49 protein-coding genes are annotated in these 55,545 nt (G+C 63.8%); 36 read left to right on the top strand and 13 right to left on the bottom strand.

The window, feature by feature from the left end; translation table 11 throughout:
- The coding region (locus AC1D1A_RS20620; protein WP_476948597.1) for a nucleoside/nucleotide kinase family protein at window positions 1–462 on the top strand (462 nt) is incomplete at its 5' end.
- Between the two features lie 358 nt (window positions 463–820).
- On the opposite strand, the gene AC1D1A_RS20615 is transcribed toward AC1D1A_RS20620, so the two are convergent.
- Together AC1D1A_RS20615 and AC1D1A_RS20610 are read right to left on the bottom strand one after the other, a co-directional pair.
- Window positions 821–2,107 carry an amidohydrolase gene (locus AC1D1A_RS20615; protein ID WP_476948596.1) on the bottom strand — a complete coding sequence of 429 codons (1,287 nt, stop codon included), beginning with the start codon at window positions 2,105–2,107 and terminating at the stop codon, window positions 821–823.
- Window positions 2,108–2,175: 68 nt separating this feature from the next.
- Entirely contained in the window at window positions 2,176–2,811 is a 636-nt protein-coding gene (locus tag AC1D1A_RS20610) for a trimeric intracellular cation channel family protein (RefSeq protein ID WP_476948595.1), read from the bottom strand.
- A 464-nt stretch (window positions 2,812–3,275) separates the two neighbouring features.
- Between AC1D1A_RS20610 and AC1D1A_RS20605 the strand changes: the two genes are divergently transcribed.
- The 13 genes from AC1D1A_RS20605 to AC1D1A_RS20545 all read left to right on the top strand — a co-directional run bounded on the left by AC1D1A_RS20605 (window position 3,276) and on the right by AC1D1A_RS20545 (window position 14,661).
- The gene (locus tag AC1D1A_RS20605; RefSeq protein WP_476948594.1) at window positions 3,276–4,217 is read left to right on the top strand and encodes a 3-carboxyethylcatechol 2,3-dioxygenase; all 942 of its coding nucleotides are present in this window, start codon (window positions 3,276–3,278) and stop codon (window positions 4,215–4,217) included.
- Window positions 4,214–5,074, top strand: coding sequence for an alpha/beta fold hydrolase (locus AC1D1A_RS20600; RefSeq protein WP_476948593.1), 861 nt, complete (start codon window positions 4,214–4,216; stop codon window positions 5,072–5,074). The genes AC1D1A_RS20605 and AC1D1A_RS20600 overlap by 4 nt, the downstream gene beginning before the upstream one ends.
- Before the next feature lie 5 nt (window positions 5,075–5,079).
- Window positions 5,080–5,874 (top strand): 2-keto-4-pentenoate hydratase, encoded by a 795-nt coding sequence (locus AC1D1A_RS20595; protein WP_476948592.1) that lies wholly within the window; start codon window positions 5,080–5,082, stop codon window positions 5,872–5,874.
- Entirely contained in the window at window positions 5,867–6,319 is a 453-nt protein-coding gene (locus tag AC1D1A_RS20590; RefSeq protein ID WP_476948591.1) for a nuclear transport factor 2 family protein, read from the top strand. The genes AC1D1A_RS20595 and AC1D1A_RS20590 overlap by 8 nt, the downstream gene beginning before the upstream one ends.
- Complete coding sequence (locus AC1D1A_RS20585) at window positions 6,316–7,068, top strand: HpcH/HpaI aldolase family protein (protein ID WP_476948590.1); 753 nt, start codon at window positions 6,316–6,318, stop codon at window positions 7,066–7,068. Before AC1D1A_RS20590 ends, AC1D1A_RS20585 begins: the two co-directional genes overlap by 4 nt.
- Window positions 7,065–8,708, top strand: coding sequence for a bifunctional 3-(3-hydroxy-phenyl)propionate/3-hydroxycinnamic acid hydroxylase (locus AC1D1A_RS20580; protein WP_476948589.1), 1,644 nt, complete (start codon window positions 7,065–7,067; stop codon window positions 8,706–8,708). Before AC1D1A_RS20585 ends, AC1D1A_RS20580 begins: the two co-directional genes overlap by 4 nt.
- A gap of 124 nt (window positions 8,709–8,832) precedes the next feature.
- The gene (locus AC1D1A_RS20575; protein ID WP_476886902.1) at window positions 8,833–9,828 is read left to right on the top strand and encodes an ABC transporter substrate-binding protein; all 996 of its coding nucleotides are present in this window, start codon (window positions 8,833–8,835) and stop codon (window positions 9,826–9,828) included.
- A 105-nt stretch (window positions 9,829–9,933) separates the two neighbouring features.
- Complete coding sequence (locus tag AC1D1A_RS20570; protein ID WP_476948588.1) at window positions 9,934–10,758, top strand: ABC transporter permease; 825 nt, start codon at window positions 9,934–9,936, stop codon at window positions 10,756–10,758.
- Complete coding sequence (locus AC1D1A_RS20565; RefSeq protein ID WP_476886900.1) at window positions 10,755–11,528, top strand: ABC transporter permease; 774 nt, start codon at window positions 10,755–10,757, stop codon at window positions 11,526–11,528. The genes AC1D1A_RS20570 and AC1D1A_RS20565 overlap by 4 nt, the downstream gene beginning before the upstream one ends.
- Window positions 11,518–12,354 carry an ABC transporter ATP-binding protein gene (locus tag AC1D1A_RS20560; RefSeq protein WP_476886899.1) on the top strand — a complete coding sequence of 279 codons (837 nt, stop codon included), beginning with the start codon at window positions 11,518–11,520 and terminating at the stop codon, window positions 12,352–12,354. The genes AC1D1A_RS20565 and AC1D1A_RS20560 overlap by 11 nt, the downstream gene beginning before the upstream one ends.
- Window positions 12,351–13,046 (top strand): TetR/AcrR family transcriptional regulator, encoded by a 696-nt coding sequence (locus AC1D1A_RS20555; RefSeq protein WP_476886898.1) that lies wholly within the window; start codon window positions 12,351–12,353, stop codon window positions 13,044–13,046. Before AC1D1A_RS20560 ends, AC1D1A_RS20555 begins: the two co-directional genes overlap by 4 nt.
- Window positions 13,043–13,756, top strand: coding sequence for an SDR family oxidoreductase (locus AC1D1A_RS20550; RefSeq protein ID WP_476886897.1), 714 nt, complete (start codon window positions 13,043–13,045; stop codon window positions 13,754–13,756). The genes AC1D1A_RS20555 and AC1D1A_RS20550 overlap by 4 nt, the downstream gene beginning before the upstream one ends.
- Before the next feature lie 29 nt (window positions 13,757–13,785).
- The gene (locus AC1D1A_RS20545) at window positions 13,786–14,661 is read left to right on the top strand and encodes a VOC family protein (RefSeq protein WP_476948587.1); all 876 of its coding nucleotides are present in this window, start codon (window positions 13,786–13,788) and stop codon (window positions 14,659–14,661) included.
- 18 nt (window positions 14,662–14,679) lie between these two features.
- On the opposite strand, the gene AC1D1A_RS20540 is transcribed toward AC1D1A_RS20545, so the two are convergent.
- Window positions 14,680–15,384 (bottom strand): GntR family transcriptional regulator, encoded by a 705-nt coding sequence (locus AC1D1A_RS20540; protein ID WP_476886895.1) that lies wholly within the window; start codon window positions 15,382–15,384, stop codon window positions 14,680–14,682.
- Window positions 15,385–15,514: 130 nt separating this feature from the next.
- On the opposite strand from AC1D1A_RS20540, the gene AC1D1A_RS20535 reads away from it, so the two are divergent.
- Genes AC1D1A_RS20535 through AC1D1A_RS20520 form a run of 4 tightly spaced genes read left to right on the top strand, consistent with a single transcriptional unit; the run spans window position 15,515 to window position 21,404 of the window.
- Window positions 15,515–16,357: a fumarylacetoacetate hydrolase family protein gene (locus AC1D1A_RS20535; RefSeq protein ID WP_476886894.1), complete on the top strand. Its 843-nt coding sequence runs from the start codon at window positions 15,515–15,517 to the stop codon at window positions 16,355–16,357.
- A 2-nt stretch (window positions 16,358–16,359) separates the two neighbouring features.
- Entirely contained in the window at window positions 16,360–17,973 is a 1,614-nt protein-coding gene (locus AC1D1A_RS20530; RefSeq protein ID WP_476948586.1) for an FAD-dependent monooxygenase, read from the top strand.
- 21 nt (window positions 17,974–17,994) lie between these two features.
- Window positions 17,995–19,977, top strand: a complete 1,983-nt coding sequence (locus tag AC1D1A_RS20525) for a flavin-containing monooxygenase (RefSeq protein WP_476948585.1) — start codon at window positions 17,995–17,997, stop codon at window positions 19,975–19,977.
- 5 nt (window positions 19,978–19,982) lie between these two features.
- Window positions 19,983–21,404, top strand: coding sequence for a carboxylesterase family protein (locus AC1D1A_RS20520; protein WP_476886960.1), 1,422 nt, complete (start codon window positions 19,983–19,985; stop codon window positions 21,402–21,404).
- A gap of 1,715 nt (window positions 21,405–23,119) precedes the next feature.
- On the opposite strand, the gene AC1D1A_RS20515 is transcribed toward AC1D1A_RS20520, so the two are convergent.
- On the bottom strand, window positions 23,120–23,914 hold the full coding sequence (locus AC1D1A_RS20515; protein ID WP_476948584.1) for an SDR family NAD(P)-dependent oxidoreductase: 795 nt from the start codon (window positions 23,912–23,914) through the stop codon (window positions 23,120–23,122).
- 195 nt (window positions 23,915–24,109) lie between these two features.
- Between AC1D1A_RS20515 and AC1D1A_RS20510 the strand changes: the two genes are divergently transcribed.
- The gene (locus AC1D1A_RS20510) at window positions 24,110–25,726 is read left to right on the top strand and encodes an FAD-binding oxidoreductase (protein ID WP_476948583.1); all 1,617 of its coding nucleotides are present in this window, start codon (window positions 24,110–24,112) and stop codon (window positions 25,724–25,726) included.
- Window positions 25,727–25,786: 60 nt separating this feature from the next.
- Here the strand turns inward: AC1D1A_RS20510 and AC1D1A_RS20505 are convergent, their stop codons facing one another.
- Window positions 25,787–26,761 carry a helix-turn-helix domain-containing protein gene (locus AC1D1A_RS20505; RefSeq protein WP_476948582.1) on the bottom strand — a complete coding sequence of 325 codons (975 nt, stop codon included), beginning with the start codon at window positions 26,759–26,761 and terminating at the stop codon, window positions 25,787–25,789.
- 420 nt (window positions 26,762–27,181) lie between these two features.
- Here AC1D1A_RS20505 and AC1D1A_RS20500 point away from each other — a divergent pair, with 420 nt between their 5' ends.
- From AC1D1A_RS20500 to AC1D1A_RS20490, 3 genes are all read left to right on the top strand, one after another.
- Window positions 27,182–27,760 (top strand): TetR/AcrR family transcriptional regulator, encoded by a 579-nt coding sequence (locus AC1D1A_RS20500; RefSeq protein ID WP_476948581.1) that lies wholly within the window; start codon window positions 27,182–27,184, stop codon window positions 27,758–27,760.
- Between the two features lie 559 nt (window positions 27,761–28,319).
- On the top strand, window positions 28,320–29,540 hold the full coding sequence (locus tag AC1D1A_RS20495; RefSeq protein WP_476886888.1) for an acetyl-CoA C-acyltransferase: 1,221 nt from the start codon (window positions 28,320–28,322) through the stop codon (window positions 29,538–29,540).
- A complete protein-coding gene (locus AC1D1A_RS20490) occupies window positions 29,537–29,950 on the top strand; it encodes a PaaI family thioesterase (RefSeq protein ID WP_476858230.1) in 414 nt (137 codons plus the stop codon). The genes AC1D1A_RS20495 and AC1D1A_RS20490 overlap by 4 nt, the downstream gene beginning before the upstream one ends.
- A gap of 141 nt (window positions 29,951–30,091) precedes the next feature.
- Here AC1D1A_RS20490 and AC1D1A_RS20485 read toward each other — a convergent pair whose 3' ends face one another.
- The 4 genes from AC1D1A_RS20485 to AC1D1A_RS20470 all read right to left on the bottom strand — a co-directional run bounded on the left by AC1D1A_RS20485 (window position 30,092) and on the right by AC1D1A_RS20470 (window position 35,032).
- Window positions 30,092–31,411, bottom strand: a complete 1,320-nt coding sequence (locus AC1D1A_RS20485; RefSeq protein WP_476948580.1) for an NADH:flavin oxidoreductase — start codon at window positions 31,409–31,411, stop codon at window positions 30,092–30,094.
- Window positions 31,412–31,542: 131 nt separating this feature from the next.
- Window positions 31,543–32,571: an ABC transporter permease gene (locus AC1D1A_RS20480; protein ID WP_476886886.1), complete on the bottom strand. Its 1,029-nt coding sequence runs from the start codon at window positions 32,569–32,571 to the stop codon at window positions 31,543–31,545.
- A complete protein-coding gene (locus AC1D1A_RS20475) occupies window positions 32,568–33,527 on the bottom strand; it encodes an ABC transporter permease (protein WP_476858227.1) in 960 nt (319 codons plus the stop codon). Before AC1D1A_RS20475 ends, AC1D1A_RS20480 begins: the two co-directional genes overlap by 4 nt.
- Complete coding sequence (locus AC1D1A_RS20470; protein WP_476948579.1) at window positions 33,524–35,032, bottom strand: sugar ABC transporter ATP-binding protein; 1,509 nt, start codon at window positions 35,030–35,032, stop codon at window positions 33,524–33,526. The genes AC1D1A_RS20475 and AC1D1A_RS20470 overlap by 4 nt, the downstream gene beginning before the upstream one ends.
- Window positions 35,033–35,158: 126 nt before the next feature.
- On the opposite strand from AC1D1A_RS20470, the gene AC1D1A_RS20465 reads away from it, so the two are divergent.
- Entirely contained in the window at window positions 35,159–36,418 is a 1,260-nt protein-coding gene (locus tag AC1D1A_RS20465) for a substrate-binding domain-containing protein (RefSeq protein WP_476948578.1), read from the top strand.
- A gap of 293 nt (window positions 36,419–36,711) precedes the next feature.
- Here the strand turns inward: AC1D1A_RS20465 and AC1D1A_RS20460 are convergent, their stop codons facing one another.
- On the bottom strand, window positions 36,712–37,731 hold the full coding sequence (locus AC1D1A_RS20460) for a dihydrodipicolinate synthase family protein (protein ID WP_476886882.1): 1,020 nt from the start codon (window positions 37,729–37,731) through the stop codon (window positions 36,712–36,714).
- Window positions 37,732–37,758: 27 nt separating this feature from the next.
- Window positions 37,759–38,772, bottom strand: coding sequence for an ornithine cyclodeaminase family protein (locus tag AC1D1A_RS20455; protein WP_476948577.1), 1,014 nt, complete (start codon window positions 38,770–38,772; stop codon window positions 37,759–37,761).
- 145 nt (window positions 38,773–38,917) lie between these two features.
- On the opposite strand from AC1D1A_RS20455, the gene AC1D1A_RS20450 reads away from it, so the two are divergent.
- From AC1D1A_RS20450 to hxlA, 10 genes are all read left to right on the top strand, one after another.
- Window positions 38,918–40,294, top strand: coding sequence for an aldehyde dehydrogenase family protein (locus AC1D1A_RS20450; RefSeq protein ID WP_476886880.1), 1,377 nt, complete (start codon window positions 38,918–38,920; stop codon window positions 40,292–40,294).
- A 94-nt stretch (window positions 40,295–40,388) separates the two neighbouring features.
- The gene (locus AC1D1A_RS20445; RefSeq protein WP_476886879.1) at window positions 40,389–41,891 is read left to right on the top strand and encodes a bifunctional 3-(3-hydroxy-phenyl)propionate/3-hydroxycinnamic acid hydroxylase; all 1,503 of its coding nucleotides are present in this window, start codon (window positions 40,389–40,391) and stop codon (window positions 41,889–41,891) included.
- A gap of 41 nt (window positions 41,892–41,932) precedes the next feature.
- The gene (locus AC1D1A_RS20440) at window positions 41,933–42,871 is read left to right on the top strand and encodes a VOC family protein (RefSeq protein WP_364744927.1); all 939 of its coding nucleotides are present in this window, start codon (window positions 41,933–41,935) and stop codon (window positions 42,869–42,871) included.
- 30 nt (window positions 42,872–42,901) lie between these two features.
- The gene (locus AC1D1A_RS20435; RefSeq protein ID WP_476948576.1) at window positions 42,902–43,933 is read left to right on the top strand and encodes a fumarylacetoacetate hydrolase family protein; all 1,032 of its coding nucleotides are present in this window, start codon (window positions 42,902–42,904) and stop codon (window positions 43,931–43,933) included.
- On the top strand, window positions 43,930–44,781 hold the full coding sequence (locus AC1D1A_RS20430; protein WP_476948575.1) for an ABC transporter substrate-binding protein: 852 nt from the start codon (window positions 43,930–43,932) through the stop codon (window positions 44,779–44,781). The genes AC1D1A_RS20435 and AC1D1A_RS20430 overlap by 4 nt, the downstream gene beginning before the upstream one ends.
- Before the next feature lie 90 nt (window positions 44,782–44,871).
- Window positions 44,872–45,891 (top strand): fumarylacetoacetate hydrolase family protein, encoded by a 1,020-nt coding sequence (locus tag AC1D1A_RS20425; RefSeq protein WP_476948574.1) that lies wholly within the window; start codon window positions 44,872–44,874, stop codon window positions 45,889–45,891.
- On the top strand, window positions 45,888–46,496 hold the full coding sequence (locus AC1D1A_RS20420) for a cupin domain-containing protein (RefSeq protein ID WP_476948573.1): 609 nt from the start codon (window positions 45,888–45,890) through the stop codon (window positions 46,494–46,496). Before AC1D1A_RS20425 ends, AC1D1A_RS20420 begins: the two co-directional genes overlap by 4 nt.
- Window positions 46,493–48,463 (top strand): acetoacetate--CoA ligase, encoded by a 1,971-nt coding sequence (locus tag AC1D1A_RS20415; protein ID WP_476948572.1) that lies wholly within the window; start codon window positions 46,493–46,495, stop codon window positions 48,461–48,463. Before AC1D1A_RS20420 ends, AC1D1A_RS20415 begins: the two co-directional genes overlap by 4 nt.
- A 141-nt stretch (window positions 48,464–48,604) precedes the next feature.
- The gene (hxlB, locus tag AC1D1A_RS20410) at window positions 48,605–49,195 is read left to right on the top strand and encodes a 6-phospho-3-hexuloisomerase (RefSeq protein ID WP_476948571.1); all 591 of its coding nucleotides are present in this window, start codon (window positions 48,605–48,607) and stop codon (window positions 49,193–49,195) included.
- Window positions 49,196–49,306: 111 nt separating this feature from the next.
- Entirely contained in the window at window positions 49,307–49,930 is a 624-nt protein-coding gene (hxlA, locus tag AC1D1A_RS20405) for a 3-hexulose-6-phosphate synthase (protein WP_056431769.1), read from the top strand.
- Between the two features lie 742 nt (window positions 49,931–50,672).
- Here hxlA and AC1D1A_RS20400 read toward each other — a convergent pair.
- Window positions 50,673–51,587, bottom strand: a complete 915-nt coding sequence (locus AC1D1A_RS20400; RefSeq protein ID WP_230009662.1) for a LysR substrate-binding domain-containing protein — start codon at window positions 51,585–51,587, stop codon at window positions 50,673–50,675.
- 143 nt (window positions 51,588–51,730) lie between these two features.
- On the opposite strand from AC1D1A_RS20400, the gene AC1D1A_RS20395 reads away from it, so the two are divergent.
- Genes AC1D1A_RS20395 through AC1D1A_RS20385 form a run of 3 tightly spaced genes read left to right on the top strand, consistent with a single transcriptional unit; the run spans window position 51,731 to window position 54,631 of the window.
- Window positions 51,731–53,026 (top strand): cytochrome P450, encoded by a 1,296-nt coding sequence (locus tag AC1D1A_RS20395; RefSeq protein ID WP_476948570.1) that lies wholly within the window; start codon window positions 51,731–51,733, stop codon window positions 53,024–53,026.
- Between the two features lie 27 nt (window positions 53,027–53,053).
- Entirely contained in the window at window positions 53,054–53,377 is a 324-nt protein-coding gene (locus AC1D1A_RS20390) for a 2Fe-2S iron-sulfur cluster-binding protein (protein ID WP_028276580.1), read from the top strand.
- A 15-nt stretch (window positions 53,378–53,392) separates the two neighbouring features.
- Window positions 53,393–54,631, top strand: coding sequence for an NAD(P)/FAD-dependent oxidoreductase (locus tag AC1D1A_RS20385; protein WP_476948569.1), 1,239 nt, complete (start codon window positions 53,393–53,395; stop codon window positions 54,629–54,631).
- A 431-nt stretch (window positions 54,632–55,062) separates the two neighbouring features.
- Here AC1D1A_RS20385 and AC1D1A_RS20380 read toward each other — a convergent pair whose 3' ends face one another.
- Window positions 55,063–55,305 carry a hypothetical protein gene (locus AC1D1A_RS20380; protein WP_476931999.1) on the bottom strand — a complete coding sequence of 81 codons (243 nt, stop codon included), beginning with the start codon at window positions 55,303–55,305 and terminating at the stop codon, window positions 55,063–55,065.
- Between the last annotated feature and the right edge of the window lie 240 nt (window positions 55,306–55,545).

Below are 55,545 nucleotides of genomic sequence, written 5' to 3'. Positions count from 1 at the left end.
CTCGTGGCCCGCGGGCTGGAGCACCGCAAGGGCGCTCCGGAGACCTTCGACGGTGCCGGGTACGTCGCGTTGCTCCGCCGGCTGCGCTCAGAGACCTCGCGGGAGATCTTCGCACCGGTCTTCCGCCGCGAAGTCAACGACGCGATCGCCGGGGCCATCGCCGTCCGGCCGGAAACACGCCTGATCATCACCGAGGGCAACTACCTGCTCTTGGACGAGGCCCCATGGAACGAGGTCGCATCCCTCCTGGATGAAACCTGGTTCGTCGAACTCGAACAGGGCGAACGCCTGCGCCGGCTCACCGCCCGGCACCTGAGGTTCGACAAGGACCCCGCCATCGCCGAATGGCGTGCAACCGGCAATGACGAACGCAATGCCCGCCTGGTAGCACCAGGAAGCCTCCGGAGCACACTCGTCATCGAACACACACCCGCGACCGTCCCGGCGCCCGGCCACGAATAAGCGGCCGGAAACCGGGCCGCGGCTTCACGGCGCCCCGGCATTATTCCCTGCCTGGGACACAAGTGCCCGAAGAGGCTAATCGTTGCTCACCTGACGTGCCTTCGTAGCCCCTTCTTAGCATCAGCTCGCCATAATCGCTGCTATCTGCGGCGTAGGCAGACTCACGGACTGCGGCAGTGACAGACTTCCGGTGTTGGGAACACATTCCTCCCGTCTTGCGAAATGCCGGCAAGCCTCAGTTCTGGGCACGGGGTTGGTGCTGGTGTTTTGGGTCTTGCTGTCAAAACCGACGGGGGATGGGACGGCTAACTGCACACGCAACATCTGCCTCGGACCCGGCCGTCCCGTCCTCTCTTGCTTAGGAGGCCGCCGCGTTGGCCGGTGGCAAATTATCCAGGCCGAGCCAGGCCAGGGCTGCGGTGACGAGGGCTTCGGTTCCGGTCTGCAGGGTCGGCTGGAGGACGGGCAGGAACATCGGCGAGTGGTTGGCCGGAACGTCCTCCAGCACCCGGCCGTCCCGTACGGCAGCCCTGTAGGTCTGCGGGTCCGTTCCGCCGATGCCCCAGTAGGTGTAGGGGATGTTGCCGGTCCGGGGAATATCGCTGAAGTCCTCGCTGGCGGTCTGGAGCTCGAGGCTGCCGGCCCGGTCGCCGAAGTAGGTGCTGAAGGCCCCGGCCACGCGTGCGGTTGTTGCCTCGTCGTTGACCGTGAGCGGAAAACTGTCGAAGGTTTCGAAGTCCGGTTCTTTGGGGGAGCCGCTCGCGGCGCACTCGGCTTGGACGGCACGTCGGACAGAGTCGAGAATCCGCTGCCGGGTGGCGTCGGTGTAGGTGCGCAGGTTCAGTTCCATGACCGCCTGGTCGGGGATGATGTTGCTCTTGGTTCCGGCGTGAAGGCTCCCGACGGTGAGGACGGCAGGTTCGGTGGGTGGGGTTTCGCGGGAAATGATTGCCTGCAGGCGAAGGACGATCATGGCGGCTAGCACGACAGGATCAATGGTGTTCTGCGGCATTGAGCCGTGGCCGCCGCGGCCGTGGACTGTGATGCGGATGCTGTCGGCGCTGGATAAGACCGGGCCGGACCGGGTGGCGACGTGGCCCGAGACTCCGGGCAGCACGTGCTGGGCGAGTGCGACGTCGGGCGGGGGGATGCGATCAAGGAGAGCGTCGTCGAGCATGCCGCGGGCTCCGTCGCCGGTTTCCTCGGCGGGCTGGAACAGGGCCACGAGTGTGCCTCGCCACTGGTCCTGGTGCTCGGCGAGCAGTCTGGAGGCGCCCAGCAGGCATGCGACGTGGATGTCGTGTCCGCAGGCGTGCATGACGGGCACACGGTCCCCGCCCTGGTCTTGGGCTGTGATCGTGCTTGCGTGGTCCGCGCCGGTCCGTTCCTGCAGGGGCAGCGCGTCCATGTCGGCCCGGAGTAAAACCGTTGGCCCGTTGCCGTTTTGCAGCACCGCAATGACACCTGTTCCCCCGATCCCGGTCTCCGTTTGGAAGCCGTAGGAACTCATGCTGCGCGCCACATTGGCGGCGGTGCGGCGTTCCTGGTGTGAGAGCTCAGGGTTTTGGTGGAGGTCCTTGTAGAAGTCCTCCTGTTCCGGGCGGATTGACTCGTAGTGTTGCAATATCTGTTCGGTCGCGGCCACGAGGTCTCCTTTCGTCCGGCTCGAGCGTCCTGCCCTGCCCCCAACCTACGCCGGGCCGGTCCGACCTGCTAGGTCTTGCCCGGTCGCGCGTCGTGCCGGGACCGGGCAGCGTGTGGAACCCGCCACCGGAAGTGCAGGGAGAGCACCCGCAGGGTGAAGACCGCGGCCGCGACGCAGAGTTCCGTCACGGCGTTGAACAGGCTCAGCTGCCACAGGGCTGTGATCAGGGCCGCTCCCAGTAGGGCCGGGACGGCGTAGATGTCCCGGGGGTTGAAGAGCTGCGGGTCCCGGTTGGCGACGACGTCACGCAGCAACCCCCCGCCGACCCCTGTGGTGACGCCAAGCAGGGCGGCGGAAACGGGGTTCATGCCCGCGTCCAGGGCCGAGACTGCTCCGGTAGTACAGAACAGTGCCAGGCCGCCGGCGTCAAAGACCAGCAGTGTCCGCGGGAACCGCTGGACACGGCGTGCGAAAAAGTAGACCAGAAGTGCAGCGGCCACCGGCGGGACCAGATACACCGGCTGGGTGAAAGGCGTCGGGGTAACGCCGATGATCAGGTCCCGCACCACGCCGCCCCCGAGCCCGGTCAGCGACCCCAGCAAAAGCGAGCCCACTATGTCAAAGGCCCGCCGCGCGGCGAGCAGGCAGCCCGACACGGCGAAGAAGAACGTTCCTAAAAGATCTAAAACCAACGACCAGGTCACATCCGCCGCCTCTCGTGTGCCCGCAGCCACCGGCGCTTTCTTAGGGGGCGCTTTCCTCGGCGCTCTGAGCGACGGCTGCGTCTTTGGCCATCAGTCTCCTCGCTCCCGAAGCTGACCTAAAGCCGTTGGATTTCGCATGCCCGAGGACAGACCAAATTGGCGCCACCTTTCCATAACATCGCTATCGGCCGAAGGCGGGAACTCGCAGTTGTCGGAGCCTGCTGCTCGCAGCGAGTTGCCGCAAAGCACACCGTCGGTGAGGTCGAGCAGCTCAGAGTCCAGCCACTCGTAATTGGGCAAGTCGCCGCCTCGACGACCTCGTCGGCCTCGATGATCTCTCCGGACGCGAGGGCTTTATGGCCGGGATGTACTAGAACGCCAGCGAGCTCTTGCGAATGTCGAATCTAGAATCTACACTCTAGGGAAACGGTCAAGTGTGGCCGTAGTCACTGAGAGGGAAAGCAATGTCGCTTGCGCTAGCCGCGTTGTCACACGCGCCGTCATTTGGAAACGTTGATCCGGGCGGGACGATCTTCGCGGAAATCAACGATGCCCTGGGCGAGGTTCGGTCGTTCGTAGAGGATTTCGCTCCCGATGTCACCGTGACCTTCGGTCCGGATCACTTCAACGGCGTCCTTTACTCGATGATGCCGCCGTTCGCCATCGGCGCGCAGGCTGTCGGCGTCGGCGACTACGGGACATTCGAGGGCCACCTGCCCGTTGACTCCGAAGTGGCACGTGAGTTGCATGCGCTGACCATCGCGCAGGGGATCGATATCGCCCGTTCGGAACGGTTGGAGGTCGATCACGGCGTGATGCAGCCGCTGGAATTCCTCTTCGGCGCGGGGTTCACCCGTCCGTTCGTGCCTGTTTTCGTCAACGCGCTTGGTAAGCCCCTCACTCCCATGTCCCGTATTCGGATGATGGGCGAGGCGATCGGCCGGGCGGCCCAGCAGCTGGACAAGCGCGTTCTCCTGGTGGCCTCGGGCGGCTTGTCGCATAACCCCCCGATCCCGGTGTATGACGGTTCGCCTGAGCCGATTCAGCAGCGCCTCGTTTCCTATTCGCCGTCGAGGGCGGACCGGGCTGCCCGCGAGGGCAAGATCATTGAGGGCATCCAGGCCATTGCAGATGGCCGCGCCTCGAGTGCACCGCTTAACACTGAATGGGACCAGAAGCTGCTCGACGTGTTCCGTTCGGGCTCCCTGACCGACGTCGACAACTGGGATAACGACGAGTTCATCGCCGAAGGTGGCAGTGCCGCCCACGAGATGCGGTCCTGGATTGCAGCCTTCAGCGCCCTGTCCACCGCGGGCGACTACAACATGGTGGTCGACCGGTACTGGCCCGTCCGGACCTGGGGCGCCGGGTTCGGCATCACAGCGGCCATCCCCAACGCAGTATGAGCCAGAAGACAATGTGGGAGCAGATCGCGGATCTGCCCCACACCCTTGAATTCGTGCAGGTGGGGGAGTGGAACACCCGCGTCCTGTCCGTCGGCGCGGGGGAGCAGACACTGGTGCTCCTCAACGGCACGAGCGGCCACATCGAAGCGTGGACCCACAACATACGGGTACTGGCCCAGACGTACCGGGTCATCGGATACGACTATCCGGGGCACGGCTATTCGACGCTCGCCGACGCCGATCTGGAAATCCCGGACTATGAGGCACACTTGCTCGAACTCCTCGACGTACTCGGACTGGATCGGGTGCACCTCATCGGGGAGTCCCTGGGCGGCTGGATAGCGATCAAGTTCGCTGCGCACCACCCTGAGAGACTGCGAAGCGTTGTCCTCAGTGCACCCGGCGGTCGAATGATCAGCAACAGCTCGATGGCCCGGGTGAGTCCGGTGAGCCGGAGGGCTGTCGAGGAGCCGACGTACGGGAACGTCAAGGCCCGACTGCAAGTGGTCATTCACGATCCTGAACAGATCACCGACGAGCTCGTCGAGGTCCGTCGGGCCATTTATGGGCGCCCCGGCTTCATCAAGTCAATGGAGCACATCATGGCGCTCCAGGTGCCTGATATCCGGGCGCGAAACCAGGTCACCGATGAACATTATGCGGCCATCCCCGTGCCGGCATTGCTCGTGTGGACCGACCACGAGCCAACTGGTGGCGTAGCGACGGGCGAGTCTCTGGCGGCAGCAATACCGGACGGTGAATTCGTGCTGATTCGCAACGCCGCCCACTGGCCGCAGTGGGAGGACCCCACCAGCTTCAACGACAAGACACTCGACTTCCTCCGCAGAAAGGCCTGACACAGATGTCGGACATCATCACGGAGATCGCTGGAGATCTCTACAACGCGCGCACACTGCGCACCCCTATCGAGTTTGTGCGCCATCGACTGCCGGACAACGACAAGGATGCGGCCTACCGCATTTCCGAGCTTGTGACGCAGCGGCGGGAAGCCGCAGAAGGCCGCTATCGCGTCGGCCGCAAGGTGGGCCTGACCAACCCGATCGTTCAGCAGCGCGCCGGGGTGGACGAGCCCGACTACGGGATCATCCTCGACAACATGACGTTTGAGTCGCCGATTGAGCGGCCGGCATCGGAGTACTTCCATCCGAAGATCGAAGCGGAAATTGCCTTCGTCCTGAAGTCCGACATCCTGGACTCGGACTTGGCCTCAGTCGAAGCCGCCATCGATTACGTCACGCCGGCAATGGAGCTGGTGGATAACCGCTACTTCAGCTACAAGATGGGCATCGTGGACACGATCGCCGACAACGCAGCCTGCGAGGGTATTGTCACCGGACCGGTTCGCATCCCCTATGGCGAAATCGACCTCAAGCAGGTCGAAATGGTCCTGTACCGGGGAGAAGAAGAACTGACGCGCGGCATCGGCGCGAACGTCATGGGCGACCCCATCTACGCGATCCAGTGGCTGGCCGAAACTTCCCTGGGGATCGGCAAGCCCCTCCGGGCGGGCGAGATCCTGCTTTCCGGGTCCATTGGGCTGATCGTTGACTGGGATCCCAACGTGACGTACACCGCCAAATATTCACACGGCCTGGGAAGCGTCGTCGCCCTTCTGACGGAGGCCGTCGATGCGTGAGATCACCATGGAAACGCGTGTGGCCATCGAGCAGCTCATCTCGGAACTGCTATGGCGGCTGGACCACGGCAAGGCTGACACCGCGTGGGAGCTGTACACGGAGGACGCAGTCACCACCGGACCGCTCGGGAACATGGATGGCCGGGACGCCATCAAAGCCTGGGGCCAACGCCGCGCGAAGATTACCGGCGTCGTTGGACGACACATCATTGGTGGCATTCGGCTGGCATGGGTGGGTGAAGAACTCCACGGCTGGACGCAGTACATGACGTTCCGGGATTCCTCGGAGAACCCGTTGATGCCCGCCAGCGTAGGCGAATTCCGCGAGGTCTACCGGCAAGTTGACGGCGACTGGAAGATCGCACGGCGCGAGATCGCGCCCATCTTCGGCGGGCTGAACGCCGCCGCCCATGCGAAGCGGCTCGCAGAAAGCACAGCCGAATGAAGTGGGACAGCCGCGGCGGGCAACCGCCGGCGCTTTTGCACCAGGCGCTCGCGTCCCTGTCGGTGACGGAGTGGGCTCTGGCTGCAGGCTACGACGGCGTCGTCGTGGACCTCCAGCACGGCGAGGTCGGGCTGGAAGCGGCGTGCACAATGTTGCGCGCTGCGCCCCGGGATTCGGCGTACAGCTATGCCCGGGTGGGAGGTCTGGATCCGGCCCCCATCCTGCGGCTGCTCGACAGCGGTGCACGCGGGATCATCGCACCGACCATCGAGTCCGGGGAACAAGCGGGCATGCTCGTGGAAGCGACCAAGTATCCCGGGGTGGGGAACCGGAGCCTCGGCCCCAGCCGCCCCACCCTGTACCCGGGCCAGCCCTACACCGAGGCGGGAAACCTTGCCGTGTCCACGATCGCCCAGATCGAAACGGTTGCCGGCGTCGAACACGCAGAAAGTATACTCACCACCCCCGGGCTCGACTCGATCTACATCGGTCCCGCGGATCTGGCAGTCTCCTACGGACTCCCGGGGAGGGGGGACTGGGAGGACGGTCCCGTGCGCGACGCCATCGTGCACCTGTCCACGTTGACCAGGGCGCACGGTGTCACGCTGGGCATCTACTCAGGATCGAGCGCCTACGCCGCTGACCTCTTTGACCGGGAGCTCGTCGACTACGTCGGCCTCGGCATAGACCTTATCTTCCTGAGCCGCGCGGCTCAGGACTCCATCAAGACCCTGAGGGGTACAAAATGAGCGACCGCAAGGACGTTATTATCATCGGAGCGGGCCCGGTCGGATTGACCCTCGCCAACCTCCTTGGACAGTTCGGCGTGAGCACGGTGGTCCTGGAAGGCCGTGACGAACTCATCGACTACCCCCGTGCAGTGGGCATCGATGACGAGGCGCTGCGGACCATGCAGACCATCGGACTGGTGGAGAAGGTGCTTCCGCACACCGTCCCGGATCAGAAGATCCGGATCGTCAACGGCGACCGCAAAATCCTTGCGGAGATCAATCCCACCACCCGCGAGTTTGGCTGGCCCCGCAGAAACGGCTTCATCCAGCCCCTTGTCGACAAAGCGCTCCTGGAAGGTCTCGCCCGGTACCCGCACGTCGAGGTGCGCTTCGGCAGCCAAGTGAGCGCCTTTGCCTCAGATTCCGACGGCGTGACGGCCACCGTCAGTACCGCGTCGGGCGAGGAACAGGTCACCGGCAGGTACGTCGTCGGCTGCGACGGCGGCAGGTCCTTGACCCGGCAGCACCTTGGGCTGGCATTCGAAGGAGAAACGCGGTCGACCCGCGGACTGGTCATCGACGTCGCCAACGACCCCATCGGCACCCCGCATGCGGTCTTTGGCGGGGATCCAAAGCGTGGGTACGCGACACTTGGCCTGCCGCACGGAATCCGCCGCTGGGAATTCACGCTGTTCGAGGGTGAATCTGAAGAGCTTGCCGAAGACGATGCGTTCGTCTTCGACCTCCTTGCCCCCCATGTGCCCGATCCCGCTGKCCTGAACATCATCCGCCGTCGGGTTTACGCCCACCACGCCCGTGTAGCCGAGAAGTTCCGCGTAGGACGATTCCTGCTGGCCGGCGATGCTGCCCACGTCATGCCGGTGGTTGCTGGCCAAGGCTGGAACTCCGGCATCCGGGACGCGCTGAACCTTGGGTGGAAACTCGCTGCAGTGGTTCAAGGGAAGGCCAGCGACAAGCTGCTCGATTCCTATGAAGGTGAACGGCGTGAACACGTCAAGGCCATGGTGGCGTTGTCGTTGAATATGGCGAACCTCGTCACCGACCACAACAGACTGCGCACGGCGGTCCGCGACATGGCAGCGGCCGTAGTAGACAAGATGCCGAAGGCCCGTGCCCGGCTCAACAGCCAGGGCTACAAACCGATGCCCAAGTACGAGCACGGCGTTGTGGTTCCGTCCGAGCTCCCCACGTGGAAGGCGTTGCCTGATCGGGGGGATGCCCCGCGCGCAGTGGGCACGTTGTTCCCGCAGCCCACGGTCCGGAACGAGGAAGGCCGTTCGGTCCTGCTGGACGACGCCACCGGCCAGGGATGGCGGGTCATCGTATGGAACAACGATCCACGGGCGTTCGTCAGCGAGGCTGAGGCGCAGACACTGGCAGGTCTCGGCGGAACCCTTGTGCACGCCGTGCCGGCCACGCAGCTGACGTGGGCGAAGGCTGCGGCAGCGCCGGGGGTTCGCGTGGTTGGCGACGAAAGCGGCGTGTTGAAGGCCTGGTTCGACGAGAGGCCCTTCTCGGCGATCGTTGTGYGGCCCGATCACGTGGTGGCCGCCGAGTGCATCGCCCAGGAACTGAACGACGTTCTCAAGAAAGTATTCAGCGTGGCCGACGTCGCATTGGCCTTTCAAAACGCATAATAGGCAGAAGAATGCATAATTCGTTGACAAAAATTTAATCAAGAAATACTGTTGCTGCAACTCGTCAGTCCAGGCGGTAGGCGGGAAGGCCCGCGCAGCATTCACTCAAGGGAGAGCGAATTTTATGAACATCAAGACAAGCCGCGCCGCGGCCGTTGGCGCCATGGCACTTGCCCTGACACTCAGCGGCTGTGCGGCCGGGTCTGTGGACGGCAGCGCCTCCACGGCGGCCGCGAGTGGCTCCGCCGGGCTCACCAAAGTCAACTACGGAATGTTTCCGTCCAACACCGTTGCAGCGCTCCAGGTTGCCATCGACAAGGGCTACTTCAAAAAGCAGGGCATCGACCTCAAATTGGTCGTGGGCGCGGGCAGCAGCGCGGCACAGTTGCCCGCACTCGCGACCGGGGAGCTCGACTTCATGCTGGCCAGCCCGGTCACAGCACTGACGGCAACCACGCAGGGCCTCGATGTCCGCATCGTTGACGGTGTTACCCAGAACGATCCCAAGATCGTGGAAGACTCAACCGCCGTGGTTGTTGGCGCCTCCTCGGGTATCAAGAGCGCCCGTGATCTCGAAGGCAAGAAGGTCTCGGTCAACGCACTGGGCAGCATTGGAGAAATCGGCATCCGTGAAGCCGTCGCCAAGGATGGTGGGGACCCGAAGAAGGTGACGTTCGTCCAGTTGTCATTCCCCGAGGTTGCAGCCCAGATCGAAGCCGGCCAGATTGATGCAGGGATGGCGGGTTCGCCCTTCATGCAGCAGGTAGTGGCCAAGGGCGGCCGGGTGGTCAGCGACTTCATCCATGACACAGGCCTGGGCGAGAATGAACTCGTAACGATCTCCAGTGGAAAGGTCGTGGACGGCAACACTGACCTGGTCAAGCGGTTCCATGCAGCCATGAAGGAAGCTCTGCCGTTCCTGACTGCGAACAATGACCTGATCCGCGCGGCAATGCCTGCTGCGCTCGGCACCGATCCGGCCGCCGCAGCGAAAGCACAGCTCTCCCTGTACAACGCGGATGTCTCGAACGAGACCATCCAGTTGTTCGCGGATTTGCTTGTCAAGTACGGCATCGTGAGCACCAAGCCAGACGTTGACAAGGTGATCTGGAAGCCGTAACCCCGTTGTCGGGGCCGTTCGTCGGCCCCGACCGCCCATTGATCGCAACAACTGAGAGCAGAACAAACCGTGGAAACGCAAACTCCAACCCTGAGCAGCGTGGCTGTGAGCACCCTGCCTACGCGGGAGCACAGAGTGCGTCGTGCTGCCCGGTGGACTGCTGTCGGGCCCTACGTCCTGGGTGTCACCGGCATCCTCGCCGCACTCATCATCTGGGAACTCTACTCAGCCTTTGGCCCGGTCAGTCAGCACCACCTGCCACCACCGTCGGTGGTGCTTCCAACATTCTTCACCAACCTGACCTTCACCCAATTCTGGCTGACCATGGGGCAGACGATGTGGGCGTGGTTCCTGGGGCTCGGCATCGCCACCCTCGGTGGTGTCGCCGTTGGCCTGCTCATCGGATCCAGCAACTTCCTGCGGTCTGCGACGCACACTACCATCGAGTTCCTCCGCCCCATCCCGGCCGTGGGACTGATCCCATTGGCTGCACTGCTGTTCGGACCGAGGATCGGCGCCGAGCTCATGATCGTCGTTTACGGTTGCTTTTGGATCGTCATGATCCAGGTCCTGTACGGCATCACCGATATCGACAAGGTGGCAAATGACACGGTTCACACCATGCGGATGACATGGCTGCAGCGGGTCCGCCACCTCGTACTACCAACGCTTTTGCCATACCTGATGACCGGCATTCGGATCGCGGCCACAGTCGCACTGATCCTCGCGATCAGCTCAGAGCTCATCGTCGGCACGCCGGGGATCGGCCGGTCAGTCGCGCAGGCCCAGCTCAACGACAACCCGCCAGCCATGATCGCCCTAATCCTCACAGCCGGTCTGCTGGGCATCCTGGTAAACGTGATATTCCGCTTCATTGAGCGCAAAGTGCTCTTCTGGCACAGCTCAGTCCGTTCGGAGGTGGCGGTATGATCGCCCTCAGACGCCTAGGTATGTGGTTCGGCCTGCCGGCCGTCCTCATCGCCATCTGGTGGGCGGCCACAGCCCAGGGAGTGAACTTCTTCGTACCCAAACCGGACAAGCTGGCCAGCACTTTTGCCAAGGTCTGGTTCAGCGAAAAGTTCTTCACGGACGTTCTCCCCAGCCTGGGGCGACTTTCCATCAGCCTCGTGATCTCCATAGTCCTCGGGGTGGTCCTCGGGGTTGCGATTGGGCTCTCACGGAACTTGCGCTGGCTTCTCGAGCCCCTGCTCGAATTCATCCGGGCGGTACCCTCAACGATCCTCATTCCGGTTCTGCTACTGCTGATCGGTATCAATGACACGATGAAGGTCACCGTCATCGTCCTCGGCTGTCTCTGGCCCATCCTGCTCAATACTGTGGAAGGCGTGCGGTCCCTTGATGAAGTCCTGACCAATACCGCCCGCGTCTACGGCCTCCGTGGATTCGACCGCATCCGCTACCTCGTGCTGCCGGGGGCCTCGCCGCTCATCATGGCCGGCGTCCGCCACAGTCTCGCTGTCGGCCTCATCCTCTTGGTCGTCTCGGAGATGTTCGCTTCGACCGACGGCATTGGCTATTCGATTATTAACTTCCAAAACCGCGTCGCGATCCCGGAAATGTGGAGCGGCATATTCCTCCTGGGGATCATAGGAGTGCTGCTTTCGGTTGTATTCCAGGCGATCCAGAAGCGTGTTTTGGGATGGTACTACGGTCTTAAGGAGGCCTCGAATGACGGCTAACAAGTCGGAAGTCCGACTCAGTGTCCAGCAGGTGCGCAAGGTCTACGGCGTAGGCTCGCGCAACGAAGTAGAGGCCGTACGGTCCCTCACTTTCGATCTGCATGCTGGCGAGTTCGCCTGCCTCGTGGGGCCGTCCGGCTCGGGGAAAACAACGCTGCTGAAATGCATCGCTGGCCTCCTCGAGCCCACCTCCGGCGACGTGGTGCTCGACGGCCGGCGCGTTGCCGGCCCCGCCGAGGGCATGGCAGTGGTCTTCCAGGAGTACAGCCGCAGCCTGTTCCCTTGGCTGAGCGTCGAAGACAACGTCGAACTGCCGCTGAAGACCTCCGGCGTGCCAAAGGCAGAACGCAAGGTCCGCGTCAGCGAGGCTCTCGAGGCCGTCAGCCTGTCCCACGCAACCAAGAGCTACCCCTGGCAGCTCTCGGGTGGCATGCAGCAGCGCGTCGCAATTGCCCGTGCTGTCGCCTCCAACCCCAGCGTTCTGCTCATGGACGAGCCCTTCGCAGCAGTCGACGCGCAAACCCGAGGAGAGCTCGAAGACCTGGTCCGGGATGTCTGGAAGCGCTTGGACATGACCATCCTCTTCGTGACCCACGACATCGACGAGTCCGTTTACCTCGCGGAACGCGTTCTCGTACTGTCCAGCTCGCCGACCATTATCCAGGCCGACATCCACATCGACCTTCCGGACGTCCGCAGCCAAGCTGACACCAGATCGCTTCACCGCTTCGGCGAACTGCGCCATCAGGTCTACGAGGAAGTCCAGTTCGCCAAGACCAACCCGGGTGGCGAACGGACGGCAGCCCGCGGGGAGTTGCGCGCATGAGCCCCAAGGCAAGCGCTGACGTCGGCACTACTGGAGCTGTCAAACCGGAGACGGGCAAACGTCGCCGGGTCCACCAGTCCACCCCTGAAAACGAACGCGCCATTCTTGAGGCCGTGCTCCAGCTCGCGGTCAAGGTGGGCTACGAGGGTACGACGATGGCGGAGGTGGCCCGCGTGGCCGGCCTTCCCATCGGCTCGGTGTACTGGCACTTCGAAAACAAGGAAGGCTTGTTCGCCGCGCTGATCGACTACTGCTTCGAAAACTGGAAGACGCGTCACCGGGGACCGGAAAACAGGGCCATCCTCCGCACGAGTATCGCCGGATCTGCGGCCAATTCAGCCGATCCGGAGAACGCACAGGAAGCATTCTGGATCATTGGCCTGCTCTTTGCATTGGAGAAGCGGCTGGCGGGGAACGCTGCACGCCAGAAGTACCTGGAAGTGCGCGAGGAGATGTACGAACTCATGGTCGAGGCTGTCACGCCGGGTCTCCCCGCCGCAGCCTTGAACGTGAAACCCGACCTCGCGCGCAAAGTGGTCATGCTTGGCCGCGCCCTAACAGATGGTTTTTACATATCGGCATCAGCGGGGGACAAGGTCGACTTTGCAGAGGCGGCAGAGCTCTCTGCACTGGCCATGGAGAAGCTCGTCCAGCACTACGCCGAGCTTGGGGCTGCGGCGGATCAACCATGAGCGGTTCCGATCCCGTGGCACTGGTGATTGGAGGTGGACGCGGCATTGCTGCCGCCGCTGTTCGCGCGCTGGCGGACGACGGATTTCGTATTGCCGCACTTTCACCGTCCGGCAGCGCGATGGAATTGGCCCGCAGCCTGGGCGGCGTCGGAACCAAGGGCTCCAACCGGTCCATTGGGGACCTGGAGGCAGTCACGGACCTGGCGCTGACCACGTTCGGACGCATCGACGTCGTGGTTAATAGTTCCGGACACGCAGCCAAAAAGCCTGTGCTGGACATTAGCGATGAGGAGTGGGCGGAAGGCTACGAGATGTACCTGCTCAGCGTCATCCGCATGGCTCGGATGGTCACACCCCATCTGGTTGCGACAGGCGGCGGAGCGATTGTCAACGTCTCCACGAGTTCCCCCTATGAGCCCAACCCCGACTATCCGGTGTCAGGCACGTTCCGTGCGGCCCTGGGTACCTTCACCAAGTTGTACTCCGACGAGTACGGGCCATCCGGAATCCGAATGAACAACGTTCTTCCGGGCTTCACGAAAGAGGATCCGGGCACTGTGCCGGGGGAATGGACCACTCGAATACCTTTGCGCAGGGCTGCCAGCACCCAAGAGGTGGCCCGCGTCATCAGGTTTCTCGCCAGCGAGGAAGCCAGCTACATCACAGGCCAGAACATCCGAGTGGATGGCGGCGCGTCCCGCTCCGTGTAGGGGCCGACGCTGAACGAAAGGTTACAGCTATGACACTTGGTGTGATTGCCGAAATGGGCTATCTCGCAATGCGGACCCGCGACTACGAGGAGTCGCTCGAGGTGGCGACTGACGTCCTCGGTCTGCGCATGACACACAACGACGACAATAGGGCCTATTTGTCCGCGGCGGACCGTCACCACGAGCTCGTCTACGTCAAGGGCGAGGAAGACGGCATAGACCATATCGGCCTTGTCGCGGACAGCCCGGAGGGTTTGGAGGTCATTCGGAAGCGTCTCGAAGCCGGAGGATTTCCCATCCTCACGCGGAGCCCCCTGGAACGCGAGATCGGCGAGGGCTTCGCCGTCATGGGCCCGGAAGGCTACCTTTATCACGTATATGTCGGAATGAAGACTTACCGTCATGGTCCAGCTTCCTTCGGACCGGACCGCTACGGCCACATCAACATCCACCCCCAGAATCCGACGGCGATGAAGGACTTCCTCGTGGAGTTCTTCGGCTTCAAGGTCTCCGACGTCATCGGTAAAGACTTCGGATATTTCCTGCGCTGCAATCCGGACCACCATGGCATCGCGCTCATCAAGGGACGCGGCACACTGCACCACCATGCATGGCAGACGCAGTCCGTGGCCGACCTCGGACGACTCGCGGACCGCTTGTTCGCCCGGGGCCGTCGTCTGATCTGGGGCCCGGTCCGTCACGGTGCAGGCCACAACATCGCTGCATACTATGTCGAGCCCAACGGAACTGTAGTCGAGCTCTACACGGACCTTGAGCAGATCCACGAGATTGATCGTCCTCCCATCGAGTGGAGCCAGGACGACCGGACATGGTTCAACCGGTGGGGCGTCTACAACGGCGAGGATTTCCGCTCACATGGCGTCTTCCCGGTCTCGTTGGACTAAGCGGCCGCCGTGCCGTTCCTACTCGTGGGACGGCGCGGCCTCTGCGGCGGCGCGGAATTCGGCGGCTTCAATAATGTCGATCGTGCGCATGTAGTGCTCACGCAGCAGTCTGGTGGCCGTCGGCGCATCCCGCGCGATGGTCGCCTCGAGGATCGCACGGTGCTCGGCCTCGATATCCCGCGATTGTGCACGCTGATCCGGGGCCGTCCACAGCCGGTAAAGGGCAGTGGCTTCCCCCAGGGTTGCTGCGAAGTCCTGCAACAGTGGGACAGGGCAGGCTTCCAGCAACTTTGCGTGGAAGGCCTGGTGGGCGAAGAACCACTCGGAGGTGATGTGGTTCGGATCTTCGGTCCCCCGGCGAGGGGTCCGCTCCAGCCGATGGTGGACAGCGAGGAGGTCGGACTCCCACGTGACGTCGCCGTGCTCGATGGCCAGGGTCAGACCGTATTCTTCCACTCGACAGCGAAGCTCGCCCAAGCCACGCAACTCTTCCAACGTGTACTCCGAGATGAAGAAGCCCCGATTCGGGCGGAACTGCAGCAGCTTTTCACCCGCCAACCGAACCATGGCCTCCCGGACCACGGTCGAGCTGGCGGCGTAACGCTTGGTCAGCTCGCCGATCGGCAGGTTTGTGCCAGGGGCCCACTGTGCCGCGAAAATATCGGCCCGCAACATGTCGCGGACCCCCACGCTAATCGTCTCTGCATTCGCTTGTCGTGCCATGAATTCAGACTACACATACGCACTGACCATGTGAAAGTGCGTTATTGACCGAAGAATGCATTCTGGATACAGTTCAAGCAACAACAAGATTCCCCGACGGCGAATGCCGTCGGCACCAGAAAGGACTTACATGCGCTACGCGAGTTACCTCACCCCGGCAGGACAGCCCACCTGGGGTCTGGAGAACGACGGCCAACTGTTCGACCTGGGTCCCAGCGGCGTCAATCTTTCTCCTTCACTTCAGTCGGCGATTGTGGACGGCCTGCTTGCCACGACGCCGGAATCCGACGGTGCGCCGGTCCAGCGGGTGGAAGGAACCCAGTTCCTCCCACTCCTGGCTGCGCCCGGCAAGGTGATCTGCATCGGTGTCAACTACCGCAGCCACCGCGAAGAGACGGGGCGGGCAGACGTCGGAAAGCCGACGGTATTCACACGTTTCTCCGACACGCTTGCCGCGCATGGAGCCGACTTGCCGATTCCCAGCGAGAGCGACATGTACGACTACGAGGGCGAGGTCGCATTGGTCGTGGGAGCTCCCGCGGATCACGTCAGACCGGAGGATGCGTTCAAGGTCGTCGCCGGCTATGCCGCGTTTAATGATTTCAGTGCCCGTGACTGGCAGCGCCACACCGGACAGTGGACTCCCGGGAAGAACTTTCCGCTCAGTGGCGCATTTGGTCCCTACTTCATGACTGCCTCCGAGGTCGGAGACGTCACAGAACTCGTCGTTGAGACGAGGGTCAATGGAGAAGTCCGGCAGCGCGCTGCGGTTGCGGACCTCATCTTCGACATCCCCGCGATCCTCGAATACGTGACGGCATTCACCCCGCTGTCCCCGGGTGACGTCATTGTGACCGGAACCCCCGGAGGCGTGGGACTGTTCATGGAGCCGCCGACGTTCCTCGCCCCCGGCGACGTCGTCGAGGTTGAGGTCGGCAAACTCGGCACCCTGCGCAACGTTCTCGTCGCCTAAAGATGCGCGAAGGTAACGCCATGGACGACTTCGATGTCGCGGTTGTCGGCGCCGGTCCGGTGGGATTGACTGCGGCGCTGCTGCTCGCCGACGGCGGCGCCCGTGTCGCGCTGCTCGACGCCGCCAACGCGCCGATGGACCTGCCACGGGCCATCAGCATCGCCGACGAAACCTTTCGGACCATGGACCGTTTGGGTCTTGCCGATGCGCTGAAGGAGGAGTCACTGCTCGGCACCGGGAGCCGCTATTTCGGATTGAACGACAGGCCCCTTGCCTCGTCGAAACCCGCTCCGTCCCGCATCGGACATCCAGCCAAATCGCAGTTCGACCAGCCCGTACTGGAAGACCTCCTCTGGACTAGAGCCAGCAACGATAAACGCATCTCTTTTCTCACCGGTGCCCAGGTAAACAATATTGCCCAGGATGCTAAGGGAGTTACCGTCGGTTATCAATCGGCATCCGGCGGAGGCACTGTTGCAGCAGGATGGCTTGTAGGTGCGGATGGTGGGCGCAGCTTCGTGCGTGAGGCACTGGGCATTGACCTGGTCGGATCAACCCAGCAGGAGCGCTGGGTGGTCATTGACCTGGTCAACGTTCCGGGCGCCCGCGAGCCCTACGCCGAGTTCCACGGCAACGGGACGCGCCCTTACGTTCTCGTCCCCGGGATCAAGGGGCGGCTGCGCCTGGAGTTCATGCTTTTCGACCACGAAGACGCGGACGCGATGACGGCATCAGCAAAAATCCTGGAATTGTCCCGCCCTTTCCATTCCAAGGTTGGGCCGGAGGACGTCAGACGCGCTGTAGTGTATGTCGCCCACCAACGCATCGCGCGCACCTATCGCTCCGGCCGCTCGTTTCTTGTAGGCGATGCAGCACACCTCATGCCGCCTTTCTCCGGGCAGGGGCTAAACGCCGGACTGCGCGACGCACTCAACCTCAGTTGGAAACTTCTGGAAGTCCTCCGCGGCCACGGCACGGACCGTTTGCTGTCGACCTACGAATCCGAACGTCGCTCCCACGCAGCCAAAATGGTGAGGGTTTCCCGTCGGACGGGCGCGGTGGTCATGGCCGTGGGCCCGTTCCGGACCACCTTCCGGGACATAGCCTTCCGTACGGTCAGCCTGATCCCGGCAGTTCATCGGTATTTGGGATCAATGCGTTTCATTTCGCCGCCCGACTGCCGCGATGGACTTGCCGTAAAACCGGGACGGGACGTTGATGGCCGCCTGGGGGCCTGGGTAGGTTTTGCGCTGAGCCAACCATCGGTGGCAGACCTTGACGGATGGACCACACCGCTCGATGCCCACCTCGGCGATGGCTGGGCTCTCATCACCCTGAAAGCCGAAGGCACCAGATCCGCCAAACCGGACCAGTTCTGGGCTTCACTCCGTGCCCGGCGGCTTCGACTGGCAGGCACTTCCACGACGCCAACGTCGGAGGACGGTGGCCCGTTCCTGCTCGATGCCGAACGTGTGCTCGCTATACCGGGTCTCTCCAAGCCCCACACCGTGGTGGTTCGCCCTGACCGCTATGTCGCTGCGGTATTCACTGAGGAAAGCGAACAGTCCGTCATCAACCAACTGCGTTCTTACGTCGACCCCCCGTCACGGCGCTGACCCACTTTCAAGGAGGAATTAATGCCCAGCATGCAGGACTCGCGATCAGAGACCGCCCGATTCGACGATCTCTATTGGGAGTCAAACTCAGAACCCATCGATGAAGACGATGCCCTTTTGGAGGACATGGCCGCCCAAGCGGAGCTTCCCGTGCTGCTCGCCGCGATCGCGGCGGCGCTCGGCGATACATCTTCGCTCAGCGACGACCTTCAGCCTCCCTTGAGCCTGGTGGATACCCAAGCCCATCCACACGGGGGCATGTCGCCGGACCAGCAGGAACGCGCCAAGGCAGTGGCGTTGGCCGGGTTGCGTGAACTCCGGGACAACGGGATCACAGCAGTTGATCTGCTCCCGGATGAGACCGTCACTGATCTCCTGCGTTTCCTCACCGCTGGGCGTGAGCATTGGTACGGTTCGCTGAAACATGAGCTTGACCTCGCCGCGGACAAAGGCGGAGCGCCGCAATGGCATTTCGATGACGTAGCTGATGGTCGCGAGTTCCCCGTGCTCATAGTCGGGGCCGGTATCGCCGGTATCGCTGCGGCACATAGGTATAAGCAAGCTGGCGTGCCCTTCATCGTCGTCGAGGACGCTCCCATGCTGGGTGGGACGTGGGCCAAGAACTCCTATCCGGGTGTCCGGCTCGACACCCCGACTTTCGGGTATTCGTACTCGTTCGCGCAGCGAGGCGACTGGCCCCACCAGTTCGCGCAGGGAAGAGACGTTCTCGACTACGTCCGCGACGTCGCCGAGCGCGCGGGAATCGTTGAGAATATAGAGTTCTCCACCCGGCTGAACGGGCTGCGCTGGGACGAGCGGACCCGCATTTGGAAGGCAACCACCCGCGATGCCGCCGGGAAGGAGCAGACCAGGAGCTTCGCGGCTGTCGTGAGCGCTCTCGGCCAGTTGGACCGCCCCCACATCCCCCACTTCGAGGGCATCAACCAGTACCGCGGTGTCACCATGCACTCACAGGAGTGGTCACACGAGGCGGACTACGCGGGAAAGCGCGTCGCTGTTATTGGCACAGGCGCCAGCGCTTACCAAATTGTCCCGGCTCTGGCAGACGACGTAGCAAAACTCGTGCTCTTCCAGCGCAGCGCACCCTGGATGCTGCCGGCACCGAACTATCACGACGACGTCACCGACGCCTTCACCTGGCTGCGACGCAAGGTGCCGCACTACGCGCAGTGGTACCGCCTTTGGGCGACGGTCCAGGGTATCCCCGGCCGATTGCACACCGTGACGGCAGAGGAAGGCTGGCAGGGAGCCCCATTGAGCGTCTCCCGCAAGAACCAAGAGGTCCGGGAGGTGCTGACCGAACGGCTCGCAGCGCAATTCGCGGAACGCCCTGACCTGCTGGCTCATGCGGTTCCCAACTACCCTCCGGGCGCAAAACGGATGCTCCGTGACAACGGAGTGTGGGCCGCCGCCCTCAAATCCACGCACACAACGGTGGTCACTGCCGGTATCGATCGATTCTCCGAGCGCGGGATCATCGACAATCATGGCGTGGAGCATGAGGTCGACATCGTGGTTTTCGCCACCGGGTTCAAGCCCTCTGACTACCTCGATGAGGTTGAAGTCATCGGACGGGACGGTGTGGAAATCCACGACTTCTGGCAAGGCGATGCCCGCGCCTACAACGGCATCACAGTCCCCGGCTTCCCCAACTTCTTCCTCATCTATGGCCCCAACGTCGGAGGTGTCGTCGCCGGGAGCCTGCACTTCATGATTGAACGTGCCGTCGAGTTTTCCCTCAAATCTGTTTACGAGATCCTGCAAAGGGGTGTCGCCGCCATCGACGTGAAGCCCGCCGCCCTCGACCGCTTCGTGGACTGGATCGACGCTGGCAACCGCCGGATGGCCTGGGGGCAACCCTATGTCCACACCTGGTATCAGAACGCCCACGGCCGTGTATCGCAAGTCTGGCCCTATACGAACGCGGAGTATTGGCAGATTACCGAGGCGGTCAGCGAGAGCGATCACGAGTTTATTGCGTGAACCCCATGCTCACGATTCCCACACCTCAAGGTGCCGTGCGCGCGCATCTCCACGCAGGAGTGATCGATGCGCGTGGAGTGCGCTACGGGGCTCCGAGGACTGATCCCCGGTTCGGTGAGATCGACGCGATTTCGTCAGGCGAAGTACAGGCACCGCCGATAGCCTTCCCACAGACGCCAGGTGTGCTCGACAGCTTGCTGGGGCCCGCCCTCAGTGAACTAGAACAGCAGGAAGATGCGTTCACGCTTCGGGTCCAGGCGCCGGCGGGTGCGGCAGGACTTCCTGTCGTGTTCTTCATTCCCGGAGGGGGCTTCACGACAGGCTCGGGCGAAAGTCGATGGTACGAGTCGCCAACATTCGTGAGTGACGCGCGCATCGTCCTCGTCACGGTGAACTACCGGCTCGGCGTATCGGGGCACTTCGGTCCGCTCGGGGACCCGGCAGAGTCGACCAAGCCGGTACGCGATCTCCAGGCCGCGTTGGAGTGGGTGCGGGGGAACATCAGCGTCTTGGGCGGGGATCCCGGGAGCATTACGATCGCGGGAGATTCTGCGGGGGCGTGGTACGCCTACGCGCTCAGTTCCGACCCGCGCATGCGCGGTTTGGCCGCGCGGACCCTGCTGATCAGCATGCCTCGGTTGGCACCGCTGCCCGTGGACATCTGGCTTCGGCATCGGGCGGCCGTCATCGACGCCGTGGGCTCAGAGGCGTCTCTGCTGACCGCGCCGGTCGGGGCGGTACTTGCCGCGCAGGGACGCGCCCGGGCCGGCCTCCAGGCTTTTCCCTACATGCCCGCGGAATCGCAGGAGACGCCAAGCGACCTGGCACGATACGCCTCCTCCGCCCCGAGAATCCATACCGACGCTGTCCTTCTGATCACGACAGCCGAGGAGTCTGCCGGCTTCCTTCGTAACCAGCCGCGCGCAGATTATTCGAAGGCAGACGTGGACCGGTTTGTTGATCGGACATTCACCGATCCCGCAACAGCGGCGGCCCATCTTGAAACCTGTGGCGATGATCCCGACGCGTACTTACGTATGGTGCGCGCGGCGACGTTGGCGCACTTTCGCACGCCCGCACTCGAGATCGCAACCCATGCACCCGTCCCCGCGCAAGTCGTTCGGCTGGATTATCGCAGCAAGCTCGAGGCAGCCTACGCGCCACACTGCTTCGTTCTGCCGTTCATCTTCGGCGACACCGCCCACTGGCAAGATGCCCCAATGCTCGACGGCGCTTCGATGTCAGAATCGGCGCGGGTAACCGTCGCCATGCGAAAGCTGATCACTGACTTCGTGCACAGGGGAGTGAGGACGTCCGATCGATTCGACCCTCTTACTCCACAGACACTCAGCGTGGATGCTGACGGTATCCGCCTGGAGCCGGCGCTCGACGCCGGGCTGGGAGTGCGCGAGGATCACAGTGAATAGGCCTCTCGTTTGAAACCCGTTGTGCAATCGCTGAGCTTTCCCCGATCCCAGACCCCCGATCAACGGAAGATGGACAGCCGACCCGGCAATGCGGTGAAAACCGCAACGAGATAGAGGATTCCTAACCACGCATGCAGAGACAAATTGTCTCGTCTTTACCATTCACGCTTTAAGAGAATTGGATGCCGCCTTGGACAGGGCTGTCGATCTCTTGAAGCCCGCAGCCATCCTCAGACAGGTCGGCATCTCGGTAACGCGCTTGGACCCAAACCGCTACGAGGTGTGCCAGTGACGTCCCACCGGGCGTAACAATGGAAAGCTGGGCAGATTCCGCAGGCAAACATGCGGAAGATCAGGGCTGCTGGTTGTTGTCACCCTACTGGCCCTGGGGACTGGGCTGGCGCCTCGTGGCCTCCATCGCCGGCGGGCTTCCTGCTGAACAGCGATCTGATTATTATCACCGGCGCCTGGTCGGCTCCTCCGGCGCCTACCCGACCTAACATCAGGTGCAAGGCTATAAACCGGTCGGCGATCACTGAGATGAAGGAGGAAGCTTCGGGATCGCCACCCCACTGGAGAACGCCGAATACGGCGAGCACCGCGAAATCACGGTCCAGGCTACCGCGCGGAAATGCTCACTAACGCCGCTAGCGTCGTCATCACCAGGGCTACGGTGTGGCCGTGGTCCAGGAGCCTTGGCTGCCCCACTTCTGCAAGGGTGGCCAGTAGGTGTCGGTCATGCCGCTTCGTGCCCGTTTGCCTATGAGATGTTCGGAAAGGAGGAACGAACAGCCATGACCCATGTTGAATCCCAAACTGTGCAATGCCACCTCGGTGGGTGTTTGATAGCAGTCGTCACCGACGCTTTGGAGAACATTGGGCCCGAGCGGAGCCACATCATGCACAGCGTGAAAATGTCGAGGGCCGCACTGTCACGGCAGACGTCTGGGCCCGGCAACGAAATGGGCAAGAATGAGGGTGTGCACAATGTGCACACCCTGGGCGTCGGATCGGGTCGTACTGGTGCCGGACTGGCCCGGATTCCGCATGTTTCCGTGGGAGCCCAGTGTTTCCAAGGGCGAGAATGCAGTTCGAGTCCCACCTCGGGCACAACATTCCCCCACGTCAGAGGGGTTTTTGCTTTAACGTGTGTAGATTAACCCTGCTCGGGCCCCTCTGACGCTGTTCCGTGACTGGTGCCTGGCCGCCGCGGTGGCCTACTCGGTTGTGGGGGTGGCGGGGTCAGGGCCCTGGCCGGTGGGCCCTCCGCCTGCTGGGATGTGGGGTCATCCGGGTCTCCTTTCTGGGTTGGTCTGGTGGCCGTGGTTGGCGTTGTACCTATTCATGCCGCGGGGTTCTGTTGATTACATGACCTGAAGGAAGTTTTCTTGGAGATTCTTCGACCCCCTTTGGTCCGTCGTGTCGATCTGGGAGGTGGTTGGGAGTTCGTGGCCGACCAAATCGGGTGCACTATCCACCCAAGTACGCGAGTGTGCCGTGGCTCATCGGTGACTCGCTCCTTGCCGCTTTCTACTGACACGAGTTCATGCAGCCACGAGTTCTGAGTGACCTGACTCTCGGGCTGTCTTCTTGAGTCCTGCCTTACGGTCATGCGGGCAGCCGGCCACGGACTGCGTGGATGGCGAAAGACGCGTCCACAGTACGGCTGCGGGCGGGGATCGAGGCCCTTCTTGTGCGGCCGGTCTCGCTCGGACCTACATCATCGCGCTGGCTCCGCCGTCTACTACCAGGTGGGATCCCGTGACCCATTTAGCCTCGTCGGAGGCCAGGTAGAGGCCTGCGTACGCGACGGCGAGCGGGTCCCCGGGCTTGCCATCTATCGTGCGCTCGATGATGGGGGCGACCGGTGCGCTCTCGCCGAATTCGGTGAACATCGCAAGTACCGGCGGAGTCGCCATGACACCAGGACTCACGCAATTGACGCGAATGCCGACGGCGACACCCTCGGCGGCGAGCTGTCGAGTGAGGGCGATGACGGCCCCTTTCGCGGCGGCGTGGGCGGCCTGCGGCAGGGCCCGGGCACCTTGGATCCCCGCGCCCGAACCGATGTTGACGATCGCACCCCCGACGGTGGCCAGGTGCGGCCAGACGCTTTGGCAGGCATGCCACACCAGGTCGAGCTCGTTCTGGATCGTGAACCGGTAATCCTCACCGCTCATCTGGGCGAACGGCGCGAATTTCGGCATACTGGCGTTGTTGTAGAGCACATCGATGCGGCCGTGGCGCTCGATTGCACCTCCGACCCAGCGATCGATATTTTCCCGGTTGCCCAGGTCCATCGGGGCGCTTGATTCGATCGCGCCTCCGTCGGCCTCCACCAGGCGGACTGTCTCCTCAGCTCTGTCGGCATCGAGGTCGCAACCGACGACTGTGGCGCCTTCGCGGGCGAACAGGTGGGCGGTCACCCGGCCCATTCCGCCCCCGATGCCTGTCAACAGGACGACTTTTCCTTCCAGACGACCACTTGCCATGGTTCTTTCTCCGTTCATCTCGCCTCATGTATTGGGCCCAATGCAACCACGGCGGGGAGGGGGCGGCGGTCGAGACGGTGTGATGGTGCAGTTCGTGCACACTTCTGTGCACGAACTGCACTATGGGGCCGCAATCTTCTCACGTCGGCGACGGATGGCGCAGGATGAACAGCACGTGGCACACACGACACACTGCATCAAAGGAGATGTTGAATGATGAGTATCACCCCCGAGACGTCGATTCGCCCCCTACCACCCGGCGTCACCGAGGTCGACCTCGAAAAGGCACTCGTGGCGTTCGCTGCCGCGATTGGCGCCGAGAATGTCGCGACCGATGCCGAGTCCCTGCAGGACTTCCAGGATCCTTTCCAGGTCCCGGGCTCGGCCACGAATCTCCCGTCGGCAGTCGTTAGCCCAACGAGTACCGAGGACGTCCAGGCCATCGTGCGGATTGCCAACGAGTATCGCGTCCCGTTATGGCCCATCGGCCGTGGGAAGAACAACGGATACGGGGGAGCTGCGCCCCAAGTCCGCGGCTCCGTGATGCTCTCGTTCCGGGAGATGAACCACGTACTGGAGATCAATGAGGAGCTTGGCTACGCGATTGTGGAGCCCGGCGTGAGCTGGTACGACCTGCACGATGCGATCAAGGCCGGCGGACACAACCTCGTGGCCTCCATCGTCGATATCGGCTGGGGAGGCGTCGTCTCCAATACGCTCGAGCACGGGCTCACCTACATGCCGTACTCGATCGACCAGGCCTCGCACTGCGGCTTTGAAGTCGTGCTCCCGAACGGAGACCTCATGCGCACCGGCTCAGGCGCAATGGACAATAACCCGACCTGGCCGCTGTACAAGCGTGGCCTCGGGCCGACCTCGACCGAGATGTTCATGCAGTCCAACTACGGCATTGTCACCAAGATGGGCTACTGGCTGATGCCCAAGCCCGAGGTGTACATGCCGCTGTGGCTGCGCGTCTGGGATGAGGCGCAGATGCCCGCCGTCGTCGATGCGCTGCGCGAGCTCATGCTGGCCGGTACCATCGACATGCGCCCGCAGCTGTCGAACACGCTGTGCATGGCCTCGATGCTCACCACCCGCGCCGAATGGTACACCGGTGAGGGCCCGATGCCGGAGGAGATCATCGACAAAATCGCCAAGGAGATGGGACTGGGCCGGTGGATGATGCGCTTCGCGCTCTATGGCGACGAAGCGGTGGTTGACCACAATTTCGCCAAGCTGGAGGCGCGTTTCCTGCAGATCCCGAGCGTGGACCTCATGGGGCAGAAGCACGGGGCGGACGCCTGGGAGACGCTGCCCAACCCGCACGAGCGGGTGCAGATCGGGGTGCCGAGCCAGGACCTATACAAGATGGCCGGATGGTCAGGCGGCGAGGAGGGCGGCCACGTGGACTTCTCGCCGGTCATCCCGCTCACGGCCCAGCACGCGATTGCCGCGCAGAAGCTTATGGCCGAAATGTGCGCCGAGGTGGGCCTTGATTTCCTGGGTGGCATGCTCCCGATCAACGCCAGGTCGACCACGTTCATCAACGTGATCCCCTTTGACACTAAGAACCCGGAGCAGGTCGCCAAGGCGTACGCCCTTGCCAAGCGCATGGTCGCCGAGGCGGGCAAGCGAGGCTACGGCGAATACCGGGCGCACCTGTCCTTCATGGATCTGGCGGCTGACCAATTCGGCTTCAACGACCACGCGCTGCGGCGCTTCAACGAGACGATCAAGGACACCCTTGACCCGAACGGAATCATCGCCCCGGGCAAGTCGGGGATCTGGGGCACCCGCCTGCGTGAGGCAGGCTTCCCGCAGGCGTGATGGCCTATCTTCGGGGAGCCCCCGCCCTGCCCAATGGGCAGGTGCCGGGAAGACCCCGCCCTAACAAACKGGCGGGGTCTTCCCGGCAGGCTCCGGCAGATGCCTGGCATCCCGCGGGGCACAGCCGTGGACCTCGCGGAAGGCCCTGCTGAAGCTCGCCGGATGGCGGTATCCCCACCTCGTCGCGACCATCGCGATCGTCGTTTCCGGGGACCGCCGCAACWCGCCCACGGCACCCTCGAACCGGCGTTCGCGGATCCAGGACGACACCCCGGTGCCGGAGGATGCAAAGAGCTTGTGGACGTAGCGCGTAGACACGAAGTGGGCCTGCGCGATCCGCTCGGGCCCGAGTTCCGGGTCGTGCAGGTGGTCCCTCACATACCGCTGCATCTGAGCGAGCAGTGCCTCAGGGCCGGAGCGCGGACCGGAAATCACCTGCGCGCCGTACATGCTGCGAAGCAAGGGCAGCAGCATCTGTGCAGCGCCTTCCCCGTCAGGGCTCGTGAGTCCGCCGCCGCTCGTTGTGGTTCGTGCCAGCTGCGCGAGGAACGGGGTTGCCGGCCCAGTGAGCCGTCCCTGGCCCGAATCCACCCGCGTCGCGGAACGCCGGGCGATGCCCTCGGCCTGCGCCCCTATGAACCATTTGGGAATGCTGAATACGAGCACCTCGAAACCGTCGCGGCCCTCAAAAGTGGAAGGCCGCGACGTATCGTGGCACGCAATGTCACCGGGGCGGAGAACACAGCTGCGATCGTCCTGTTCGATATAGATCGTGCCTCTGGTCATCAAATACAGCAAGATGCACTCCGGATCGGCGGCGGCGATCATCTGCTGCGTGCGGGCCACCCGGTGCGCAAGTCCTTGGATGGACTGGACCCCGACCGGCCCGACCTGGCCAATGGCCAAGCGGGCCTCGAAGGAGGGCGCCCCGACCGATTCAACGTGCATCGGGAAGAAGCGCTCGGCGATTCCTGCAGACCAGTAGTCCCGCCGCTCGGCCGGAGGAACCGACCGGGTATCCAGTACGGAAGTCATCGGTCCACCTCGGATGAAGTTCCGTGATAGATCTGCGGTGCAGGCAAGCACATGCCGAGTAGGGAAGGTCTGGCGTTGCCGTCGGAAGATACAGTCACGGCACCTCCTTAGAAGATTCGACCCGTTTCGTACCGAGTGTAAGGCGGGTCACAATTCAAAACAAAGATGCCACGTCACCTCTTCAACGACTCGCTTCAGAATGCCCCAAGGTCCTGCGCCCGAACCGGAAACGTTGGTGATCCAACTTTTCGGTGTCCGAAGATTTTTTGCCGTACTGCTTGGGTCGTCAAAATTTTCACGTAAACAGGCTGACGCTTCTCGCTGGGCCATCGAAGGTACCTTGCGATRCCCGCTGGTTGAAGCACCAAAGTGGGATCGTGTACGTTTCGTATTGGATGATTATGCACGTATGGTTGACCCATGGCAATCAGAAGTGAAGAAAGTCGTCGGGCCATTTTGGAAGCAACCATGAAGTTGCTCGAAGATTCGGGGCCTACGGGATTTACGGTGCAAAAGCTCTCGATCGAGCGCATTGCCCGTGAGGCTGGCGTCARCAAGACTACTATCTACAGGTGGTGGTCGAGCAAGGTTGCCGTGGTGATCGATACATTCCTGGACAACCATGTAGCGCGTACTCCAGTGCGCCAGGATGTCCCTGCGATCGACGCGCTTCGTGAGCACATGGCCTCACTTGCGGAGGTCTACGCGGGCAATGAGGGTCGGCTCGTGGCGCAACTCATCGGTGAGTGCCAGGGCGACGAGGCAGCGATGGCTGAATTCAAGAAACATTTCTGGACCCCGCGCGCGCTGGTTGTTACGTCCCTGGTTGAGCAGGCCATAGGCGAGGGGTCGATGCGCAAGGATCTCGACGCCCCGGTCGTCACGGAACTGCTCTATGCACCCGTGTACTTCCGCCTGTTGTTCCAATCGGGCCCCCTTGACGCCAAGGCCACCGATGCCATCTTGCAGACGGCACTGGAAGGGCTTGCTGCAGGGTAGCGGTCCAAAGTATTACTTATGTTCCCTTCCGGGCCCATCACACGCAGGCCCGGAAGGGCCCTGTGGCTAAAAGGATTGACCAGGCAGCCTTTTGGGGCCGCAGGGGGCATTGGAAAAATGAGGCTGCGCCCCTGCCCGGCTTTGCTGGGAAGCAGTATTCCAGCCTTGGCCGGGGCGCAACTCCGGCCCCAGTTTGGGTGACACGCACCCCTATTGGGACGCAAGAGGCCTTCGGCGGCTGAGCCGGTGAACGGCCACGCCTCCAGCGGTGGCCCGCCCCTGTCCGCGTCCATTACCTTCGCGACGCGTCTGGCGCACTGCGCGCCTCCCGCAATCCTCTTTAATTCCGCGACTCCAGCGATGTCCGCATAATCTCGAAAAATCCCACAGCCTTGTGCAATACGATACGGTTCGTATATATTCGGAAAAGTATCGGATGCAAGAACTTGGGCCCGTGCCCGTTGTGCACGCGGACAATGCGTCCCGGTCCAAATCGTCTTTCCGGGCCCTTGAGGCCGGCCGGTCGTTCTGGCGGGCCACAATGAAAGGAAACACCATCGTGAACACCGCCATCGCGCCGAATGACGCGGTCGTCGTCGCCTACCGCAGGACACCGATCGGCCGGGCCCGCAAGGGATCGCTGGCCGGTGAGCGACCCGAAGACTTTGCACTGGCAGCCATCCGGGGAGCGCTCTCGGCGGTTCCGCAGCTGGACTCCGCCGAGTTCGCGGACGCCTACGTGGGTTGTGCGGTACCGCAGGGCGCGCAGGGCGACAACATTGGACGCCGTATCATGGTGCTCGCAGGATTGGACAGCGTCCCGGCGGTCACCGTGAACCGCTTCTGCGCCTCCTCGTTGCAGGCCACCGCGATGGCGGCCCAGGCCGTGCGGGCGGGCGACGGGGACGCGTTCCTGGTGGCGGGCGTCGAATCGACCACCTCGACACCGCCCGTGGTTGAATCACCCCACCCCGCCTTCGCGGACGCGGCGCGGCGTGCCGATGGCATCTTCGAATCCGGCCAGCCGTGGGTCGACCCCCGGGCTCGCGGGCAGCTGCCCGATGTGTATCTCTCCATGGGCAAGACCGCCGAGTTCGTGGCCCGCCAAACCGGCACCACTCGCCGCGACCAGGACGAATGGGCTCTGGAGTCCCAGCGCCGGGCGCAACGGGCGATCGAGTCCGGGTACTTCGCCCGCGAGATCGCGCCGGTGACAACGGCAGCCGGCACGGTGGTCCGCGCCGATGACGGCCCGCGCCCGGGCACCACCCTGGAGGCCCTTTCCGGCCTCAAACCGGTGTTCCACGAATCCGGAACCGTCACCGCGGGCAACGCCAGCCCGCTCAACGACGGCGCGTCGGCGATGGTGGTGATGAGCGCCCGGCGCGCGGGTGAACTCGGCCTGAAGCCGCTGGCCCGCATCCTGGGCAGTGCCGCAAGCGGCCTCTCGCCCGAAATCATGGGACTGGGTCCGGTGGTCGCATCCCGCCGCCTGCTGGATCGTTTGGGCCTGTCGATCGGTGACATCGACATCGTCGAGCTGAACGAGGCCTTCGCCGCCCAAGTGGTTCCCGTTGTGCGGCAGTTGGGCGCCGACCCTGAGCGGGTCAACCCGTTTGGCGGGGCGATCGCCCTTGGCCACCCCTTCGGTGCGACCGGCGCGCGGCTGGTCGGAACGCTCATCAACGGACTGCAAACCAAGGATGGATCGCTCGGCCTGGTCACGCTCTGCGTGGGCGGCGGCCAAGGCATGGCGATGGTAGTGGAAAGGCTGTCGTGAACCAGCCACGTCTCATTGCCGACCCGGCTCGCTCGATGCTGGCCGCCGACCGGAGCCTGGAAGGGCTCGGCATCCAGGTGCTGCGCGCCAGCGAGGGCCGTGCCACGGCTGTCCTCCGGGTCACGCCCGAGATGGCCAACGGGCACGGGATTGCCCACGGTGGATTAGTCTTCGCGCTGGCGGACACCGCGTTCGCCATGGCCGCCAACACGTTCGGCGCCGGAATCGCGACCGCCGAGGCTTCCATCTCCTACATTTCCCCGGCCCGCATCGCCGACGAGCTGGTCGCCTCCGGTCAAGTGACGTTTCACGAGGGCCGCCGGATGATTGTGGATGTCGTGGTGCGGGCGGGGGAGCGGACAGTGGCCATCTACCGCGGAACGGGACGCGCCCTGCGCCCGTCGGACTGAGCTTTCTGAAAAAGCTGCCGTTACATAGGTCAACATGCGTGTGCGCCCGGACTCCAAGGTTGAGTCCGGACGCACACTCATTTATGTCAAGATTGCCGCGCCGGACCCCCGTCATGGATGGAAGTCCGGCGCCGCCATGGGTCAGTTCTTCGAGCCCTTCGAGCCGGCGGTCGCCAGTTTGTCGGCGATGCCCATGAGGACCGGTGACCCGGTCGCGGCAATCAGCAGGCCCTGGATCGGACGCTGAAGCTTTACCCAGACGGGTTCCGTGGCCCCCGCGAGGACCGCTTCGCGTCCCATGGCCGGGTTCTTGTGGCACCGGACCGGCACGTTGAAGATCAGGCGGCGCAGGCATGAGTTGTCGTGGTCGCACCACACAATCTCATCCTGTCGTCCTTGGAGAACCTTGTTGGGGAATTCCGGATCGGCCAGCATCTGCCGGGCCAGCATGATTCCGTCCGCGAACCCGGCGGTGATGGCGTCTGCGCACTGTTGCGGGTCGTAGGTGCTGCTGAGGAGCAACGGGACCTCGGGCATGGCGGCGCGGAATGCCTGCGGCTCTCCGTGCTGCAGGATTGCGCCCGAAAAGGAGGTGACGTTATTGTCCATCGACTCGTAGTTCGCATCGCTCAGGGCGATATAGCCAACCCCTTCCTTCTCAATGATCGCTGCGACTTCCGCGAACCCTTCGGGTCCCTGACCATCGGGAAGGTGGTCGTTGGTGCTCATTCTGAGGCCCACGGGATAGTCGGGGCCGACTTCAGCCCGGATCGCCCGAACTGTGTCAGCCAGGATGCGGGCGCGGTTTTCGGCACTGCCTCCGTATTCGTCAGTTCTCCAGTTGGTGCGCGGTGAGAGGAAGGAGGAATAGAGGTAGCGCATGTGCGCACCCAGTTCGATGCCGTCGAAGCCGGCCGCTTTGGCGCGCCGCACCGCGGCGACGGCCTGTTCCTGGACCTCGTGGATTCCTTCCGTGGTGATCTCCTGGGGCGTCGGGTTCGTCCGGCCTCCGGGAATGTAGAAGCCGTGCGGCAGACGGGGTGCGGCCATGCGGACGGGCTTCGGGCTCGCGGCCCGCGTGGGCCGGCCCTCGCCCGGCACGCCCATGGCGCCGAAACTGGGGAAGATCTGGGCGAAGATGGGTACATCGTGCTCGTGCACGGCATCGACCATGCGCCGCAGGCCCGGAATGAATTCGTCGCGGTCGAAGCGCATCAGGGGCTGGAACGGTGCCTCCTGGTTCCCGCGCTCGGTGGCTACGCCGCCACCGATGATCAGCAGCCCTGCGCCACCGCGTGCCCGCGTGGTGAGGAACGCGATTGTCTGATCGCTGGGATGGCCGTCCTTCGTAGGCTGGAGGACGGCCATGGGGCTAAGCACATAGCGGTTCTTGATTGTCAGGCCGTCGATTTTCCAGGGGCTGGAAAGCACTTTGGCGACGGTTGCTGTCTCGGGGGACATTTATTCTCCTTGGTTTTCAGTTGGACCAGGATGAAATGCTTCATCCAAAATAGGTAGTCGATTCGGCTCGTTTTATATCTTGACCGCGCGTCGCAATGGAACGCCGAAAGTAGCGGAAACCGGACCCGGCCTCAGAACCTGTCGCGGACGTGGCGTCCACGACCGTAGAGCGAGACCACGGCAAGGATGATCACGCCGAAGACGATGCGGCTCTGGGCTTCGGTCAGGCCATTGCTCACGATGATTGTGGACAAAAGGGTGAGAATGAGTGCACCCAGCAGCGTCCGGGTGTAGCTGCCGCGAATCGAGCCGAAGATCGAACCGCCGACGAGGACCGCGGCCAGGCCAGAGAACAGATAGGGTTCCCCGATGGTTTGCGACCAGCCCGAGCCGAAGGATGCAATGAAAATGCCGGCAACCCCGGCCAGGGCACCGGAGGCTGCGAAGACCATGGTCCACACAGCAGCTGTCCGGATCCTTGCCAATCGCGCGGCCCGAAAATTGATTCCTGTCGCGTAGAAGCGACGCCCCGTTGCGGTGCGATTGAGGAAAAGCCACATTCCCGCCCCGCAGAGAAGCACGATCAGGATGATCGGGGGGAACGGCAGGCCAAGGGTGGTCCCCCTTAGGCTGGCCAAGGAACGGAACGCATTCGGCGGCGCGGAGGAATAGTCGCCGTCGGCGAGGAACAGCGTCGCGCCCGTGATGGCCGCGCCAGTGCCCAGCGTGACGACCAGTGGCTGGACCGCGAAGCGGTGACAGATCCAGCCGATCAGGCCACCGATGCCGCCGCAGACCACGACTGTGACCAGCAGGGCTACGACCGCAGGGACCCCGAGCTTGCCCGCGACGTTCGCCGCCATGAAGGCACCGAAAAGGATGTAACCCGGCGCCGCCAGGTCAAGCCCGCCCAGGATCACCACAAGCGTCTGGCCCATGCTTGCCAGGGCCAGCAGGGACGTGATGACCAGCACTGAGGTGATGGACCTGGGGTTTGCAATGGCCGGTATGGTGATCACGAGCCAAGCCGCCAGGGCCAGCACGACAAGGACCTGCAGGGCCGGTACTTCGAAGACCCAGGCCCTGAACCTGGTCCAGGCTTTGGCCTGGGCCGTTGGCGCGTGGGGTGTTTCTGCGGGGGACAGGATGTCACGAGTCATGATGCGTTCCTCTTCAAACGGGGGGCCAGCAGCGTCGCGCCCAGCACGACGCCAACGACGAGGACGGCGCCGTAGGCAAATTGGATGAGGCTGGGTGCCACGCCCGAGGCCGTGAGCAACTGCTGCAGCAGATAAATGGAGACCGCCCCGAAGAGGGCACCCAACAGCCCGCCGCGGCCGCCGGCCAGGCTCGTCCCGCCCAGCACGGCTGCGGCGAGCCCCAGCAGGGCATAGGTGGAGGCGAGCGACGACTGCGATGACTGCACGATTGCCGTCAGAGCGATTCCCGCTATTCCGGCGAACAGGCCGCCGAGGGTGTAGGCCAGGATCCGGATTGCCTTGATGTTCACGCCGGAACCGTAGGCTGAAACATCACTCTCGCCGGTCGCGAGGAGATTGCTGACGAAGGCCGTGCGGCGCAGGGCGAACCAGATCAGCCCGGCGACGCCGATGGTCAGGAGAGCGCCCGGGACGATGCCGATGCCCCTGGCGAAGACCTCCGTCCAATTATTCGGGGCGGCCACCGGATTCTGGGCGATGGTCAGCGACAGGCCAACGAGCAGGAACAGCATCCCGGTGGTTGCGACCACCGGATGCAGGCGCACGACGGCGACCAGGATTCCGTTCAGGGCTCCGATTCCGGCGGCCACCGCCAGGATGATGGGTGCCGCGAGATGCCAGTTGCCCAGCCCCGCGGGAATGAGGATGGCGACGAACAGGCAGTTGATGAAGGTGGCCAGGGGACCGACCGAAATGTCAATGCCACCGGCGAGGATCGAGGGCGTGGAGGCGAATCCCACCAGCACGAACGGCGCCAGCGTGGCTAGGGTGCCGGGCAGGCGCTCGAGGGTGAGGAAGGACGGTGAGACGAATAGGTTCAGCACCAGCAGCACCAGTGCGAGCAGCAAGGCAAAGGCGAAGGGCCAGCGTTGGAACAGGGTCAGGACGCGGTTCATGTGAGGACCTCTGATTTCTGGCCGAAGTATGCGGCGACGATGGATTCGGTGGACAGCTGTGTGTGGGGGATCTGGGAAAATACCGCTTGGTCGCGGAAGACCAGGACGCGGTCCGCGAGGTCCACGAGCTCGTCGACCTCGCTGGAGAGGATCACGATGCTCATGCCTTCGGCACTGAGCCGGTGCAGGATTGCGTAGATCTCCCGCTTGGTCCCGATGTCAACGCCTCGGGTGGGGTCATTGAGCAGCAGGACCTTGGGGTCGGTGGCAAGCCAGCGGGCCAGCAGCACCTTCTGCTGGTTGCCGCCGGACAGGGTGGAGATGGCATCGTGGGCGGCACCGAAGCGCAGGGACAGTAAGTCGGCAAAGGCCTCGAACCGGCGGGCAGTGCTGCGTGTGTCCAGCAAGCCGCCGCGCCGGTCCTTGGCCAGCGTCGGGAGCGCGAAGTTTTCGCGGATCGACATGGACCCGAACAGCGACTCTCCGCGACGTTCGCGCGGTAGGTAGGCCACCCCCAGGACATCCCCGTTGCGCTCGGTAAGCTCTGCGGCGCCCCCGGGGAGGAGGCGCACGACGCTGCCGGGCCCGCCCGCCACACCGGCCAGGCGCTTGATGAACTGGTCCTGGCCGTGGCCCTCGAGCCCCGCGAGGCCCACGATCTCGCCAGCGCGCAGCTCGAAGTCGATGGGTGCCGAGGTCGGTGCCAGGCGGACGGCCGTTCCTTGAAGGACGGTGTCCCCGGGAACATGCGGTTGCCGCCGGGTGTCGTCATGGCCGGAGCTTCCGGTCATGTCCGTGATCAAGCGGTTGATGGATAGATCCGATCTCTCAACGGTGGAGACGCTGCGCCCGGACCGCAGGACGGTGACCCGGTCCGAGATCTCCGCGACCTCGTCCATGCGGTGCGAGATGAACAGGATGGCAGTGCCCTCGGCCGCGAGCCGGCGCATCTCGACGAAGAGCCGGTCGCGGGAGCTGACGTCCAGGGAGGCCGTCGACTCGTCGAGGATGAGCACCTTGGGGTTGCGCACGAGTGCGCGGGCAATGCAGAGGGACTGCCGCTCGGAGAGCGAGAGCTTGCCCGCGGGAAGATCCAGCGGAATCTCGCCTGCGATGCGTTTCAGGACGTCTTGGGCTATTGCTCGCTGCTCGGCGAGGCCCAGCCGGCGACGAAACACTCCGTGGGACCCGAGCCAGACGTTCTCGAGGACCGATTGGCTCCCCGCGGTGAGGACTTCCTGGAATACCGTCGCAATCCCCAGGTCCATGGCAGCTCGGGGCGATCGGCTGGTTACGGGGACGCCGTTCAATGTGACGGTGCCGGAATCGGGGCGGTGGACGCCTCCCATGATCTTGACGAGAGTGCTCTTCCCGGAGCCGTTTTCGCCCAGGAGCGTGTGGATTTCGCCCGGTCGGAGGTGGAGGTCGCCGTCGATGAGGGCGCGGGTGGCACCGAAGCGTTTGCTCACCCCGGCGAGCACCAGGGCGGATGGTTGGTTGTTCACGGCGAATCCCCTTTGAGTGGCCGATAAATGTGTCACAGGTCATATTCGAAACTAGACGAATCGTACCGCATCTGCCTACTCTGATGCCATACGATACGAATCGTTTTATACGGCAGGAGATAAACCATGAAGAAGACAACCTTTTTCCCCCGCTTCTCGACGGTCGGCGCCGCGATCCTGGGGGCCGGCGCCCTCGTTCTGACGGGCTGTTCGGCATCGGCGCCAGCGGCCCCGGGCTCCTCCGGAGGGAACACGCCCGGGCCGGCCGAGTCGGCGGCCGCCGGGACCTGCGGGTCGCTGCCGACGGATACGGTGAACGATCCGAACGGCCTGCTGGCCGGTTTCCCCAAGGAGATCGCCGCGGGCTACAACCTCTACCCCTACGAGATCCGCAAATCGGCATGGGCCGGCTACAAGCCGAAGAAGACTGACGGTTTCACGGCCGCGATCGTGGGCATGCCACCGGCCAGCCCCTTCATTGCCTCCATGTCGGCGGCGATCCGCACGAGCCTGAAGGCAAGTGGCGTCAAGATCGTAGGCGAATTCGCCCCGGATGACCCGTCGAATGTGCCCCTGCAGCTCCAGCAGTTCAATGAGGCGCTCTCGCTCAAGCCGGACGTGATCATCTACACGCCCATCGCACCGGAGCCCTCCGTTGGCCTGGCCAAGGCCGCATATGACGCCGGCATCCCGCTAGTTGCCGCTCAGGTGCCGATCGATTCCGAGTACGCCGTCAGCGTGACGAGGAACACCCCGCTCGCGATCGCCCAGGTTACCGCCGGCACGCTGAGGTCAATCGGGGGCAAGGGCAACGTCCTGCGCGTCGATGGCATCCCGGGTATCCCTGTCTCGACCTTCGCGAACCTGGGCATCGATGCCGTCCTGAAAAACTGCCCGGAGATCAAGGTAGCCGGGTCGGTCACCGGCTTCTTCCAGCCGGCAACGGCCCAGGCGGAGGTCCAGAAGTTCCTTGCGACCAACCCTGCAGGGGTTGACGCAGTTCTCCAGGCCGGAACGATGGGCGTAGGCATCCGCAACGCCTTTGAGGAATCGGGCATGGACGTGCCGCCGATCGCGGACGACGGATCGAGCCGCGGGTTCTCCTCCTGGGCGCTGGCAAAGCAGGACTACCCGTTTTTCGGCACCACGACCCCGTCTGTGCGCACCGGTGAGGCAGTGGCGGACGTGGCGCTGCGCATCCTGAAGGGTGACGGGCCGAAGATCAACCAGATCGTTGAACCCTCGGTGATCGTCTCCCGAGACAACCTCGCCAAGCTCGCGGATCCCTCGTGGGACCACAATGACCTAACCGATCTTGCCGGCGCCCCGGAGGACTACCTGCCCACCGATCGCCTCAATAAGTTCTTCGCAAACCCCAGCGCCTAACTCCTATCGGGGGCCACTCCCACACCCCCGGCCTTGACTCGGGATTGAGGGCCTCTTCCACGGGTTGGATGTCGAATCGACACTCAACCCTAGAAGGGGCCCTTGCGTGTCCCAAACATGCGATTGCGTAGCCACTTCGGCGCGTCGCTGTCGTGGCACCAACCTCGTTTCGGGTGCTGCATCTTCTGCGGCACCGTCTGCCACACGCAAAGAAGCCCCGTGGACCACTGAACCAGCCAGCCGGTTCAGTGGCCCACGGGGCACTCCAACGCCGGCACAAGGCCGCGCAGGGCTTAGGCGCTGATTCGTCCGCGCAGAAACTCGGAGTCTGGGGAATCGGTGACGGGCAGTCCCGAGGCTTCCAGGCTTGCGCGCAGCTGCTTCATGAAGCGGTCGGGAAGCCTGACTGCCGGCGGGCGCAGGGCGCCGCCGTTGAAGCCGGAGAGCCACTCCTGGTACTTCCACTGGGTGCGGTTGATGGAGCTGGTGCCCGGGGTGGAAGTGGACGAAACGGCGATATTGGCGGCCCGGGCCGGCTGGACCTCCCAGTAGCGCTTCATGGACTCTTCCCACTTGCCGGTGCGCGCCATCTCGAAGGCCTTGGGGTAGTAGTCGCCCATCCAGTTCGTGTTCGCGGTGCCGGAGAACTGGACGTCCAAGACCGACATGAGGGGGATTATTTCGGCCTCGATGGGGCAGGAGATCACTACTTCATCGCGGAAGTGGTGGTACATCTCCATGACTCCGGGGATGCCCGGGTAGCCCTGTTCGGCCTTGATGGCGACGATGCTTGGCATTGCGTCGAGGACGCGGCGCACGAAGTCCACGCTCATGCCTGCGGGATGGATGCGCTCGAAGCCCCAGGCCGGCAGCGGGAACAGCATGGTGGCCAGGTCGGTTTCGTCGGTGAAGCGCTTGGTGTAGTCGAACACCTCGTCGTAGGAGGTCGGCCAGAACGATGAGGGGTAGGCCAGCAGGGCGCGGTCGGCGCCGGCCTTGGTGGCGAGGTCTGCTGCGTGGATGTTCTCTTCCAGGGTGCCGAAGATGGCGTGGAAGAAGAGAGCGAAGTCAGGGCCGGCCGCTTCGCGGGCGACGGCCGTGATCCGGGCGTTCTCCTCCGGGGTCACATTCGCTTCGGCGATGATCAGGGAACCGGCGTAGCCGCGTTCCTTGAGCAGGAGGATGTCGTGGCGGATCGCGTTCTCGTTGATGCCCGAGAAGTCAGGGGTGAAGGATGGGTGCGTCACCGCGACGGTGCCGGTGAAGTTCTCCTTGGCCCAGGAGCGGGCCTCGGATTTGGTGTATTCCACCATGGTGTTCTCCTTTATTTCTGTGAGGCGTTATTTGCGGCTGGTGACAATGCCGACGGGCAGGACGGTGCCGATGCCCTCGGCGCGGGCGCGGTCCACGAGCATCTCGGCAACCACGATGTCCTGCAGGCCGGAACCTGTCGACTTGTAGATCCTGATCCCGTGCGCGGAATCGATCTCGGTTTCACCGGACAGGACGGCATTGAGAGTTACAACGATCGAATCGACATCGACGCCGTGCGCGCGGGCCGCGATCATGTCCCCGCTGTCGTTGACGACCTCGTCACGGGAATCCACCACGACCACCGCGGCGCGGGCGAGGAGTTCGGCGGGCAGCTCACGCTGGGCTGCTGTCGTGGAACCGATCGATACCACAGCGGTGTCCTCTCCGACCCAGTCGGCCTGCACGGTCGTCGATTCATCGCGGGAGCGTGCTGCGCACAGGATGAGATCCGCGCCTTGGGCGGCCTCGCGGGCCGAGCCGACGGCCCGTGCGGGAGCCCCGAACGCGCCGTCGAACTCGGCCGCAAAGGCCTCGCGGTTGGCGGGGGTGGGGCTGAAGACGCGGATGTCGGCAAACTCCAGCAGGTGGGAAAAGGCAGTCAGGTGGGAACGGGCCTCAAAGCCGGAGCCGATAACGCCCACGGTCAGCGGCCGTTGCGGCACGATCGTGGAGGTGCCCACAGCGGTGGTCGCGGCGGTGCGCAGGCCGGTGACGCGATTTCCGTCAACCAGCGCCACCAAATCCGCGGTGTCCTTGTCGAAGAGGGAAATCAGGTAGCTGACGCGCAGGCCGTCAGCGAAGGACCCGGCGATTGACTTAGCGCCGAACAGCTGGCCGCTGGGCGGCACCGAGGGCATGATCCGCAACCATTCCCGCGGTGTCTGGGCGAAGATCCGCCCGGGGGTTCCGGCCTGGTCGCCGGGGGCCTTGTAGGCGGCGCGGATGGCTTCGATGGCCCCGGCCCAGTCCGAAAGGCTGGCGACGTCGGCGTCGGTGAGAAAGAGCGGAAGGCTGTTCGGTAACTCGCCATTGGTGCTCACGGGGGCACTCCTTGGATGTCGGGCAGCCGGTCCACGGGCTGCGGGCGTGGGTGGATTTACTGAGTAGACTCAGATAGTATCCGATACGAATCGTATCTTATATAGTCGTGATCGAGAACACGTCTCAAGGAAAGGGACCCCATCCATGGCAATCGCAACCGTCAACCCGACCACCGGTTCGACCGAAATGATCATTGAGCCGCATACGGCCGAGGAAGTCCAAGCTCGCATCGCGGAAGCCGCCGAAGCGGCGCGGCTGCTGCGCGGCACGACCTTTGCCCAGCGCGCCCAGTGGATGCTCGCCGCGGCGGACATCCTGGAGGATCAGGCGGAGGGTCTGGGCGCATTGATCACCGTCGAGATGGGCAAGCCGATTGCGCAATCGATCGCCGAGGTGCACAAGTGCGTCAAGGCCATCCGCTTCTACGCCGCGCATGCCGAGGAATTCCTGGCCGAGGCTCCGCTGAAGGACCCGTCGTCGGTCGGCGCCAGCCGCGCGTGGACCCGCTACGAGCCGCTGGGGACGGTGTTGGCGGTCATGCCGTGGAACTATCCGCTCTGGCAGGTCATCCGGTTTGCCGCCCCGGCGCTCATGGCGGGCAACTCCGGCCTGCTCAAGCATGCCTCGAACGTGCCCCAGGCTGCGCTCTTCCTCGACACCCTCTTTGAGCGGGCAGGGTTCCCGCGCGGATCCTTCCGCACCCTGCTGATCGGCGGCTCCCAGGTTGCCGGCGTCCTGGCCGATCCGAGGGTCAAAGCGGTGACCCTGACGGGTTCCGAGCCGGCGGGGCGCTCGGTCGCCTCCATTGCCGGGGACCACGTGAAGAAGGCCGTGCTGGAACTGGGCGGGTCGGACCCTTTCATTGTCATGCCCTCGGCGGACGTCTCCGCCGCGGCGGAGACCGCCGTGCGTGCACGGATCAGCAACAATGGCCAGTCCTGCATCGCCGGCAAGCGGTTCATCGTGCACACCGAGGTCTATGACGCGTTCGCCGCCGAATTCGTGAAGCTGATGTCGGAGCTTAATGTCGGGGACCCGCTGAATCCCGCGACTCAGGTGGGGCCCTTGGCCACCTTGTCCGGACGCGACGAACTGGCCGAGCTCGTCGAGGACGCCCGTTCCCTGGGTGCCCAGGTGCTGACCGGCGGGGTGGTTCCCGAGGGCCCCGGCTTCTTCTATGCCCCCACGGTGCTCGCCGGACTCAGCGAAGAGATGCGGATCATCCAGGAGGAGACCTTTGGGCCCGTCGCGTCGCTGTACTGCGCCCGGGACCGCGAGGATGCCCTCCGGATTGCGAACCAGACCACCTTCGGGCTTTCCAGTGCGGTCTGGACTGCTGATGCCGAGGAGGAGGAATGGTTTACGGCCAACCTTGACGCCGGCGCGGTGTTCGTCAACGGCATGACGGTTTCGTACCAGGAGCTGCCGTTCGGCGGGATCAAGCGTTCCGGGTTCGGTCGGGAACTGGCTGCGGACGGGATCAGGGAATTCTGCAATCTCAAGACCATCTGGAAGGCGTAAGCAAGCCGGAAGCCCATCAGCTAACCCTTGTGCGGCTAAGTGATGCATGTTACTTTTTATTCGAAACGATACGTACTGAACTTGAAGGAGCAAGATGGCTAACGTCAACGTCGACGTGGTAGTGATCGGGGGAGGGCCTGTAGGAGTCACTGCGCTGGCCTTGCTGGGGCGCGCAGGTCTGACCGCCGTCGGGGTGGAGCGTGATGTCCAGGTTTGGCCAACTGCCCGCGCCGTGCACTTTGATGGTGAAACCTTCCGCACCCTCCAATCGCTGGGAGTCGCCGAGCGCTTTGCCGAGGTTACTTTGCCGATGTCCTCCTTCCACATCGAGAACGAGGAGCGGGAAGTCCTGGTGTCCTTGCCCACGGGTCAGTTTGGCACCCAGGGTTGGCACGACGATCTCACCTTTCACCAACCGGACATCGAGGTCCTGCTGCGGGATGTCGTGGAAGAACTTCCCGGTGTCGAGCTCCGCCGAGGCGCCAGCGTGCTCTCCGTGCGCAATGAGGGACCGGGCGTCGAGGTGGCGGTGCGTGACTCCGACGGCGCGGAATCCTTAATCCGCGCCCGCTGGGCCATCGCAGCGGACGGGGCGCGCTCGCAGACCCGCCAGGCGCTGGGCATCGAGTGCGAAAAGCTGGGCGAGGATGCACAGTGGCTTGTCGCGGACGGCATTTTGGAAGAAGGCCCCGGCCTGTCTTCCGACATGATCTTCCTGGGTCATCACACAAGGCCCGCCCTGTGGATCCGCCTCCCCGGCAAACGGGTGCGGATGGAGTTCATGTTGATGCCGGGGGACGACCCCGAGGAAATTGCCACCCCTGAGGGTGTGGAAAAGATCAGCCACGGCGTGCTGCCGGCAGACAGATTCACTGCAGACCGGCTGGCTATTTATACCTTCCGTGGCCGCATCGCACGGCAGTGGCGCGCCGGGAACATCTTCCTGGCGGGGGACGCAGCCCACCAGGCGCCACCGCTTTTTGGTCAGGGCCTATGCGCCGGATTACGCGACGTGGCCAACCTGGTGTGGAAGCTCGATGCCGTCAAACGCGGTGCGGCCGACGACAGCCTCCTTGACACCTACGAGAGTGAACGCATGCCGCATGCACGGTTCTGGGTCGAGCAGGCAACCCGGGCGGCGGGCTTCATGCAAACCACCGACGCCGACACCGCGAAGCAGCGTGACGCCTTCATCCGCGCAAACCCCGCCGCATCCGCACCGATCTCACCCGCGCTGGGCCCTGGCCTGCACGACGGCGGCACCGACGAACGCGCCGGCCGGCTCGGCATGCAGCCGATCCTCGCCGACGGGGTGCGCCTGGATGACATGGTGGGAAGCCGTTTCCTGGTGGCAACAACCCGCGAGCTCTATGCCGCGGTCCCGGCCCCACTGCGGGAACTACTTGAGGAACATGCCGACGTCGTGGTCCTGTTCGATCCGGCCAAGGTCGGCCAGATCCTTGCCGCCGCCGGCGCCCAGGCGGTCGTCGTTCGCCCGGACCGCTACATCCTGGGCCTCGGCGACAGCCCCGAGGCCCTGGAGCGCCTCATCCGCAGCATTCCGCAGGCCGGCCACAACGTGCCGGCACGCATCTAAACCCACATCCGCGTCAAACGGACAGAACACAGGAGACCATCATGGCATTCAGCCCGATCACACACCTGAGGCACTTCGACATCGCGGTGCCCGACTACCAAAAGCAGGTTGAGTTCTACAAGAACCACTGGGGACTCACCGAAATGGAGAACGACGGCGGCGTGACCTACTTCGCCGCCGAGGGATCGCCAGAACAGTATTCGGTCCGCGTGCGCGAGGCCGAGGAGAAGCGCCTTGACATGGTCGCGTTCGGCGCGGCGGACAAGGCCTCGGTGGACCAGCTCGCCTCGGACCTCATTGCCAAGGGCGTGAAGCTCATTGGCGAACCCGATGACGTCAAGACCCTCGGTGGGGGATACGGCTTCCGCTTCTTCGACCTGGAGGGACGCACCATCGAGGTCTCCTCCGATGTTGAGGTGCGCAAGCACCGCAAGATCGAGGAACGCGAGGCGATCCCGGTGCGGCTCTCCCACGTGGTGCTCAACTCCCCGGAACCGGAAAAGATGCGCGCCTGGTATGAACAGCATCTGGGCTTCCGTCTCTCCGACACCCTGAACCACCCGCACATGGGCGACCTCTTCTACTTCATGCGCTGCAATGCACAACACCACTCCATAGCGATCTCCCGCGGTCCGCATGCCTCGCTGCAGCACGCGTCCTTCGAGCTGCGCGGCATCGACGAGTACATGCGCGGAAGCGGCAAGCTGCTGCGGTCCGGGTTCAAGAAAATCTGGGGCCCTGGCCGCCACAAGGCCGGGGACAACACCTTCACCTACTTCCACGATCCCAACGGGAACACCATGGAATACACCACCGAGCTGGATTCGGTGGATGAGGATACCTGGCATCCAAGCATCTTTGACACGCGCGACCCCGAGACCTCCGACCAATGGGGAACCGGCGGCGACATGGACGAATTCATCGCCCGCGAAATGTTCAACGACCGGGACAAGGGCCTGTACGTGGCCCCACCGGTATAGCGGCAGCAGACAATGACTAATGGAGGATTCATGGAAGAAGCACGCGTGAGCGGATTCATGCTGGGCACCTTCGAGGACGGCGGGGAGCAATTTCCCGGTGTGGTCTTCGGCGACGACGTCGTTGACCTGCGCACAGTGGTGCCGGGAATCGCGCGGATCGGGGATCTGTTCGCCGGCTGGGACGCGCACCTGGACACGCTCGAGTCCGTCGACCCGGCAGCGGCCGGCGCGCGCCCGCTCGAGGGGCTGAAAGTGCTGCCTCCAGTGCAGCCGGTGGGCACCATCATCGCCGCGGGGGCGAACTACCGCGAGCACGTCCTGCAGATGAGCGTGGCCCACAAGCTCGGCAAGGAAGGCGCCGACGCGGCGCAACTGGCCGCCGACGCCGCCGCTGAAATTGATGAGCGCGGCCGCTCGGGCGACCCCTACGTCTGGACCGGGATCCCCTCGGCGGTCTGCGGCGCCTACGATGACGTGCAGTTGCCGGATGTCGGCGGCAACGTCGACTGGGAACTGGAGCTCGGCGTGGTCATCGGCCGCAGGGCGCACCGGGTCTCGGCCGACGACGCCTTCGATTACGTGGCCGGATACACGATTGTCAACGATGTCACCGCGCGCACGCTCGTCCCGCGCAACGACATCGCGATGATGGGCACCGACTGGTTCCGGGCGAAGAACCAGCCGACGTTCTTCCCCACCGGCCCCTACGTGGTGCCAAAGCGGTTCGTCCCGGATCCGGCGAAGCTCCGGATCCGCTTGAGCCTCAACGGCACGCTGATGCAGGATGCCTTGGCCGATGACCTGCTCTTCGACATCCCGAGCCTGATCGCCTACGCCTCCTCGGTCGCTGTGCTGCAGCCCGGGGATGTCCTGATCACCGGTTCGCCGGCGGGCAACGGTTCGCATTGGGGTCGATTCCTCAAGGACGGCGACGTGATGGAAGCGGAGATCTCGGGTCTCGGCACCCAACGTTCGACAGTCCGCGGGCCGAGCGGGCAGTTGCCTCCCTGGTATGTGGATCGCCCAGTCGCTGTCGCTGCGGCCGGCGGGGCCGCCTGGTGAGCCTGCGCCAAAGCCACTTCGTCCCGCCGGTGTCTTATCTGCTGGCGGACGAACTGGGATTCCTGCGAGACGTTGAGGTGGTGTCCATCCGGACCACGTCGAGCGCCGAACAGCTGAGGGCCCTGATTGCCGGGGAACAGGACATGGTGGTCACAGCGATCGACAACTTGTTCGAATGGACCCGGGCAGGGGCCGACCTACGCCTGGTTGCCCAGGTCGAGCAGACCACGCCACTGGGCATTTATGCAGACAGTGCCGTGGAATCCATCGCGGACCTGGCCGGGTGCCGGTTCGCGGTGGACGCCCCCGACAACGGTTTCGCGCTCATCGCCAAGCGCCTGCTGCGCGACGCCGGCGTCGACGTCGACTACGTGGTGGTGGGTGGCGTGCGAGAACGACTTGACGCACTCCTTGGCGGTCAAGTGGACGCGACCCTGCTCGGGCCGCCGTTCGACCAACTGGCCGAACAGGCCGGGATGCGCCGCGTGCTGGATGTCAACGCCCTGCTGCCGGAGTTGCCGGGCCAAGGCCTGGTGGTCCGCGCCGAGGTCCTCGAATCCGCGGAGCTGGAACGCTACCTCAGCGCCTTGGTCCTCGGAGTGGGGGCCGGAGAGTCGATGGCCGAGGCACAAGGCATCGAGTTGCTTGAACGCTGCGGTTACCAAACCGCAGCGGCGACGGCCTGGGCCACGCGCGCCCGCACGCTCGCAGTGGATCGCCGCGGACTGGAGCTGCTGACCGAAATCCGTCGAAGCCTGGACATGCTTCCGCCGTACGTCAGTCTGGAGGAGCTCTGCGACGGCGAACCGCTCCTGAAGGCCACACGGTCCGCCAATATCAGTAACTGAGCGCCACCCCCCACGAAGTTGCCTATTGCAACTCCATATACCCAATGCGATACTGTACGTATCGTATGTTTGATCTCCAAAGGAGCACCCATGAAACTGGGACGAATAGCAGTGCCCACGCCCGACGGCGAACAGATTCGACTCGTCGCGGCCCAGCCGGAGCAGAGCCGGGTTATTGACCTTGCCCGCGCCTATGCCTTGACCCTGCAGCGCAAGGCTGCCGAGCCCGAACGCGCCCGGGCACTCGCCCTGGCGGTTCTTCCCGGAAGCCTGGCAGCGGGGATCGGCGGAGGCGCCGTATTCCTGGACGCCGCACACGATGCGCTTGCCGCGGCCGACGACGCTTCGTACGGCATCGACGAGGTCTCGTGGCGCGCGGCGGTCGACGCCCCGGTCATCCGCGACGGGCTGACCTTCGAGCAGCACATCCAGAACTTCCACCGCATTGTCGCCAAGGCCCAGCCGGCACGCTCCATCTACGATCGTCCGGGGTATTTCAAGGGCACTACTGCCATGTCCTACGGCCACAACCAGGTCCTGCCCTACCCCGACTTCACCGAAGCCCTCGACTGGGAACTCGAGGTCGGCTACGTCGTGGGCAAGTCCGGAAGCGACCTGACCCCGGACACGGCGCTGGACCACCTCTTTGGCATCACCGTCTTCAACGACTTCAGCGCACGCGATATCCAAGGCGCGGAAATGGCGATCGGCATGGGCCCGCAAAAGTGCAAGGACTTCGGCTACGGCATCGGCCCCTGGGTCACCACGATGGACGAAATTGACTCCATCGAGGGACTGCGCGGCCAGGTCCGCGTCAACGGCGAGGTGCTCTCGGACACCAAGGTCGAGGACTTCGTATATACCCCCGCCGAACTGCTGGCCTACGTCTCGATCTCCGACCGCCTGCAGCCGGGCGACCTCATCGGCTCAGGCACCATGGGCTTCGGCGCCGGCGTCGAAATCGGGAAATTCCTGAAACCCGGCGACGTCATTGAGCTAGAACTCGAGGGCGTCGGCACGCTGCGCACCCCGATCTCCACCGAACGCCAAAAGGCCCCCTGGTGGCCCGAGCCCCGCATCTACCCGCACGAAGAATGGGTGGTCTCATGACCCGGCCCCCAGTCCGCCGCATCGTCACCGGGCACGACGACCAAGGACGCGCAATCATCCTCTCGGACGGGGCCGCGCCCAACCACTGGTCCTCGGAACTGATTCCGGGCTTCGGTGCCACCGTGCCATGGCTGACCGCAGCCGGACCCATCGACCACGTCAGCGACGGCGACCCGGCAACGGCCGACGCCGAGATTCCCAGCTTCCCCGCCGCCGGCGAGACGATCCTGCGCATTGCCGACTTCCCGCCGGACTCCGTCTATCCGGATGAGGCGGGCTCGGTGATCTTCAGCGAGCTCGACGGGCATGACGAGGCCGAAGCGGGGGCCGAGCACAGCGGATCGAAGCACTTCTGGTTCCACCGCACCGACTCGCTGGACTACGCCGTCGTCCTCGAGGGTGAAATCACGTTGCTGGTCGATGAGGGTGAGGCGACCATGCGCGCCGGCGATGTGGCCGTGCAACGCGCCACCAGCCACGCGTGGTCCAACCGTAGCGACACCACGGCCCGGGTCCTTTTCGTACTGATCGGGACCGAGCCCATCACTGCGGCCCAGATCGCCGAGCGGCGCAGGGAGGCTTCCCGGCCCTTGGAGACCGCATGATCACCGACGCCCATGCCGCTGACGGCGAGATGATCTGGCAACCCGAACCGGAGGACAGCGCGGAGACCGGCGTCGGACGTTTCGCCGCCTTCCTGGACGGGCAGGACATCGACGTCGGTGCGGGCTACGACGAGCTCTGGCAGTGGTCGGTGGATGAGCCCGAGCAGTTCTGGGAACTCTTTGCCCGGTTTGCGGGAGTCGAGTTCGGTGGGACGCCAGGGCCCGTCTGCACCAACGACGCCATGCCGCACACGCGCTGGTTCCCGGGACGCACCCTCAATTACGCCCGGCACCTGCTGCAGGGCCACGAGGGCACCGCACTGATCGGCATTGCCGAGGACGGGACGCGCGAGGAGGTCACTTGGGACGCGCTGCGGCGCGAGGTGGCTTCCCTGGCCGCGCACCTTCGGACCCGCGGCGTGGGGCGCGGGGACCGGGTCGTAGCGATCCTTCCGAATGTTGCCGAGGCCGTCGTCGGGCTGCTCGCCGCCGCCTCGATCGGTGCCGTGTGGTCCGTCTGCGCCCCGGAGTTCGGCCCGGGCGCGATCGTTTCGCGGTTCGCCCAGCTCGGCCCAAAGGTCGTCATCGCCGCCCCGGGCTACATGCTTGGCGGGAAGGACCGGGACCGCCGCGCGGAGCTGGGGGAGATCTTCGCCCAGCTCCCCACCCTCGAGTACGTGATCTGGGTGGGACGGCATACCTCCGTCCCGAGTGTCCCAACCAGGGCCCCGGCCGTGGACTGGGCACAGGCCGTGGCCGAATCGGCGGAGCTCGTCTTTGACGACGTCGAGTTCAGCCACCCCCTGTGGGTCCTGTTCTCCTCCGGGACAACGGGCATTCCCAAGGGCATTGTGCATGGCCACGGCGGGGCGCTGCTTGAGGAAATGAAAATGCTCCTCATCCACTCCGACCTGCGGCCCGGGGACCGTTACCTCAACGTGGCCTCGACGAGCTGGGTGCTGTGGAACGCACTCGTCTCCGCACTCGGCGTGGGGGCGACGGCGGTACTCGTCGACGGAAACCCCACCTTCCCGTCGATCGACCGGGTGTGGCAGATTGCCGGCGCCGAGCAGGTCGCAGTCCTCGGTGTCGGTGCGGGATTTGTCCATTCCTGCGCGAAGGCCGCACTGCTACCGATGCGCGACCACGACCTGGGCGCCCTGAAATCCCTTCAGGTCACCGGATCGCCGCTCTCGGCCGACGGCTATCGCTGGGTCTACGGCAATGTAGGCGACATCTGGTTGAGTTCGATGAGTGGTGGCACCGACATCGCCTCCATCTTCGTGGGAGGATCCCCGACACTGCCGGTCCATGTCGGCTACATCCAGGCTCCGGCCCTCGGGGTGCGCGTGGAGTCCTGGGATGAAGCCGGCAATCCCACCCGGGGCAAGGGCGAACTGGTGGTGACCGAGGCAATGCCCTCGATGCCGCTGAGCTTCTGGGGAGACGACGGCAGCCGGTACCACGAGAGCTACTTCGCGATGTACCCGGGCGTGTGGCGGCACGGGGACTACATCGAGTTCACGCACCGGGGCATCCTCATCCACGGCCGTTCCGACTCGACCCTCAACCGCAACGGGCTGCGGCTCGGTTCGGCAGACATCTACACGGTGGTCGAATCTCTGCCGGAAGTCGCCGAGGCGCTGGTGGTCGGTGCCGAACTGGGCACTGACTACTACATGCCGCTGTTCGTCCATTTGGCCGACGGCGCCAACCCGGACGTGACCCAAGAGGCGATCACAAGATCAATCCGTGAGAACCTCTCCGTCCGATACCTGCCCGACGAGATTGTCTTCATGCCCGGAATTCCGCATACCCGCACCGGAAAGAAGCTGGAAGTCCCCATCAAGCGGCTTCTGCAAGGAGCCCGGTTGGAAACGGTCGCGGATCTCGGGTCGGTGGATGATCCCGTGCTGTTGGAAGAATATGCCCGGTTTGCCCTTGAACGGCAGACGATATCACCGTAGGCGGCACCGCTACCGGCTTCCGACAGGTTCGGTCCGCCGTAATGGGTGATGGGCGCCGGGACGTATCGAGGATGAAACATCCAGCGACTCAACGGCTGGCTAAATACGGCTCACCCCGTCAAAGGAGAGACATTGGGAACCATGCCAACAGCAACACCTGTCAGTCAAAAGACCGCGGGCGCCATCGGCCACAGCTTCACTCTGATCCGGGTCGAGGTTGGAGAGACGGCAGACTGCATCAATGAACAGGAACTTGCCCACCTGGCCACCCATCTCACCACCGTTAACCGGGTGTTCGTCGCAGGGGCAGGCCGCAGTGGACTGGTTCTCAGGATGGCCGCTATGCGGCTGATGCATCTCGGCCTCACGGTCCACATCGCAGGGGACACCACCACTCCTGCAATCCGCGCCGGGGATCTGCTGGTGGTGGCCTCTGGATCCGGAACAACCTCAAGCGTGGTGAAGGCGGCAGAAACTGCGGCAAAGGCCGGTGCAAAGGTGGCCGCATTCACTGCCAACACAAACTCCCCACTGGCTGCAGTATCCGACATGCTCGTGGTTATCCCGGCCCCGCAGAAAACCGACCACCAATCGGGTGCGTCTCGGCAATATTCCGGAAGCCTCTTCGAACAGGTGCTATTCCTCGCCACCGAAGCGGTGTTCCAAGCCCTCTGGGAGGAAACCAGCATTTCTGCCGAACAGCTCTGGACCCGGCACGCCAATCTCGAATAGCAGGACTCAGGATGGCGACGACGGAGGCGACGACTGATGCAGCGGAAACACCGGTCAACAACTCACCCCTGAATTCCTTTTGCCCAACATTTCCTAAAGAAAGAGCCGATCATGAAACTCCAAGTTGCAATGGACCTCCTCACCGTCGAAGACGCCCTCGAATTGGCCGCCAAAGTAGCCGAATACGTGGACATCATCGAACTCGGAACACCCCTGATAAAGGCTGCAGGCCTCTCCGCTGTCACCGCCATCAAGAATGCCCACCCCGACAAAATCGTTTTCGCTGACATGAAGACCATGGACGCCGGAGAATTGGAGGCCGACATCGCCTTCAAAGCCGGCGCCGACCTGGTATCAGTCTTGGGCAGTGCAGACGACTCGACCATCGCCGGCGCCGTGAAAGCCGCCCGTGCGCACGGCAAAGGCATCGTTGTGGACCTCATTGGGGTATCCAATAAAGTCTCCCGCGCCAAGGAAGCGCGCGCCCTTGGCGCCAAGTTCGTGGAATTCCACGCCGGCCTTGATGAGCAGTCACAGCCCGGCTATGACCTCAAGGGGCTCCTGGCCGCCGGCGAAGAAGCGCGCGTCCCCTTCTCAGTAGCCGGAGGAGTAAACCTCTCGACGATCAACGCTGTCCAGCGGGCAGGGGCGGACGTGGCCGTAGCGGGCGGCTCAATCTACGGAGCCGCGGATCCCAGCCTGGCCGCCAAAGAACTGAAGGCCGCCATCATCTGACGCTTCCTTTCCATCACCTGCGGCGGCCGCACGTGCAAAACGTGCGGCCGCCGCATCCAACCCACTCACAAGGAACCCGGAGGGACAAAAAGTGAGTATGCGATGAATGCTGGAGTCACGCTTCAGCCACGGCCCACCCAGCGGCCCATCCACCAATGGGAATACCTGAGCCCAGGCGACGGCGTCGAGGTATGTCTGGGGGATCTCCAGTACGCCGGATGGGTAGACGCGGTCGGAGACCGCGGGCATCTGATTTGGGTGATCGAGAACGGAACGGCTGACCGCCGGCTGTTCCTGCGCGGGGATGGCGTCACACTATGTCCCATCTGACGTTACTCCCCAACCCGACTCCGACCAGATCCGCGGTACACGATCAAAGCCCTTCCCTCCCGGATTATTCGGATGAGTGGCGCGAGGTGTCCACTGCTGACCCAAATCTTGTCGACAAGTTACTGAACGAGGCTGAGTCGTCGCTCGTCGATGTGGCTCTGAGCCGCCGGCCCGCCGGCATTTTGGTTACCCGCCATCGCGCAGGCCGGTACGTCCTAGAACTCAGTGAAGAAGTGCCGTTCGGGGAATCCCGGGAGCGGTCTGCCTGGTAAGAGAGCGTTCCTGCTTCCGGAACTACGTGGTCAATATCCAGGCGTCCACTCGAGAGCCAGCACGCAACGCAGCCTGAAACCGTCCAGGAATGGGGCGGGCGCCGACCCTCGGTCTTGAGTCTTCTTGCGCCCGGCGGTCGCTATTCGGGTTCAATGGCGTCCAGGACCTCGACTGCATATTGGATGACAGCCAGTGCCCGGGCAGTCAGCATCGTTTCTTTTGGCCAGACCGCAACGACGGAGGTCTGGCCGGCGCGGGGACGAAGGTGCCGGGTCACGAGTCCCTTGCCCTCGCTGGAAACCGGGATTTGATTGGGCCGCGACATCAAGAGGCTGTAGCCGAGCCCCCGCCCGACCATCGCCCGGACAAGATCGATTTGCGGGACTACTGCACCCACGTTTGGCTTGAGCCCACGCTGAGCGAACATCAACTGCGTATATTCCGTGCTGGGGGCCGTGTTGAGCATGATGAGTGGCTTGGTCGCCAGATCAGCGAGATCCACGTCGTCTTCTTCAGCAAGTGAATCGTTGGCCCCCAGAACGGCCATGACTTCGGTCTTGTAGATGACCCTGCGCTCCACGTCCGCTGGCAAGCTAATGTCGTAGACGATGGCCGTGTCCAGGGTTCCATCTTCAAGTGCCGGCAACAGGTCGGCGTGGTCTCCTACCGTGATGCTGATTTCGACTTTGGGGTGCAGGCTTGCCATGCCTTCAAGCACGGCGGGCAGGACGTTGCTTGCCAGGCCCGTATAGCAGCCCAGCGACATCGGCCCCTTCAGCTCGCCGCGGATCTCACCCAATCCGTCTGCCAGTGCGCTGGCCTCGCGAAGCAGTTCCCCGGCCCGCTTCGCGAAGTGGCGCCCAGTCGGCGTCAGGTGCATGCCCCGGGCCTTCCTCCGGATGCACAGTTGTTCCCCCAACGCTGCCTCCAGCTCGCTGATGGCATGCGAGAGCGCGGATTCGGAGATGTGGAGCTGTTGCGCCGCGGATCCCAGGGTGGTGTGTTCCGGCAGTGCGGCGAAGAGTTCGAGCTGACGAAACGTGAATTTCGGCACGAATATCACTTCTCCTAAAGAATCGAAATACTTCTACTGATATTCGCAGTTTACTAGAGAAAGATTGCCTGTGACACTGATTACACAAGGAAGTGCCAGTAGGACCGGCTACACAACGACGTGCCAGTAGGAGTAAGACAACAATGACGACACAAGCCGCACAGTGCCCCTACCACGGGAACTCGGAGACCCGAAGCGATGACGCGGCCTCGGTGCCCGGCAGCAGCGATCAAGCTCGCACCACCGCTTCGCAGGACGCCGCCGACTACGCCGTGGCTGACTGGGTTGACGTGGCTGAACTTGCATCGGATCCCTACCCGACCTATGCCCGGCTGCGGGCAGAGTCGCCGGTCGCCTGGGTTCCGCAGCTTAACAAGTTCCTCGTCACCAACTACGCCGGCTGCCACACGGTGGAACAGGATCAGGAGACCTTCAGCGCCAACGTTTCCGGCGCCACGATGACCCGGGCCATCGGTGCCCAGCCGATGCTGCGCAAGGATGATCCAGAGCATTCAGTAGACCGGGCACCGGTAAATCCTGTGCTTCGTCCCAAGTCCCTCAAGGAAGTCTGGGGCCCCGTCTTTGAGCGCAACGCCGAAACCTACCTTGAGAATGTCGCCGAGCTTGGCCCAGAGGAGGCAGACCTGAACCGGGACTATGCCGCACCCGTGGCCTCGCAGAACCTCATCGACCTGCTGGGGCTGAAGGATGTATCAGTGGAACAGGTTCGCCGCTGGTCCCACGACTTCATCGCTGGCATGGGCAACGTCCTGGACGATCAGTCGATCTGGGACCGGTGTGACGCTTCGACCGCGGAGGCCGACGCTCTACTCAAGGAACTGATCCCCTACTACCGGCAGAATCCGGATGCCTCGATGGTGTCCGCGTTCGCAAACAGCGGGCTGCCAACATCCAACGTTGCAGCGAATGTCAAGCTGACCATCTCCGGCGGAATGAACGAGCCCCAACACATGGTCACCAACATGGTCTGGGCCCTCAGCAGCCACCACGAACAGCGGGCGCAGGTCCTCGCCGACCCCTCGTTGTGGGCGTCCGTGTTTGACGAAGCCGTCAGGTGGCAATCACCGATCGGCATGTACCCGCGCCAAACGACCCGGGAAACCGTCCTCGAAGGCGTCCGGATCCCCGCCGGCGCCGGGATCGGCGTGGTCGTTGCATCCGCCAACCACGACGCCGCCCACTTCGGCGCCTCTGCAGCAGACTTTGATATCCACCGGCCAAAGCGCCCCCACCTCGCTTTCGGCAGCGGCGTCCACCTCTGCGCCGGGCACTGGGCCGCAAAGACCTCCATCGGTCAGATTGCCGTACCGATGGCCTACAAGCGCTTCCCAGGGCTTCGTGTAGACGAGCGGCGGAATGAGAGCTGGGACGGCTGGGTCTTCCGCGGCCTGACCAGCCTTCCCGTCACCTGGAACTAAGAGCACCCCCGAATACAAGGAGCAACGATGCCCACCGTCACCTACACCCAGCCAAACGGCACCCAGCAAACCCTCCAGGTCGAGGAAGGCACAACACTGATGCGCGCCGCCGTCAGCAACGGCATTGACGGCATCATCGGCGAATGCGGAGGGCAGGCCATGTGCGCCACATGCCACGTCTACGTGCGGCCGGAATATGCCGAGGCGTTGCCCGAGATCAGCGACGACGAAGACGAAATGCTCGACTGCGCCACCGCGGAGCGGATGGACAGCTCACGGCTGGGCTGCCAGATCAAAATCGACGCAGAACTCACAGGGATTGTCGTCGACATCCCTGCCGGCCAACTCTAGAAGCGGGGCAATGACATGAGCGTTGTCATCATAGGCGGCGGACAGGCCGGCCTACAGGTCGCCGATACATTGCGGACCGAGGGGTACGGGGGTGAGATCCATGTGATCGCCGAGGAATCCGGACTGCCCTACCAGCGCCCGCCGCTGTCCAAGGACTACCTGGCCCCGGGCCAGGAGCCGGCTCCCTTGCCGCTGCGCGGAGCTTCCTTTTTCGTGGACAAGAACGTCACACTCCATGAAGGCGCCCAAGCACTCGCCATCGACCGGGCGGAACGGAAGGTCAAGCTCACCAAAGGTTCACTCGATTACGACCACCTCGTTTTCGCGACCGGTGCCCGAAACCGGATGCTGAGCTGCCCGGGCGCATCCCTGTGCGGCATCCATGGACTGAAAACCCTGACAGATGCAGAAGCGCTGCACACGGCGCTGCCCACCGCCCGCAATATCGTCATCATCGGTGCCGGATTCATCGGACTGGAATTCGCCGCCGCCGCCCTGGCCCACGGATGCAGCGTGACCGTACTGGAATTCGCGCCTCGCCCAATGGGACGTGCACTGACCCCCGTCATGGGCGAGTGGTTCGCAGCCGCCCACCGTTCACAAGGCGTCGACCTGCGCCTCGGCGAAGGCATTGACCGCTTCGAGCCCGGCGCGGATGGCCGCGTCGGAGCCGCAGTGTCCACCACAGGGGCTTCCTATCCTGCTGATCTGGTCCTCGTGGGCATCGGCGTTCAGCCCAACGACACCCTGGCCTCGGACGCAGGCCTCGAGACCAGCAACGGCATCGTCGTCGATGAAACGCTGCGCACAGAGGACCCTGCCGTTCTGGCGATCGGCGACTGCGCCAGTTTCCCCAGCCCACATGCCCAGGTCCGTCTGCGTCTGGAGTCGGTCCAGAATGCCACCGATCAGGCCCGTCATGCCGCCCGCACGGTCCTAGGGGCTAACCACCCGTACACGGAGCTGCCTTGGTTCTGGTCCACACAGGGCCCATACCGGCTGCAGATGGCAGGGCTCGCACGACCCGATGACGACACGCTGGTCCTGGGTGATCAGGCGGCAGCTAAGTTCTCCGTCCTCTGCTTCAGGGACGGCGTCCTCACGGCTGTGGAATCGGTCAACGCGCCCGCGGACCATTTGGCCGCCCGCAAACTACTCGCCGCCGGCACGGGCATCACCCGCGACCAGGCAGAAACCGAGGGGTTCACCCTGAAGGCTGTCGCAAGCACCCCGTTAGTCCCAGTAGTCGCCTGACAGGGATTACATGTCTCCGCCCCCGACAAATCCCCGTGATCATGGTGATCATCCCGATTTCAAGGGAGACGAATTTTGTCAGCACAAAGAAGGGCCGCGCCCCTGTGATGTGGGCGCCGCTCGTGGCCGAAATGAGTTGAACTGGCTGTTTTCGGGGGTGTGTACATTGTGCACATTTTGGGTGTCGGATCGGGCCGTACCGGGGTCGGATCGGGCCGGATTCGGCATGTTTCCGGGGGAGTCCAGTGTTCGCAAGGGCTGGAAGGCAGTTCGAGTCCCACCTCGGGCACGTGTTTTCCCTGTGCAGGGGCTTGTTGGGCCTCTGAATGTGTACAAATCTCCTTTCTGGGCCCCCTGCGGGGGCCCATTTTTGTTGATGCCCGTTGCGGTCTGGCGGCTCCTCCTCTTGCCTTGGACAGCGGTGTTGCTGCTTACTCCTTCATGGCCGGGAGCGCTTGGAACTGCATGACCTGCTGCGACTTCGGGATCAAAAACTCTATGGTCATCCCTGTCGGCAGCCAGAACTCCTGGGAAATTTTCGTTGTGTCCTCGGCAATGTTCTCGAGCAGCGGGCAGGAGCCGGGCCAACCTATCGCGTTTGGTGACGCCGGCTCGAACAGCCGCCACGGCTTTCGCTTGGTCCTGGCCGTTTCTTTTTCCTGTCGGTCAGCCATTGTCGAAATAGATCGGGCCCCCTGGGGACACCCAGCCAAAGCGTGGCGCTGTCAGGTCCTGTTCGTTGGTGGAGATCCGGGCGTAGCCCGATGATCTGCGCGGGCAGGGGTGCAACTGTCGCGATTGTCCAACCTGAGCGGGACAGTTTTGCGGGCGGGGCATGCGCGAATCCAAGTTTCCAGTATCTGTATCTGATTTCTCGCAGCGCCAGTGCGGGCGGACGGTGTCGCGGTCGCGGT

The organism is Arthrobacter sp. P1_B9, assembly GCF_056406495.1.
Note: the sequence above shows the minus strand (reverse complement) of the source record. Positions and strands in the feature narration are given on the sequence as shown.

Bases quoted from the DNA above. Each gene is read 5' to 3' on its own strand.
- hxlA (WP_056431769.1), top strand. From the start codon at position 49,307: ATGAAACTCCAAGTTGCAATGGACCTCCTCACCGTCGAAGACGCCCTC.
- AC1D1A_RS20525 (WP_476948585.1), top strand. From the start codon at position 17,995: ATGCCCAGCATGCAGGACTCGCGATCAGAGACCGCCCGATTCGACGAT.
- AC1D1A_RS20480 (WP_476886886.1), bottom strand. From the start codon at position 32,571: ATGACTCGTGACATCCTGTCCCCCGCAGAAACACCCCACGCGCCAACG.
- AC1D1A_RS20565 (WP_476886900.1), top strand. From the start codon at position 10,755: ATGATCGCCCTCAGACGCCTAGGTATGTGGTTCGGCCTGCCGGCCGTC.
- AC1D1A_RS20575 (WP_476886902.1), top strand. From the start codon at position 8,833: ATGAACATCAAGACAAGCCGCGCCGCGGCCGTTGGCGCCATGGCACTT.
- AC1D1A_RS20600 (WP_476948593.1), top strand. From the start codon at position 4,214: ATGAGCCAGAAGACAATGTGGGAGCAGATCGCGGATCTGCCCCACACC.
- AC1D1A_RS20560 (WP_476886899.1), top strand. From the start codon at position 11,518: ATGACGGCTAACAAGTCGGAAGTCCGACTCAGTGTCCAGCAGGTGCGC.
- AC1D1A_RS20595 (WP_476948592.1), top strand. From the start codon at position 5,080: ATGTCGGACATCATCACGGAGATCGCTGGAGATCTCTACAACGCGCGC.
- AC1D1A_RS20460 (WP_476886882.1), bottom strand. From the start codon at position 37,731: ATGGTGGAATACACCAAATCCGAGGCCCGCTCCTGGGCCAAGGAGAAC.
- AC1D1A_RS20555 (WP_476886898.1), top strand. From the start codon at position 12,351: ATGAGCCCCAAGGCAAGCGCTGACGTCGGCACTACTGGAGCTGTCAAA.
- AC1D1A_RS20395 (WP_476948570.1), top strand. From the start codon at position 51,731: ATGACGACACAAGCCGCACAGTGCCCCTACCACGGGAACTCGGAGACC.
- AC1D1A_RS20445 (WP_476886879.1), top strand. From the start codon at position 40,389: ATGGCTAACGTCAACGTCGACGTGGTAGTGATCGGGGGAGGGCCTGTA.
- AC1D1A_RS20540 (WP_476886895.1), bottom strand. From the start codon at position 15,384: ATGGCACGACAAGCGAATGCAGAGACGATTAGCGTGGGGGTCCGCGAC.
- AC1D1A_RS20380 (WP_476931999.1), bottom strand. From the start codon at position 55,305: ATGGCTGACCGACAGGAAAAAGAAACGGCCAGGACCAAGCGAAAGCCG.
- AC1D1A_RS20450 (WP_476886880.1), top strand. From the start codon at position 38,918: ATGGCAATCGCAACCGTCAACCCGACCACCGGTTCGACCGAAATGATC.
- AC1D1A_RS20590 (WP_476948591.1), top strand. From the start codon at position 5,867: ATGCGTGAGATCACCATGGAAACGCGTGTGGCCATCGAGCAGCTCATC.
- AC1D1A_RS20515 (WP_476948584.1), bottom strand. From the start codon at position 23,914: ATGAACGGAGAAAGAACCATGGCAAGTGGTCGTCTGGAAGGAAAAGTC.
- AC1D1A_RS20425 (WP_476948574.1), top strand. From the start codon at position 44,872: ATGAAACTGGGACGAATAGCAGTGCCCACGCCCGACGGCGAACAGATT.
- AC1D1A_RS20485 (WP_476948580.1), bottom strand. From the start codon at position 31,411: ATGTCCCCCGAGACAGCAACCGTCGCCAAAGTGCTTTCCAGCCCCTGG.
- AC1D1A_RS20550 (WP_476886897.1), top strand. From the start codon at position 13,043: ATGAGCGGTTCCGATCCCGTGGCACTGGTGATTGGAGGTGGACGCGGC.
- hxlB (WP_476948571.1), top strand. From the start codon at position 48,605: ATGCCAACAGCAACACCTGTCAGTCAAAAGACCGCGGGCGCCATCGGC.
- AC1D1A_RS20545 (WP_476948587.1), top strand. From the start codon at position 13,786: ATGACACTTGGTGTGATTGCCGAAATGGGCTATCTCGCAATGCGGACC.
- AC1D1A_RS20420 (WP_476948573.1), top strand. From the start codon at position 45,888: ATGACCCGGCCCCCAGTCCGCCGCATCGTCACCGGGCACGACGACCAA.
- AC1D1A_RS20475 (WP_476858227.1), bottom strand. From the start codon at position 33,527: ATGAACCGCGTCCTGACCCTGTTCCAACGCTGGCCCTTCGCCTTTGCC.
- AC1D1A_RS20435 (WP_476948576.1), top strand. From the start codon at position 42,902: ATGGAAGAAGCACGCGTGAGCGGATTCATGCTGGGCACCTTCGAGGAC.
- AC1D1A_RS20520 (WP_476886960.1), top strand. From the start codon at position 19,983: ATGCTCACGATTCCCACACCTCAAGGTGCCGTGCGCGCGCATCTCCAC.
- AC1D1A_RS20390 (WP_028276580.1), top strand. From the start codon at position 53,054: ATGCCCACCGTCACCTACACCCAGCCAAACGGCACCCAGCAAACCCTC.
- AC1D1A_RS20440 (WP_364744927.1), top strand. From the start codon at position 41,933: ATGGCATTCAGCCCGATCACACACCTGAGGCACTTCGACATCGCGGTG.
- AC1D1A_RS20415 (WP_476948572.1), top strand. From the start codon at position 46,493: ATGATCACCGACGCCCATGCCGCTGACGGCGAGATGATCTGGCAACCC.
- AC1D1A_RS20465 (WP_476948578.1), top strand. From the start codon at position 35,159: ATGAAGAAGACAACCTTTTTCCCCCGCTTCTCGACGGTCGGCGCCGCG.
- AC1D1A_RS20535 (WP_476886894.1), top strand. From the start codon at position 15,515: ATGCGCTACGCGAGTTACCTCACCCCGGCAGGACAGCCCACCTGGGGT.
- AC1D1A_RS20530 (WP_476948586.1), top strand. From the start codon at position 16,360: ATGCGCGAAGGTAACGCCATGGACGACTTCGATGTCGCGGTTGTCGGC.
- AC1D1A_RS20605 (WP_476948594.1), top strand. From the start codon at position 3,276: ATGTCGCTTGCGCTAGCCGCGTTGTCACACGCGCCGTCATTTGGAAAC.
- AC1D1A_RS20510 (WP_476948583.1), top strand. From the start codon at position 24,110: ATGATGAGTATCACCCCCGAGACGTCGATTCGCCCCCTACCACCCGGC.
- AC1D1A_RS20385 (WP_476948569.1), top strand. From the start codon at position 53,393: ATGAGCGTTGTCATCATAGGCGGCGGACAGGCCGGCCTACAGGTCGCC.
- AC1D1A_RS20585 (WP_476948590.1), top strand. From the start codon at position 6,316: ATGAAGTGGGACAGCCGCGGCGGGCAACCGCCGGCGCTTTTGCACCAG.